This is a genomic window from Comamonas denitrificans (assembly GCF_042654745.1).
GTDB lineage: Bacteria > Pseudomonadota > Gammaproteobacteria > Burkholderiales > Burkholderiaceae_C > Comamonas > Comamonas denitrificans.
Genome location: NZ_JBHSEY010000021.1, coordinates 1 through 54,584 on the forward strand (window position 1 = coordinate 1; position 54,584 = coordinate 54,584).

The following is a 54,584-nucleotide window of genomic DNA, read 5'->3' on the forward strand; positions in this document are numbered from 1 at the left end:
AGCGCCTGGAAAAAATGTCAAAGCAAAATCGGGTTTAAACAAGTCGATTTTGGATCAAGGTTGGGGCGAGTTTCGCCGACAGCTTGAATACAAGATGCAGTGGTCTGGCGGCATATTTGTCGCTGTAGATCCAAAAAATACCAGTAGAGAATGTCCGCGCTGCGGTCATATTCATGCTGATAATCGCAAAACTCAGGCGGTATTTTGCTGCGTGGCCTGTGACCACACAGCACATGCTGACCATGTTGGTGCGATCAATATTTTAGCGCGAGGACATCGCGTTTTAGCCTGTGGAGAAAATGTCAGTCGCGCCAAGCCTGCAAAGGCAAGGTGTGCAATTTCTAAGAAGCAGGAACCCGCCGAGGCGATTAATGGAGCGCTCAACGCGCTCCATTAACGCAGTAGGAATCCCCGTCTCTTCAGGGCGGGGAGGATGTCAAGAGCAACTAATATCAACAGTTACTGCAGCCAGTATTTCTCGGGCGTTTCAATCGTGGCGTAGCGCAGGCCCTCGCTGTCGTTGCCTGCCATCAGCCACTGCAGGGTCGAGAAAAACGGCTGGATGAACTCCTTCTTCTGGTTGTCCAGGTTCTGGCGAATGCCTTCGGCCACCGACACCGTGGAGCGCTTGAGTTCCAACACCGCCAGCGCGATGCCGTTCACATACAGCACCACATCCGGGCGCTTGGTGGCCGCCTTGGCCTGCTGGGCGGGGTTGCCCAGGTCGGCATAGCCCAGGCGCCCCTGCAGCAGGGCGACCACGCGGTCTTGGGTTTTGCGTTCGATTTGGCCGATGGGGGTCATACGGTTTTATCTCCACGCAAAGGGGCCGAAATAAACCCCTCCTGCGCCAGCGCATGGATCACCCCGCGCATCAAAAAATTGTTGTCAAAACCCAGGGTGTATTGGCGCGCCTTGGGCTCAATGGGGCGCAACATGCCGCTCTCTGTCAATTTGCGCACTTGATAGCTTCGCTGGGCACTACTGAGGCCCGGCATGGCACCGGCCAAATCCGCCGCCTTCACCACGCCCAGCCGTGCCGCTGTCAGCAAAACCGCCTGCTCTTGCGCCGTAATCAAGCCCCGGGCATGGGCATGGGTCACCGCCGGATGCAAAACGCGGCTGTGCAGATAGTCGTAGCGCGTGAGCTGATCGACCTTTTGCAGCTCCACCAGCACCCCTTGCAGCACATAAATACACCAACGCTCCAGATCTGCGGTGGTACCGCCATCGGCCACCGCCAGCATGGCGTAGTACTGCTCGCGGTCGCTGCAAAACACCGCCGTCGGGTTGAGCACACGCCCCCCGGCCTGCACGTTAAAGCCGTACTTGACCAAGAGCGCGTAGGTCAGCAGCCGCACCACGCGGCCATTGCCATTGCCAAAGGGGTGAATCCAGCCAAAGCGGTGGTGCGCCAGCGCCACCTTGATCAGGTCGTACTTGGGCGCATCGTCCCGGTTGATGAAGGCCACCAGCTCCTGCATGTAGTCAGGCACGCGCAGCGCCGGCGGCGGCAGGTGCTGCGCCTGAACAATACGCACCTGGCCGCTGCGGTAAGCGCCGGGGGTGGGATCGCCCTCGCGCCGCAGGCCTTGCACCGTCTGCGCGTGCAGTTCACGCACCAAATGCTCGGTAATGGGCTGACCAGCCTGCACCACCTCATCAACGTACGCCATGGCCGCTTCAATATTGGCCACCTCATGAATTGGATCGGCGGCGCTGGCATTGCTACTGCCATCCAGCGCCGTTTCCACGTAGTCGGCCAGCGTGGTGTGATTGCCCTCGATGCGTGCTGAACCCAAGCTCTCCAGCATGTGAAAAACCCGCTTGAGCTGAAAGAACAGCGGCGCGGGCGTGGTGCCGCTCAGTTGCAGGCGGCGCAGGTGCTCCAGCTCCGTGAGCACATCCACCAAGGGTGAATCAAAGGCCGGATTGAGCAGGGCAAGATCGAAGTGGGAGAACGCAGGCATAGGCAAACATCTGCAATCAAAGAAAAAATTATCTGTAATTTTTCAAAAAAAACTCTTATACAGCAATAATTTGCAATGTAGTAAAGAAAATTTTATTTTGAAAAGCACCGATGGCGTTTCTACACAATCAAGCCATTCAGGCAGCGCTGGCCCACCATCGAGCTCATGCGCCCGGCTGCTCCTCTGCACCAGGCAAGCCCGTCAATTGCAGCGTGCCGCCCAGGGCATCGATCACCCGCAGCACCTGCACCAGCCGCACCGTGGGCTTGCCCGCCTCCAGCTCCACCACAAAGCGCACCCCCACGCCAGCGGCCAGCGCCAGTTGTGGCTGGGTCAGCGCCAGCTGCTTGCGGGCGCTGCGCAGGGCCTGGCCAAGCTGTTCGGGGGTGTGGATGAAGGTCATGCCGATCAATTTCCTGATCGGGAAATTATAGGAAAGTAACTGCCTCGCACAAGCAATATTTACCGTTCGGGGTATTTCAAGGCCAGGCCCAGCATCTGCGAAACCTTTGGTCAGAACTTACACCGCCGCTCCCACAAAGAAGGCAGAAGGCGCACGTAAGTTCTACAAGTATAAAAACAGGATCTAGTGCTTATACAGCAAGCGTGAGCAGCTATCAAATTAAAACTACACCTTGATTTTCCACACCGCCAGCCTTGCCTTGCCATTGGGCGCGGCGGGTGGCAAAGCGTGCCTCCACCTCGTCGGCGCTGGCGTAGTCACCGGCACAGATTTGTTCACGGGCAGCGCTTACTTTTTTGTGCAGCAACGCCTCGGGCTGCGGCACTTGGCGCGACACCTTGCGACGTCCCCTCGGTTTTTGTATCTGTTCAAGGCCGTGCACCATAAAGCTTGCCTTAATAAATGTACTTACAATAAAAAACATGCGAACAGAATACGATGCCCAGAAAGATGCCGCCAACCAGGCCAAGCATGGTGTATCGCTGGCCCTGGCAAGTGCCATCCAATGGCCAGACGTGCTCTGTTTTGTCGATGATCGCGCCGACTACGGCGAAGTGCGTGAAGTGGGCTATGCCGTCATTGCACAGCGCCTGTATGTCGTGGTGTTCGTGCAGCGTGGCGACACCATGCGCATCATCAGTCTGCGCAAGGCCAACAAGCGGGAGATCAAGCACTATGACCAAGCAAGCCAATCGGACTAAATCGGGCCTCATCCTCCCCACAGATGCAGAGGATGCGGCCATCAACCGTGGCATTGCCGCTGACCCAGACACTGTGGAAATAACTGCAGAACTGGCTGCCAAGCTGCAGCCCCTGCGCCGCCGGGGCCGCCCACCGGTGCAGCAGCCCAAGGCCCCCATCACCACCCGCATTGATGCCGACGTGCTGCACGCCATCAAGGACAGCGGCAAGGGCTGGCAAACCCGCCTGAATGAAGTGCTGCGCGAAGCGGTGCAACAAGGCAAATTCAAAGCCATGGGCTAGCCTGACCGCGTGCCACCCCGCAAGCCACTAGCCGCAAGCGCACACAGTCCTTGCGGCTTTTTTTACACTACGCCGCTTTGCACCCTGCCTAAAAGAGCCTGTTTTGACCGTTTCTGCCTCCCCCGCCTGCGTTTCTGCTGCTGCCCCCTCCCCCTACACCACGCCTTTAGAGCAGCACACGCCGATGATGGCGCAATACCTTGCTATCAAAAAAGACTACCCGGACACCCTGGTGCTCTACCGCATGGGCGATTTTTACGAGCTGTTCTGGGACGATGCCGAAAAAGCCGTGCGCCTGTTGGACATTACGCTGACCACGCGCGGGCAGTCGGCGGGGTTTGCGGTGAGCATGGCGGGGGTGCCGTTTCATGCCCTGGAAAATTACCTGGCCCGCCTCATCAAGCTGGGCGAGTCGGTGGCCATTTGCGAGCAGGTGGGCGAGGTGGGCGTGGGCAAGGGGCCGGTAGAACGCAAGGTGGTGCGCGTGGTCACGCCCGGCACGCTGACCGATACGGCGCTGCTGTCGGACAAGAGCGAGGCCATGCTGCTGGCCCTGCACAGCGGGGGCCGCCAGCGCGTGGGGCTGGCGTGGATGAGTGTGACGCAGGGGCGCATTCACCTGGCCGAATGCGCCCAGGCTGAGCTGGCCGAAACCCTGGCCCGCATTGCCCCCAGCGAGGTGCTGTACAGCGCGGGGGTGACGCAGCGGTTTGAGCACGCCTTGCACGACTTGCGCCACAGCGGGCACATTGGCTGCCCGCTGGCCCCGCGCCCGGATTGGCAGTTTGATGCGGGGCTGGGCCACAGCAAATTGCTGGAGTTGCTCGGCAGCAGCAGCCTGCACGCCTGGGAGGCCCAAGACCTGCCCCTGGCGCACGCTGCCAGCGCGGCGCTGCTCAGTTATGCCGAACACACCCAGGGGCGCAATTTGCCCCATATCCACAGCCTGCAAGTGCAGCAAAGCGATGCGCTGATGCGCCTGCCCAGCAGCACGCGGCGCAATTTAGAGCTGGTGCAAACGCTGCGCGGTGAGGACAGCCCGACGCTGTTTTCTTTGCTCGACACCTGCATGAGCGGCATGGGCAGCCGCCTGCTGAAAACCTGGCTGCTCGAGCCCCCGCGCGACCGTGCCCCGGCGCAGGCGCGGCTGCAGGCCATTGGCGTGCTGCGCGGCGACCCGGCCGCGGCCAGCAGCGCCCCGTGGCAGGTGCTGCACCAGCACCTGAAGGGCGTGAGCGATGTGGAGCGCATCACCGCCCGCACGGCCTTGCGCCAGGTGCGCCCGCGCGAGCTGGTGGCGCTGGCGCAAACACTTCAAAAAGCAGAGCTGTTAGCGCAGACACCACCTACGCAATCACCTTATTTGATTGAAATTTTTAGCGACTTACAGCCGCCCGCAGGCTGCGCCGATCTGCTGCAGCGCGCCCTGCTGCCCGAGCCGGCCGCCCTGGTGCGCGATGGCGGCGTGATTGCCAGCGGCTTTGATGCCGAGCTGGACGAGCTGCGCGCCATCCAGACCAACTGCGATGATTTTTTGCTGGAGCTGGAAGCCCGGGAAAAGCTGCTGACCGACATCCCCAACCTGCGCGTGCAGTTCAACCGTGTGCATGGTTTTTACATTGAGGTGACCAATAGCTACCGTGACATGGTGCCCGCGCGCTACCAGCGCCGCCAGACGCTAAAAAATGCCGAGCGCTTTATCACCCCCGAGCTCAAGGCGTTTGAGGACAAGGCCCTGTCCGCCCAGGAGCGTGCCCTGCAGCGCGAGAAGTGGCTGTACGAGCAATTACTGGACCAGCTGCAAGCCTTTATCCCGGCACTCACCCGCGTGGCCCAGGCGATTGCGGCGCTGGATGTGCTGTGCTGTCTGGCCGAGCGCTCACTCACCTTGAACTGGTGCGCCCCCAGTTTTACGCCCCAGCCGTGCATTGAGATTGACCAAGGCCGCCACCCGGTGGTGGAAGAGCGGCTGGCGCAAACGGCCAACGCCACCTTCATCCCCAACAGCACCGATTTGAACCCGCGCCAGCGCCTGCACATCGTTACCGGGCCGAACATGGGCGGTAAATCGACCTACATGCGCCAGGTGGCGCTGATCGTGCTGCTGGCCAGCATGGGCAGCTACGTGCCGGCCCGCGCCTGCCGCCTGGGGCCAATTGATGCCATCCACACCCGCATTGGCGCGGCCGATGATCTGGCCAACGCGCAATCGACCTTTATGCTGGAGATGACCGAGGCGGCGCAAATTTTGCACAGTGCCACCGCGCACAGCCTGGTGCTGATGGACGAAATTGGCCGGGGCACCTCCACCTTTGACGGGCTGGCCCTGGCCAGCGGCATTGCCCGCCACCTGCACGACAAGGTGCAGGCTTTTACCCTGTTTGCCACGCATTACTTTGAGCTGACCGAGCTGCCCGCCCAGGCCCGCGCCGCCATCAACATGCACGTGGCCGCCGCTGAAAATGGCCACGACATCGTCTTTCTGCACGAAATCCAACCCGGCCCGGCCAGCCGCAGCTACGGCGTGCAGGTGGCCAAGCTGGCGGGCATTCCGGCCAGCGTGCTGCACCACGCCCGCCATGCGCTGGCCGCGCTGGAAGAACGCGCCAGCGCTGGCGATACGCAAGTCGACCTGTTTGCCCCGCCGCCTGCCGCCGACATCCCCGCACCCAGCGCCACCGAGGCGCTGCTGGCGCAGATCAACCCCGACGCCCTGACCCCGCGCGAGGCGCTGGAAGCGCTGTACCAGCTCAAGGCCACACTGCCAAAGCAATAAAAGAGAGCTGCCAGCGCTTGTCAATAAAGGATCTCAGGCTAAAAGTATTCTGAAATCCTTTATATATCAGCGTAAACAGCTCCTTATTAAATAGAGAACATCCATTCTGTTTATTGGGAAATATAGTAATAAGTTACTATCTTTCCCCATGCAAACCCCTGCCAAATACCTCAGCGCCGACGAGCGCCGCGCCGCCACTGTGGAGGCGGTGGTGCAACTGTCTGCCACCGGCAACCCCAGCGACATCACCACCACCACCATTGCCCGCCACATGGGGGTGACGCAAGGGGCGCTGTTCAAGCACTTCCCAAACAAAGAAGCGATTTTGGAAGCCGTCATGCAGTGGGTGGCCAGCAAGCTGCTGGCCCGCATTGACCGCGCCATGGCCGCCGCCCCCACCCCTTGGGCGGCGCTGGAGGCGGTCTTCATGGCCCATGTGCAATTTGCCGTGCAGCACCCAGGCGTGCCGCGCATGTTGTTTGGCGAGCTGCAGCGGGCCGACAACTCGGCCCCCAAGCGCCTGGCGCAAACCCTGCTGCGCGAATACGGGCAGCGCCTGCGCCGCTTGATCGAACAGGCCCAAGCCCAGGGCAGCGTGGCCGCTGATATTGATGTGCAGGCCACGGTGCTGCTGTTCATCGGCAGCGTGCAAGGGCTGGTGATGCAAGCCCTGCTGGCCGGGGATATGCGCCAAATGCAGCAGCAAGCCCCGGCGGTTTATGCCTTGTTTTCGCGCGCTTTGGCCGCCCCTGCTGCGCAGAGTGCTACAAATTATAAAGAAGCGGTACGGCCATGAAACTCCCAACCCTCTCGCCTGCCAAGCTCAAAGTGCTGGTCGTGCTGCTGCCCCTGGGCGCATTGCTGCTGTGGGTGGCCCTGCGCACGGGGCCGATGGCCCCCATCCCCGTCACCGAAGTGCAGGTGCGCCAGCAGGCACTCACCCCGCAGCTGTTTGGCCTGGGCATGGTGCAGGCGCGGCAACTGCACACCCTGGGGCCGACGGTGGCCGGGCGGGTGCAAACGCTGCGCGTGGATGTGGGCGATAGCGTGCAAGCCGGGCAGGTGCTGGGCAGCATGGACCCGGTCGATCTGGATGCCCGCATCCGCGCCCTGGAGGCCGCCCAGGCCCGGGCCCAAGCCAGTGTGCAAGAGGCGCAGACCCGGCAGCACTTTGCCGCCGCGCAACTACAGCGCTATGCCCAGCTGGCCCAGGCCCAAGCCACCAGCGCCGAAAGCCTGCACCTCAAGCGCCAAGAGCGCGACGTGGCCCAGGCCGCCCTGGCCGCTGCCCACCAAGAACTGCAGCGCACCCGCGCCGAGGTGGCCGCCCTGCGCACCCAGCGCCAGCACTTGCAGCTGATTGCGCCGCAAGCAGCCATCGTCACCGCCCGCGCGGTGGAGCCGGGCAGCACCGTGGTGGCCGGGCAAACCGTGCTGGAGCTGGTGGTGCCCAGCAGCGTGTGGATTCATCTGCGCCTGGACCAAAGCGCCGCCGTGGGGCTGGCCGCGGGCTTGCCAGCCAGCATCCGCTTGCGCTCGCGCGGCGATGCGCCGCTGCCCGGCCGCGTGGTGCGCGTGGAGCCGCACGCCGACAGCGTGACCGAGGAGCTGCTGGCCAAAGTGGCCTTCACCGAGGTGCCCACCCCCCTGCCCCCCCTGGGCGAATTGGCCGAGGTAACGTTGGACACCCCGCCCCTGCCGCCCACGCCGGTGATTCCCCTGGCCGCCGTGCAGCGCCAAGGGCTGGAGCGCGGCGTGTGGCAGCGCACGGCAGACGGGCTGCGCTTTGCCCCGGTCACGCTGGGCCGCAACGATCTGCAGGGCAATGTGCAGGTGCTCGCTGGGCTGCAAGCGGGCGACACCGTGGTGCTGCACAGCGCCAAAGCCCTGCACGCAGGCGCACGGGTGCAGGTGGTTGAGCATCTGGCAGCGACCCAGCCAAGCGCACAGCCAAACACCCAGCCAAAGGCCGCGCCATGATCTCTTTGGCCGGGCGCGACATTCTGCACAGCTGGGGCAAGTTTGTATTTACCGGCCTGGGCCTGGGCCTGCTGATTGGCGTGACGCTGATCATGGCCGGGGTGTACCGGGGCATGGTCGATGACGGGCAGGCCCTGCTGGACAACAGCGGCGCTGACCTGTGGGTGGTGCAGCAAGACACCCAGGGGCCGTATGCCGAATCGTCCAGCCTGGCCGACGATGCCTGGCGCATGGTGCGCTCGGTGCCCGGCGTGGCCGAAGCGGCCAACGTGACCTACTTCACCATGCAGGTGCGCCGCACGGCCACCGGGCAGGAGGTGCGGGCCATGGTGGTGGGCTTGGCCCCGGCCACGCAGGCGGCCACGGCGGGCTGGCCGCCGCACCTGGTGGCCGGGCGGCACGTGGTGCGCAGCCATTACGAGGCCGTGGCCGATGTGGCCACCGGCTTGGCCCTGGGCGAAGAAATCACCCTGCGCCGCCACCGCTACCGGGTGGTGGGGCTGACGCAGCGCATGGTCTCCTCCAGCGGCGACCCGATGGTGTTCATCCCTTTGAAGGATGCGCAGGAGGCGCAGTTTTTAAAAGACAACGATGCCATCTGGCGCCAACGCGCCCGCACGGCCAGCAACCCGGCCTTCAACCGTCCGGGGCAGCAGCAGGTGCTCGATGCCGTCCAGGCCAGCCAGGCCAGCAGCACTTCGGTGAATGCCGTCTTGGTGCGCCTGGCCCCTGGGGCGGATGCCGCTGCCGTGGCCGACACCATTGCCCGCGCCAAGCGCTTCACGGTGTTTACCCGTGCGCAGATGCAAGAAGTGCTGGTGAGCAAGCTGATCGCCACCTCGGCCAAGCAAATCGGCATGTTTCTGGTGATTTTGGCGGCGGTGAGCGCAGCGATTGTGGCCTTCATCATCTACACGCTGACGATGGACAAAATCCGCGAAATCGCCGTGCTCAAGCTCATTGGCACGCGCAACCGCACCATCGCCTGGATGATCTTGCAGCAGGCCCTGGCCCTGGGGTTGATTGGCTTTGCCGTGGGCAAAATCAGCGCCACTTTTTCAGCGCCCATCTTTCCCAAATACGTGCTCCTGCTGCCCCAGGACAGCGTGGCCGCGCTGGCGGCGGTGCTGGCCATTTGCGCCCTGGCCAGCGTGGTGGCCATCCGCATTGCGCTACGCATTGATCCGGCCGAAGCCATTGGCTAAGAACGTGTTCATGATCTCGAATGAAGGTGTGGGGGATGCGGATCGGGATGGGTTGCGAGGCGCAAACCACAGCAATAGCTTGGCTATTGCGAGGATTTGCAACGACGCAGACCGCCCGAAGCCGCGCCCGCACACCCATGAGGAGATCGTGAACACGTTCTTAGGCTTCAATCACTATATTTAATAGCTGCAACCGCTTACCCCATCAGCGTTAAAAGCCTTTTTTATTAAGAAATAGCCCATGCACCACGGCATCCACATCGAACACCTGAGCAAGCGCTACGGCCAAGGCGATACCGCCGTGCTGGCGCTGAAAGACGTGAACCTGCACGTGGCCCCCGGCGAGGTGGTGGGGCTGATTGGCCCATCAGGTTCCGGCAAAAGCACTTTGCTCAAATGCCTGGGTGCCGTGATCGACCCCACCAGCGGGCGCATGACGCTGGGGGAAGAAACCATTTTTAACGACGGCCGCTGGCAGGTGCGCGACCTGCGGGCGCTGCGCCGCGACAAGATTGGCTTTGTGTTTCAAGCGCCCTACCTGATACCGTTTTTGAACGTCATCGACAACGTGGCCCTGCTGCCCATGCTGGCCGGCATGCCCGATGCCCCGGCCCGCGCCCAAGCGCTGGAACTGCTCACCGCGCTGGACGTACAGCACCGCGCCCAGGCCATGCCAAGCCAGCTCTCGGGTGGCGAGCAGCAGCGCGTGGCCATTGCCCGGGGCCTGGTCAATCGCCCGCCCGTGATCCTGGCCGATGAGCCCACCGCCCCGCTGGACAGCGAACGCGCCCTGGCCGTGGTGCGCATCTTGAACGCCATGGCCCAGCAGTACCAAACGGCCATCATCGTGGTCACGCACGACGAAAAAATCATCCCCACCTTCCAGCGCATCTACCACATTCGTGACGGGCAAACCCACGAAGAAGCCGGCCAGGGGCGCAGCGTTTAGCCACACTCCGGCACCGCCTGCCAGCGCTCCACCCCACATCGCTTTGCAGATGAACACAAGCTGAACCGCGCCTTCAGCCTGGGTTCACGGCTGGTTTTCAACAATGGCTCCCAACAGCAGTGTTTGCTGTCTTGACCCCTGAAGGAGCCCAGCATGACCCACTTTCACCCCCACCCTTCCAAAACACCCGCACCCGCCCAGCGCCGCCGCGCTTGGTGGCCCAGCGTGGCCCTGGCAGGCCTGCTGGTCAGCAGTGCCCCGGCCTGGGCCGATGACGATTGCGAAGTGCCCGCGGCCCAATGGCAGCCACGCACAGCCGTCCAAAGCATGGCCACGCAACGCGGCTGGCAAGTGGAGCGCATTGGCATCGACGATGGCTGCTACGAAGTGCGCGGCACCGATGCCCAAGGCCAGCGCTTCAAGGCCAAGATTGATCCCCAGAGCTTGGAGCTGGTGAAGTTCAAAACCAAAAAACGCCGCAAAGACAGCGACGCGCACGACGGCCCCAACCAAGCCCAAGGGCAGGGAATGAGCACCAACCTGCCACTGGCCAACCCGGCAAGCGCTGCCCCCGCTGCGCCCAGTACGCCCCAGCGCCCGGCCATCCGCAGCAGCGCCACGGTGGAATAAGCCGCCCGCCCCCCCAACCCCACCGAAAGCACTGCCATGACTGCCTTCACCCTGCCCCGCCTGGGCACCATTGCCGCCGCCTGTGCCTTGCTGCTGCCCGGCCTGGCGCAAAGCCGCCCCGTCACGATTACCACCCAATTGAAAAATTACAACGGCGATGGGGCCTACCTGGCCGTTTACCTGACCAACGCCCAGGGAGCCTACGCCGGCACCCTGTGGGTGGCTGGGAGCAAAGCCAAGTACTACAAGCACTTGAGTGCCTGGAGCCGCCTGTCTGCCGCCGACAACCAGCGCCTGCTGGGGGTCACGGGGGCCAGCGTGGGCGCGGGCCGCACGCTCAAAGTCACCGCCGATCTGGCCGATGCCCTGCTGGATGCCGGGTATGAAATCCGCATCGACGCAGCGGTAGAAGACCAGCGCGACAGCCCGGCCGAAGTGCGCGTACCCCTGAGCACCACGCAAGCGGGCCAGCCCGTCCGTGGCAAGCAATACATCCAATCCACACGGTTTGATTTGCCTTGACCGCACGAGCACGATAAGGAACGCAACCATGCCCTGGAAACTACTGCACCGCTCCCTGGCCTTGGGCCTGGGGTTGCTGGTGGTGGTGCTGGCACTGACCGGCTGGGTGCTGGCCCTGGAGCCCCTGAGAAGCCACGCCACACAATTTGCGCAAACCACTGCCAACAGCCCCGGCCCAGCCCTGAGTTTGCCCGCGCTGGCCCAGCAGGTGCAGCAGACCATCCCAGGGGTGGAAGCGCTGCGCCGCCAGCCTGCAGGCACCCTGGTGGTGTACGCCTTTGACGGCGAGCAAGCCCAGGCCTGGCGCATCCACCCGGCCAGCGCTCAGGTGCTGGGCCCCTACCAGCCCAGCCTGTTGCCGCGCTGGGTGAAAAACCTGCACCGCCAGTTGCTGCTGGGCGATGCCGGGCGCTGGCTGGCGGCCAGTGCCGCGGCGGCGCTGCTGGTGCTCAGCCTCAGCGGCTGGGCGCTACTGCTGCGCCGCATGGGCGGCTGGCGGCGGCTGTACGGCCCGGTGCCAGGCAGCGCCCTGCAGCGCCTGCATGTGCAATGGGGCCGCTGGGGGGTGCCGTTGCTGGTCATCTCCAGCGCGGCGGCTTTGGTTTTGGCCGCAGCCACCCAGGGCTGGCTAGAGACCGAGCCCACCCTGAAAGCGGCAGAACCCCTGAGTACCGTGCAAGGCACCCCTTTGCCACCGCAAGCCCTCAGCGCCTTGCACGCCTACCGCGTGCAAGATTTGGAGGTGCTGCGCTTTCCCAGCGCCGACGATGCGGCGCAAAGCTGGGAAATCCACACCCAGCAAGGCCACGGCTGGATTGACCGCTACAGCGGCAAGCTGCTGACCTGGGAGGCCACCGGCCCCAGCCAGTGGCTGTACCGCTGGGCGCGGTGGCTGCACACGGGCGAGGCTTCCTGGCTGTGGGCGCTGGTTTTAGCCGGGGCCAGCATGGCCACCGTGCTACTGAGCTATACCGGCCTGCGCCTGTGGTGGAGCGCACGGCAGACCCGAAAACTGGCAGCCACCCCAGCGCTGACGGCGCACAACAGCCCTGCTGCGCAGGCCGACACCTTGATTTTTGTGGCCAGCGAAGGCGGCAGCACCTGGGGCTTTGCCCAGGCCCTGCACCAGGCCCTGGTGGCACAGGGCCTGAAGGTTCACAGCGCCGCTTTAGAGCATTTCCAGCACCATGCCGCCACCCAGCGCATTGTGATTTTGGCGGCCACCTATGGCGCTGGTCAGGCCCCCCACCACGCCCGCCACGTGCTGCGCCAGTTGGCACAACAGCGGCCCGCCGCCCCCCCATCCATCCCCATGGCCATCCTGGGGTTTGGTGATCGGCACTACCCGCAGTTTTGCGGCTTTGCCCAAGCCTTGGCGCAATGCTTCACCACCCAAGGGTGGCCACAGCTGCTGCCCTGGGAAGGCATCCACCAACAATCGCCCCAAGCCTTTGCCCGCTGGGGGCGCAGCCTGGGCCACGCTCTGGGGCTGGAGCCGACCCTGGCACTGGACTATTGCCCGCCCCTGCCCGCCACCCAGCCCTTCACCCTGGTGCAGCGCCAGGATTACCCCGGTGCCGATGCCCCGCCCGCTGTGGTGCTGCATTTGCAGGCCAGCCCGGCCGGGGCGGCTTTGCCCGCATTTCAGGGGGGCGATTTGCTGGGCATCGTGCCCCCCGGCCAACGGCTACCGCGCTATTACTCGCTGGCCAGCAGCCAAGCCGATGGCAGCGCACAAATTTGCGTGCGTTTGCTCCCCGGTGGCTATTGCTCGACCTTTCTGCACGGCCTGCAAACCGGGCAAACGCTGCAAGCCTTTGTCCGCCCCAACCCCGGCTTTGCCCTGCCGCCGGGCAACAGCCCCGTGCTGCTGATTGGCGCGGGCACGGGCATTGCGCCTTTGGTGGGCCTGATCCGTGCCCACCCGGCGCGGCCCATGCACTTGTTTGCCGGGGCACGCCACCCGGGGCAGGATTTGTTTTTTGCGCACGAACTACACGCCTGGCTGGCCAGCGGACAACTCAGCAGCCTGCACACCGCTTTTTCCCGGGGCAGCCCGGGCCGCTATGTGCAAGACCTGTTGCGCCAGGACAGCGCCCGCATTGCCACCTGGCTGGCCCAAGGGGCCCAGGTGCGCGTGTGCGGCAGCCAGGCCATGGCCCAGGCGGTAGAGGCCGTGCTGCAAGACATCCTGGCCCGCCAAGGCCAATCCCTGCACGAGCTCAAGGAGGCACAACGCTATGCCCAAGATGTGTTTTAACGCGCTGCCTGCGCCAGACCAGCAACTGCCCCGGCTGCACCTGCACGGCCCCATCATGGGCACCCGCTGGTCGGTCACGCTGGATGCCGACTTGTCCGGCCCGCAGCAAGCGGCTTTGCGCCACGACTTGGCAGCCGCTGTGGCGCAGGTGGATGCGCAAATGTCCCCTTTTCGGGCGGACAGTGATTTGCTGCGCTGCAACCGTGCGCCTGTGGGGCAGTGGTTGGAGCTGCCCACAGAATTTTTGCACGTACTCGATTGCGCCTTAGAAGTCGCCCGCCTGAGCAACGGCGCGTTCGACCCCGGCGTAGGCGATTTGGTACACGCCTGGGGCTTTGGCAGCGCTACCGCCCCTGATGCCCAGGCCATTGCGCACACCCGGCAGCAACCACGCCCGCCCACCTGGGACGTGCTGCAGCGCCAAGGCTCCCAGCTGCGCAAGCTGGCCCCGCTCACCTTGGATTTGTGCGGCATTGCCAAGGGGTTTGCCGTCGATCGCATGAGCGCACAACTGCGCCAGCACGGCATTGGCCATGCCCTGGTCGCGCTGGATGGCGAGCTGTACGCCCTGGGCCACCAGGCCAGCGGCCACCCCTGGCCCGTGGCCGTGGAAAGCCCCGAGCCACAACGCCGCGCGGTGCATGGTGTGGTCGAACTGCAGGACATGGCCATTGCCACCTCGGGCGACTATCGCCATTACTTTGCCCTGGGCGATACCCGCATCGCCCACAGCATGGATGGCCGCCAGCAGGCCCCCGTGCGCAATGGCGTGGCCAGCGTCAGCGTGCTGGCCCCCAACTGCATGTGGGCCGATGCCTGGGCCACCGCCTTGCTGGTACTGGGCGACACCGCCGGCTTGGCCCTGGCCCAGCGCCTGGGGCTGCAAGCCCTGTGGCTGCTGCGCCGGGGCAACGGCTGGGTGGAGCTGGGGCTGGGGCGCTGGGCCAGCTGAACAGGCATGGGCGCTCGGCCCTAATCGGCGCACCCCGTTTTGCCATCGGTGCGGGCCAGCCACAGTCCAGGGGCCACACGCCAAGCCAACATACCAAACGCCACGCACCACAGCAGCGCAGCGCCAGCCAATACCGGCCAGCCCACTCCTTGCACAGCCCCCATGGCCCGCCAAAGCGTGGCCAGCAACAGCACGGCACCGCCCAGACCCAGCCAGGGGCCAGCGTCGGAGGGCCGCCCAACGTGGGCCCGGCCCGCAATCGACAGCACGATGAATATCCCCAGCCCGATGGCCCCCATGGTCAAAAAGTGCCGCCCGGCGCTCATCCCGCCGCTCAGCCAGCCCAGCTGCGCCGCCCCCAAGGCAGCGTAGCCCAGCACCATGCACCAGTACATGGCGTAGAGCAGCGCGGGAAAGCGCTTTTGCCACAGCGGGCGGCCCACATGCCAGTCGTTGAGTAGGTTGAGCATAGCCGCCGCTGCGGCCAGCCCCAGCCAGCCCGTCACCGGCTGCCCAGGCGCAATAAATTCCGCCCCGGTATAAAAACCAATGCACAGCGCCGCCATCGTGCGCCGGGGCGGGCGGGCCAGGTAGGGCGCGGCCCCAGGGGTGATTTCATCAATCGCATTGTTCACAATGCGCATGGAAATGCGGCTGGCCGCCACCACGATCAGCAGCATCAGCACCCCCACCGTGGCATCCAGCCAGCGCAGGCCCGGCAGGCCGCGCAGGGCATCGCTGTAAAACCCGGCGCTGGTCACGGCCAGGGCCAACAGCAGCCAGGCAAACGCCCAGTGCCGCCGCCCGACAGCGGTCTTGAGGGCCGGCAGCAACACCCAGGCCACGCCCAGCAGCAGCGCCAGCTGGCTGGCCCCCGCCAGCACCAAGGCCGGCAGGCCCAGCGCCCCCGAGGCCCAAAACCCCAGGCGCACCAGCAGCCACAGCCCCACCAGCACGCGCAGCTGGCGGCAGGTGCCGCAGGCCACGCCGGTAAATTCCGGCAAGGCCGTCAGCGCAAAACCGGCCACCGCCGCCACGGCCAAGCCCAGCACCAGCTCATGCGCGTGCCAAACAATGGCCCCGCCCGCCACCGCAGGCACCGGCCACCCCCAGGCCAACACCCCGCCCCACCAGCACACCAAGGGGATGGCGCAGACCAGCGCCAGCAAAAAGAACGGGCGCATGGCGCAAATCCACACGGGATGCCGGCGATCCAAGGGAGAAGACGGAAGATTCATCATTTCAAAAACACCAAAAAGAAGCGCAGCCTTTGCACAGGCATGCCTCTACCGATTCATATTTGCCGTGGCTGTCTGAGCGCAGCGCCCACAGGGCGCGAAGCGAGTTCCACGGCAGGTATTCAAGCTGCGCAGCACGCCTTCTTTGCCTCCTTTCTTGCGCGGGCAAGAAAGGAGGTCGTCCGCCGGGGCGAGACCCGGCCAGCAAACCCAAAAAACAAAAAGATAGTTATTACCGCTCAAATCCATTTGATTTAATCAATAAAAATACCTAAAAACTATTCAATTAAAGCGGTACAAGCTATCAATTTAATTACTTCCCCCCACCTCCTGCCACCGCCCCAAAGCACACTCCGCCGCCAACCCCTCCCCAGGCAATTCAAACGCCGCCCGCACCAACGGATGCTGCTGCAGCTCGGCAGCGCAGCGGTACACCAGGTCATCGGTGCGGGCCAGCGCTGCGCCCGCAGGCTGGTAGTGCGCCACGATGCGCCCCGGGCCGGGGGCCATGACCAGCACATCGTCCGCCAGGCGCACGGCTTCCATCAGGTCGTGGGTGATCAGCAACACCGCCATGCCGCTGGCGGCCTGCTGCTCCAGCAGCAACTGGTGCAACTGGTAGCGCAAGCCCACATCCAGGGCAGAAAACGGCTCGTCCATCAGCAGCAGCTTGGGGGCTAGCACCAGGGCGCGGGCCAGGGCCACGCGGCTTTGCATCCCGCCCGAAAGTTCTGCCGGGTATTGCGCCAGCGACAGTTCGGGCAGGCCCAGGGCCAAAGCCATCTGCCGCGCCTGCGCGTGGCGCTGGCGTTTGTCCACGCCCTGGGCTTTCAGGGCCAGGGCGATGTTGTCCAGCACTGCCATCCAGGGCAGCAGGCGCGGCTGCTGGAACATGACCGCCGTGGGGGCAAAGGGCTGGATGATGCGCCCCTCCTGCACCTCGAGCAGCCCGGCGCACAGGTGCAGCAGCGTGGTTTTGCCGCAGCCAGACGGGCCGACCAGCGCCACGGTGCGGCCTGCGGGCACACGCAGCGCGACGTTGTCCAGAACCACCGTCGGGCCGTAGGCATGGCGCAGGGCGCGCACGCGCAGTTGGTGCGTATTGGCCGCCGTCATGCTCCGGCCTCGCGCCAGCGCTCTAGCTCACGCTTGATGGGTTCGAGCACGCCGTACTCCAGCAGCAACAAGATGCCGACCACGGCACAAATCCAGGCCAGCGAGGCCCCCATGTCCAGGTGCGAGCGCGTTACCGCCAAGGCTGCACCCACGCCGTCACTGGTGGCCAGCAGCTCGGCCATCACCGCCACCTTCCACGACGACCCCAGGGCCGTGATCCACGCCGGAAACAAATAGGCCGCCACGTGGGGCAGGTACACATCCAGCAGGCGCATGCGCCAGGGCAGCCGGTAAGCGCGGGCCATATCCTTCAAATGCAAATCCAGCGTGCGCGTGCCTTGCAAGGCACCAATAAAGACCACCGGCAGGCAGGCGACAAACACGGTGAACACCGGCGTGCCATCGCCCGCGCCAAACCACAGCATGGCCAGCACCAGCCAGGCAATGGGGGGCATGCCCAACAGCAGGGTGACCCAGGGGCGGGCCATCATGGCCGCCGTCATCGACAGGCCGGCCAGCATCCCCAGGCCGCTGCCCACAGTCACGGCCAGCAGCAGCCCGGTCAGGGCACGGCGGGCGGTAATCCACAGCTCGGGCCAGGCTTGGCCCGATTGCAGCAACTGCCCCAGGGTGGCGAAGGTGGTGCGCGGGTCGGGCAAGATCAGCTCGCCGTAATACGCTGCGCCCAGCTCCCACAGGGCGATAAACAGCAACAGGCTGGCACCGGCGCCCCAGCCACTCCACAAATACGCGGGCATGCCGCGCAGCAAGCGCCACAGCAAAGCCACTAAACGCTCCCAAACAGTCCGGCATCGGGCAGCTTGCCACCCAGCAGGCTGGGGTTTTGCGCAAACAGCTGCTGGTAGAAGAAGTCGATCTCTGATCGCGCCGCTGCCACCGGCACGGCCTCCAGCTGGCTGTGCGGCAAGGCATCGGCCACCGCCTCGGGGGTGAGCAGATCGACGTGCTGCGCCACCAGCTGGCCGCACTCCAGCGGGTTGGCCCGGCACCAGACCACCGATGCGGCATACGCTTTTTGTACGGCAGCCAGCACCTCGGGGTGCTGGCGCACCGCGCCCACGGCCGCTATCCCGGCCTGCGGAATGCGCGGCGGGCGCTTGAACAGCCGCCCCCATTCCTGCTGCAGATCGACTCCCCGGTGCAATTCAGGGGCCACCACATTGACGGGAAAGGACTGGGTTTTGCGCAGCGCCATCGACACCCCCGGCTCCACCAGCAGGGCATGGCGCACGCGCCGGGTAATCAAGAGCTGCATCGCCTCCATGGGCGAGGGCACGTAGCGCAGCTGCAGGTCGCGCTGGGCGTTGATGCCCTGTTTGGCGCACAGCAGTTGCAGCATGATGTCGGGCATGTCCCCCCGAAAAGGCACGGCGATTTCCTCGCCCTTGAAGTCCAACAGGGTTTGGCGCTGCCCATCGCGGGTGACTACCCACAATGCCCCCCAGGTGGCAATGTTGAGCAGCTGCACCCCCGCGCCCCGGTTGTAGAGGTTGGCCGCGACGTTGCTCGGCATGGCCAGGATGTCGGCCTTGTTGCCAATCGCCATCACGCGCAGCTGATCGGGGTCACGCCACGGGGTGAAGACCGTTTTGGCCGCCACACCGGCCAGCGCATTGCTTTGCGCCATGTGGATCAAGGGGGCCGACACAATGGCCGGTGGCCCGGACAGGGTCAGTTGCGGCAAGGGGGCCGCCCAGGCAGGCAGCACGGTGGGGGCCGCCAGGGCGGCGGCCGTTTGCAGCAGTTGGCGGCGGTTTACGACAGGCGGCATGGCAGGGGCTCCTCGTTTAAAACTTGTAGCGCATGCCCACCGTCACGCTGCGCCCCACCCCGGGCAGGTAGCCGGGCTGGGCCGCGGTGGCCTGGTTGCGGATGGCAAAACTGCTGGCGTAGCGCCGATCGGTCAGGTTTTCGGCCATCAGGTAGGCCATCCACGGGCCTTGCTGCCATTGCAGTTGCAAGCCCAGCAGGGCATAGCTGTCCTGCGTGCTGCCCGCCGTGTTGGCGTGGTCGATGGGCGTGGCCCTGGGCATCCAGCGCAGGTTGGGGCCAACGCGCCAGGTGCCGCTGGTGGTGGCGATGCGCCACAGCACCTCGGCATTGATCAGGTGGCGCGGCACCCCGGCAATGCGGTTGCCAGCGTAGATGCCGTCCTTGAAGCGAAAGTCACTCAGCGTCCAGGAACCGCGCCAGTCCAATGCCCCCTGACCCAGGGCAAAACTGCCGCTGAGCCCGGCCTCAATGCCCTGGTGGCGGGTGCCGCCCGCGTAATTGGTGGTACTGGCCGACAGGCCGTTGGCATCCGTCACGCTCATGATCTCGTCAGCCACCTGGCTGCGGTACAGCGCCAGTTGCCAATGCGTGGCGCGGTTGCCTGTGCCCCACTGGCCCTGGCCGCCCAGCTCCCAAGTGGTGGCGCGTTGCAGTTTGAGTTTGGTCAATCCGCTGACGGCGGTCGCCGGGTTGCCCGGGTTGGGCACGGCACCGGTGACGATTTCCCAGAACGTGGGCGCTTCCTGGCTGCGGCTGATATTGGCCCACAGCCGGGTGCTGGGTGTAATCTGCCAGTTCAGCCCCAGTTTGGGCGTGGCAAACGTCCATTGCTGATTCAGGGTTTGGCCCGTCTGGCGGCTGGTGGCATCGCGGCGTTGCTGGCTCCCGCCCAGTTGGCCCACCAGGCTCCAAGCCGGGGCGAATTGCCAGTGGGCCCCCACCTGGGCTTGCAGGTTGTCGGCGGTCAGGTCGTAAGCGCCAAAGCGCTGCAAATCGCGGCCGTTGGCGGGGCTGACGGCGTTGAGCGTGCGGTCCATGGTGCTGCGCGACCAGGCCAGTGCCGTGTGCCATTGCAGGCCTGCGCCCACCTGGCCATCGGCCCGCCACTGCGCCCCGAAGGTGGTGCTGTCGGTGCGCGTACTCACGGCCGGGTCTTTGAACCAATCGTCCGTATCCTGCCAGTACACGCCCACTTCCTGGCGCAGGCTGTCGCTGCCCCAGCGCGTGCGGTTGGCCAGGCGCAGTTGCTGGGTTTCACGGCGGGGGTCGCGTTGGTAGATGTTGATGGCCTTGTCCTGCGGGGTGCTGCCATCGCCCATCACGCCCCGGGGGTCGCTGCGCACCCGGTCTTTGGGCACGACGTTGGGGATTTCAAATGCCAGATCCGTCCACGACAGGTAGGTGCGGTTTTCCACCCCGCCGCTTTGAAAGCCGACATTGGCGTGCAGCGCATCGCGCCGCGAGGCGCTGTGGTGGCGGTAGCCGTCAAAGCGGTCGCTGCTGACGCTTACGCGTCCGTCCCACTGCTGGCCCACCAGGCCCAACGCCCCTTGCAAGGCCTTGCGGCCAAAACTGCCCACTTCAGCCCGCACCACGCCTTGTTCATCCGCACCGGTGAGCGATTGAAAATCCAGTTCCCCGCCCAGGGTGGTGGCGCTGGGTGTAAGGGTGTTCGCACCCCGGCGGGCGCTGACCAGGGCGGCGTTGCGCGGCTCCAACGTGCCGATGACAAAAGAGCCATCGGCCTCGTTCAGCGGCAGGCCATCTTGCAGCAGCACCACGCCGCGATTGACCGGGTTGCTTTGGATGCCTGAGCCGCGAATCGACAGGCGCGGCTGGTCGGTGGCACCAAAAAAGTCTTGCAGCACGATGCCGGGCTGGTAATCCAGCGCATCGCGCAAGGTGGCCAAGCGGGCCGCTTGCTGCGGCTGGATGAGGTTGGTGCCGCCCGGCAGTTGCTCCAGGCGCTGGCGCTCGCGCTGGGCCGACGGGGCCAGGGGCAGGCGGCCATCTTGGTCGGCACGCACCGTCACATCGGGCAGCACGGCAGCGGTTTGGGCCCCCACCCCGGCGGGCGTGGCAATGCAGGTGACGGCAGCGGCCCAGGCCAGGGGCCGCAAGGCGCAGCGGAAGCGGGATAAATGGGACATGGCAAAAGATGATGAAAAGTTCATCTATTTTATTGCCACAAAAAAGTTAATGAGATTGATTTGCATCAATTTTATGCAGTGCGCAATGTAAAGCCGTGCCAGCCCTGGGCCAGCGCCTCCTGCTGCCCGGCCGTCCAGCACCACGCAGCCGCATCGGGGCTGCGGCACTGCTGCACCGCCCACTGGCGCACGCCCTGGGCCTGCAGGCTGCGCCCAAGGGCCAGCAAATCGGCAAAGGGAAACAAGCCGGGGTGCCAGGTGGTGCGGCACTCAAAATCCACGCCGCTGGCCAGCAGGCATTGCAAGCCGGCAAAGGCTTTGGCACCGCTGCCGGGAGTGGCGGTGATGCGGGCGTAGTCGCCTTCCGGGGCCTTGATGTCCAGCCCCACCCAATCGAGGTGCGGCAGAACGGCCGCCAGGCGCTCGGGGTACATGCCGCCGGTGTGCAGGCCAGTGGCAAAACCCAGCGCGCGCACTTCCTGCAGCGCGGTGGGCAGGCCGGGTTGCAGCAGTGGCTCGCCTCCGGAGAAGACCACCGCATCCAGCAAGCCTTGGCGCTGCTGCAAAAAGGCCAGCACCTCACCCCATGCCATGGCCGCAGGCGCGGTGGCATCGAGCAGATCCGGGTTGTGGCAATAGCCGCAGCGCCAGGGGCAGCCCTGGCAGAACACCACGGCCGCCAGCTGGCCGGGAAAGTCGATGCTGGTCATGCGCGTCAAGCCGCTGACACGCAATGGGGCGGCCCCCAATGCACCCAAGGCAATCCGGCGGGCCATGGACTTACTGCTGCTCGCGGAAGAACTGGCGCTCGTGGTGCTCGCCTTGCTTGCCAATGTTGAAGCTGGCCACCGGGCGGTGGTAGCCCATCACGCGGGTCCAAACCTCGCAGGGCTGGCGTTCGGCATCGGTCAATTGCACGGCAGCGGTCAGGGCAGCGGTTTCGGGGGTAGAGAGGGCGTTCATGGTGGTTTCCTTCAATTGAATAAATAAATAAATAGCTTGACCCGCTTTTATTCATTGGTTTTTAAAGATAAAAGCATCTGAAAAAACCTTTTTACAAGCGGTAAAAGCTATGGTTTTCATCACGCTGCCTGCAATTGCTGGCGGCGGCGCTTTTCTGCCAAGCGCTCTTCATCGCACTTGGGGCAGAAGGGGTGCTCCCCAGCCAGGTAACCGTGCTGGGGGCAAATCGAGAAGGTGGGCGTGACCGTGATGTAGGGCAGCCGAAAGCGCGTGAGCGCGCGCTTGACCAGCTCGCGGCAGGCAGCGCCGCTGGACAAGCGCTCGCCCATGTACAAGTGCAGCACCGTGCCGCCGGTGTATTTGGTTTGCAGGCTTTCCTGGCGCTGCAGGGCTTCGAACGGGTCGTCGGTAAAGCCCACGGGCAGTTGCGAGCTGTTGGTGTAGTAGGGCTGCTGGGGTGTGCCCGCTTGCAAAATACCGGGCCAGCGCTTTTTGTCTTCCTTGGCAAAGCGGTAGGTGGTGCCTTCGGCGGGCGTGGCCTCCAGGTTGTAGAGGTGGCCGGTTTCTTCTTGAAAGGCGACGATGCGTGCGCGCACATGGTCCAGAAAGCGCACGGCAAAGGCATGGCCCCAGTCGCTGGTGATGTCGTGCACGTTGTGCGTGAAGTTGCGCACCATCTCGTTGATGCCGTTCACGCCCAGGGTGGAGAAGTGGTTGCGCAGCGTGCCCAGGTAGCGCTTGGTGTAGGGGAACAGCCCCTCGTCCATCAACCGCTGAATCAACGTGCGTTTGACTTCCAGGCTGTCTTTGCCCAATTCCAGCAGGCGGTCCAGCGCGGCCAGCAGCGCCGCCTCGTCACCGGCGTGCAGATAGCCCAGGCGGGCGCAATTGACGGTGACCACGCCCACGCTGCCGGTTTGCTCGGCGCTGCCAAACAGGCCATTGCCGCGCTTGAGCAATTCGCGCAAATCCAGCTGCAGGCGGCAGCACATGGAGCGCACCATGTGCGGCTCCAGCTCCGAGTTCACAAAGTTCTGAAAATACGGCAGGCCGTACTTGGCCGTCATGTCAAACAGCAGCGCGGCGTTGGCGCTCTCCCAGGGAAAGTCCTTGGTGATGTTGTAGGTGGGAATGGGGAAGGTGAACACCCGGCCCTTGGCATCGCCCGTGGTCATCACGTCGATGTAGGCGCGGTTGATCATGTCCATCTCGGCCTGTAGCTCGCCGTAGCAAAACGGCATTTCCACCCCGCCGATCACTGGCACCTGCTCGCGCAGGTCCTCGGGGCACGTCCAGTCAAAGGTCAGGTTGGTAAACGGCGTTTGTGTGCCCCAGCGCGAGGGCACGTTCAGGTTGTAAATCAGCTCTTGGATGCACTGGCGCACCTGCGCGTAGTCCATGCCATCTTTGCGGATGAAGGGGGCCATATAGGTGTCAAACGACGAAAACGCCTGCGCCCCGGCCCACTCGTTTTGCAGCGTGCCCAAAAAGTTCACCACCTGTCCCACCGCTGAGCTCATGTGCTTGGCCGGCCCGGCCTCGACCTTGCCGGGCACACCGTTCAGCCCCTCGTGCAGCAGCGTGCGCAGCGACCAGCCGGCGCAGTAGCCGCTGAGCATGTCCAGATCATGGATATGGATGTCACCATTGCGGTGGGCCTCGCCCACTTGCGGCGCATACACGTGCGAGAGCCAGTAATTGGCCGTGACCTTGCCCGCCACATTCAAGATCAGCCCGCCCAGGGAATAGCCCTGGTTGGCGTTGGCGTTCACCCGCCAATCGGCACGGGTGAGGTATTCGTTGATAGCGCTTTGCACCTCTACCTGGATGGGGCTGTCGGCCGGCGCTGCGATCGGGTTCATAAACACTCCAAAACAACAAAAAACACTAGATGTAGCGTTTATCGTATTTTCAAAACACTAGATGTAGGTTTGAACCAGATCAAACAATGCACCTTCATCGGTACTGCCAGCAGGGGTATTCGCCGCTTTTCACGCCGGATTGGGGCCACCTGCAAACCGGCTTAAGAAGATGTTTTTATTCAAATCTTGAGTAAATTTATCAACCATAAGTCAGCGAAATTTGACAAAGATCAGCCCACGTAAAAACAAAAAAACTACAGTCCAAAGCATTTTTCATGTTGCCCTTATTGTTTATGCCCGCCTCCTCCAGCCCCACCCCCGCCCTGGCTCCCGCCCCGGAACTGGTCTGCCCCGCCGGCAGCCTGCCTGCCCTGAAAGCGGCCATTGATGGCGGAGCCGATTGCGTTTACCTGGGCCTGCGCGATGCCACCAACGCACGCAACTTTGCTGGCCTGAACTTTGACGAAAAAGCCATCCAAGAAGGCATCGCCTACGCCCACAGCCGGGGCCGCAAGGTGCTGCTGGCGCTGAACACCTATCCACAAGCCAGCAACCCCGCGCCCTGGCGCTCGGCGCTGGACCGCGCGGCTGCCTGGGGCATTGATGCCGTCATCCTGGCCGACCCCGGCCTGATGCGCTACGCCACCGACCGGCACCCGCAGCTGCGCCTGCACCTGTCGGTACAAGGCTCGGCCACCAACCACGACGCGATCAACCTGTACCAGCAGCAGTTCAACATCCAACGCGCCGTGCTGCCGCGCGTGCTGTCGCTGGAGCAGGTCAAGCAGGTCACCCAGCGCACCAATGTCGAGATCGAGGTCTTTGGCTTTGGCAGCCTGTGCGTGATGGTGGAGGGGCGCTGCGCCCTATCGTCGTATGCCACGGGCGAGTCGCCCAACACGCATGGCGTGTGCTCGCCGGCCAAATTTGTGCGCTGGAAAGACACGTCCACCGGCGTGGAATCGCGCCTGAACGGTGTGCTGATCGACAAATACGGCCACGGCGAAAACGCCGGCTACCCCACGCTGTGCAAGGGCCGCTTTGATGTGGGCGCTGAAAGCAACTACTACGCCCTGGAAGAGCCCACCAGCCTGAACACCCTGGAGCTGCTGCCCCAGCTGGTGAAGATGGGCGTGCGCGCCTTCAAGATCGAAGGCCGCCAACGCAGCCCTGCCTACGTGGCGCAGGTGACCAAGGTGTGGCGCGAGGCCATCGACCACTGCATGGCCCAAGGCCACCTCTACGCCCCCAAAACGGCCTGGATGGCCAGCCTCGACCAGGTGGCCGAGGGCCAGCAGCACACCCTGGGCGCTTACCACCGGCCTTGGAAATAACCAAGCAATAAACCATAGCTGCTTACGCTTATCCCGTAAGCGTTAAAGCCTTATTGAATACAAATTTTTGACATTGCCATGATGAAGTTATCCCTCGGCCCGGTGCAGTACTACTGGCACCGCGAAACCATTTTTGAGTTCTACCAAGCCATGGCCGAAACCCCGGTGGACATCGTGTACCTGGGCGAAGTGGTCTGCTCACGCCGCCGCGAACTGCGCCACAGCGATTGGCTGGACATTGCCCACATGCTGCGCGATGCCGGCAAAGAGGTGGTGCTGTCCACCATGGTGCTGCTGGAATCGACCAGCGACGTGGCCGACATGCACAAAATCGTGCGTGAAACCGAGTTTTTGATCGAAGCGGGCGACATGGGCGCGGTGCACAACCTGGCGCTCCAGCGCCCCTTTGTCGCCGGAGCGCAGCTCAACCTGTTCAACCCCGATGCCCTGGCCTGGATGGCCAGCCTGGGGGCCACGCGCTGGGTGATGCCGCTGGAGATGCGCGCCAGCGACCTGGCCGTATTGCAAGAAAGCCGCCCGGCCGGGCTGCAAACCGAGGTGTTTGCCTATGGCCGCATGCCGCTGGCCTTCTCGGCCCGCTGCTTTACCGCCCGCCACTACAACCTGCCCAAGGACGACTGCGGCTTTCGCTGCATCGAACACGCCGACGGCCAACTGCTCAAAAGCCGCGAGGGCGAGGCCTTCCTCACCTTGAACGGCATCCAAACCCAGTCAGCCAAAGTCCACAACCTGATTGCCGACGTGCCGCAACTGGCCAGCCTGGGCGTGGACATCTTGCGCATCTCGCCCCAAGGGCTGCACACGGCCGATATCGTGGCCGCCTTTGATGCCGCCCGCAAAACCAACACCCCGCAGGCCAATGCGGTCGCCGCCCTGCGCCCCTTGATGCCTGCCGATGCCTGCAATGGCTACTGGCATGGCCGCCCCGGCATGGAGCTGGTCGAATCCGCCCTGACCGCCGCCTGAACCTCTGCACCCCCAAGGACTTGCCATGACTGCCACCCCGCCCGCCCCCTTTACCCTGCCCGCCCCGGTGGGCGCTGTGCTGGCCCGCCTGCCGGCCTACCCCGGCTCGCTGCTACTGGTCACCGCCATCAACCTGGCCCTGGCCAAGCAGTTACCGGACGATGTAAAGGCCCTCCTGCACGGCAAGCGCATCAGCATCCGCGTGCGCGATGCGCGGCTGGGCTTTGATTTCACCTGGAACGGCCAGCGCTTTGCCCCCAGCCAGCCCTACGCCGAGGCCGACCTGACCATTAGCGCCAACGCGCAAGACTTTTTGCTGCTGGCCCAGCGCCGCCAAGACCCGGACACCCTGTTCTTCAACCGCCGCCTGGTCATGGAGGGCGACACCGAGCTGGGCCTGGTGGTGAAAAACGCCCTGGATGCACTGGAGCTGCCCGTGCTTGACCCCAGCCACTGGAGCCCGCGTGCCGTGCTGCAGCGCAAAGCCCCCCATCTGGCCCGGCAACTGCCTGCCCTGCCATCTTTGAGCACCTTGTTCGGAAACCGCCCATGACCGACACCGCCCCCTCTGCCGATACCACCGGTGCAACCGCTGCCACCGATCCCACCGATCCCACCAGCGCTGCCTTGCCGCTGGTCTATTCCTGCTCCGGCTGCTCCAGCGCCGCGCAGCTGGCCAACCACGTTGCCGTGCGCATGGACCGCACCGGCATGGCCGAAATGTCCTGCATCGCCGGTGTCGGGGGCGACGTGCCCAAGCTGGTGAAGCTGGCCACCTCGGGCCGCCCCATCCTCGCGCTGGATGGCTGCCCACTAGAATGCGTGCGCAACAGCCTGCAGCGCCACGCCATCACCCCCACACGCCACTACCAGCTGCACAAATACGGCGTGAAAAAGCGCAACCACCAAGACTTTGACCCCGAACAGGCCGCTGCCGTGCTGGAGCACATCCAGACCGACCTGCACGCCCATCCCCTGCCTGAGCAGCCCCCGCTGGCCACCGCCCATGTCTGAACCGCGCCAACGCATCATCGTCGGCATTTCCGGGGCCAGCGGCGCCATCTACGGCGTGCGCCTGCTGCAGGCACTGCGCACACTGCCAGGCATAGAAACCCACGCCGTCATCTCTGACGCAGGCTGGCTCAACATCACCCACGAACTGGGCCTAGAGCGCACGCACGCACCCGCCCTGGCCGACGTGGTGCACAGCATCGACCACATCGGTGCCAGCATCGCCAGCGGCTCGTTTCGCGCCAGTGGCATGGTGGTGGCCCCCTGCTCCATGCGCACGCTGGCAGCCATCGCCCACGGCCTGGCCGACAACCTGCTCACCCGCGCGGCCGACGTAATGCTCAAAGAGCGCCGCCGCCTGATCCTGCTGGCGCGCGAAACCCCGCTGCACCTGGTGCACCTGCGCAACATGACCACCGTGACGGAAATGGGCGCCATCGTCTGCCCGCCGGTGCCCGCCTTCTACCAAAAGCCGCAAACGGTGGATGACATCGTGCAGCACAGCATTGCCCGCGTGCTCGACCTGCTGGGGCTGGAGCAAACGCTGGCTGCGCCGTGGATGGGGTTGCATCCGGGGTAGCAGGTATTAAAATTCTGCAATACAGAATCTTTATTACGGAACAAAACCCGCATGATCCGCTCATTTTCCTGCGCAGATACCGAGGCGCTTTTTCACAGCCGAGCGACTCCTGCATTCAGGAATATCGAGCGCGTGGCCCGGCGCAAACTGCTGCAGCTGCACGCAGCCACCGAGTTGGCCAGCCTGCGCATCCCACCAGGCAACCAGCTTGAAGCTTTAAAAGGTGATCGCCGTGGGCAGCACAGCATCCGCATCAACGACCAGTGGCGCATCTGTTTTGTCTGGCACGACGATGGCCCTTATCGGGTTGAAATTGTGGACTACCACTAAGAGGAGCCTCCCATGACCGAACTACTCGACGAAATCCACCCCGGTGAAATCCTGCTGGAGGACTTCATGAAGCCGCTGGGCATCACCGCCCGCCTGCTGGCCACGGATATTGACGTGCCGCCCAGCCGCATCAGTGAACTGGTTCACGGCAAACGCCCCATCACCGCGGATACCGCTTTGCGGCTAGGCCTGTTCTTTGGCATGGAGCCACGCTTTTGGATGAACCTACAAACCGAATACGACATGCGTGTAGCCACCCGCACCTTGGCCGACAAAATCGCTCCCAGAGTACGGGCCTTTCACCCCCCGACTGCGGCTGCTTCATAGATTCAAATACATAGCTACTTGCGCTTATCCCATAAGCGATAAAACCACTTTTTATTCACAATGCACTACCGCGACCTGCGTGACTTCATCGCGCAACTGCAAAGCCAGGGCGAGCTGCGCCGCATCAGCGCCCCGGTTTCGCCCCACCTGGAAATGACCGCCCTGGCCGACCGCGTGCTGCGCTCGAGCGGTCCGGCGCTGTTGTTTGAAAACCCCACCGGCCACACCATGCCCGTGCTGGCCAATTTGTTTGGCACGCCGCAGCGCGTGGCCCGCGCCCTGGGCGTGGCGGGCTTGCCAGAGATCCGCGCCTTTGGCGAAGTGCTGGCCGCGCTGAAAGAGCCCGAGCCGCCGCGCGGCATGAAAGACCTGTGGGGCCGGCGCGACCTGATCAAAACCCTGTGGAGCATGGCCCCCAGCAGCGTGCGCCGCCCGCCCTGCCAGGAGGTGGTGTGGACCGGTGCAGAGGTCGATTTAACGCGGCTGCCCATCCAGCACTGCTGGCCCGGCGACGTGGCCCCGCTGATCACTTGGGGGCTGACCATCACCCGCGGGCCGCATAAAAAGCGGCAAAACCTGGGCATCTACCGCCAACAGGTGATTGGCCACAACCAGCTCATCATGCGCTGGCTGGCGCACCGGGGCGGAGCGCTGGACTTTGCCGAACACGCCAAGCAGCACCCCGGCCAGCCCTACCCCGTGGCGGTGGCCATCGGGGCCGATCCGGCCACCATTCTGGGCGCGGTCACGCCCGTGCCCGATACGCTGTCGGAGTACCAGTTTGCTGGCCTGCTGCGCGGTGCCCGCACCGAAGTGGCCGATGCCATGACCGTGCCGCTGCAAGTGCCCGCCAGCGCCGAAATCGTGCTGGAAGGCCACATCCACCCTGACCCCAGCCACAAAAGCGGCTACCAGCACGCGCTGGAAGGCCCGTATGGCGACCACACCGGCTACTACAACGAGTGCGCCGAGTTTCCCGTCTTCACCGTCGAGCGCATCACCCAGCGCAGCGATGCCATTTACCACAGCACCTACACCGGCAAGCCGCCGGACGAACCGGCCATGCTCGGGCTGGCGCTCAACGAGTTGTTTGTGCCGCTGTTGCAGCGTGCCTTCCCGGAGATCATTGATTTTTACCTGCCCCCCGAAGCCTGCAGCTACCGCATGGCCGTAGTCAGTATCAAAAAGGCCTACGCGGGCCACGCGCGGCGCGTAATGATGGGGGTGTGGAGCCACCTGCGCCAGTTTCTCTACACCAAGTTCGTCGTCGTGGTCGATGAGGACATCGACGTGCGCTCCTGGCCCGAGGTCATCTGGGCCATGACCACGCGCATGGACCCCGTGCGCGACACCATGCTGCTGGAAAACACACCGATTGATTACCTGGACTTTGCCTCGCCCGTGAGCGGCCTGGGCGGCAAGATGGGACTGGACGCCACGAACAAATGGCCGGGCGAAACCCAGCGTGAATGGGGCCGCACCATGGCCATGGATGCCCAGGTGGCGCAAAAAATGGCCGCGCTGGCCGAGCAACTGGGGCTATAAACTCTTGCCCCATGCTCTCTCCCCCACCCCCCTCTGATTGGATACTGCGCTGGCAACATCTGCTGGACCCACACTGCACAGTGCTGGACTTGGCGTGTGGAGCCGGTCGCCATCTGCGCCATTTTGCGCAGCGGGGGCACCGGGTCACCGGGGTCGATCGCAACGCCGAGGCCCTGGCCCCGCTGGCCCACCTGGGCGAAGTGCTGCCCGCCGATTTGGAAAACGGCCCCTGGCCTTTGGCGCAGCGCCAGTTTGCTGCCGTCATCGTGACCAACTACCTCTGGCGGCCGCGCTGGCCCCAATTGCGTGACTGCCTGGCCCCAGGTGGGGTGCTGCTGTACGAAACCTTTGCCCATGGCCACGCCGCCTATGGACACCCCAGGCGGGCAGAATTTTTATTGCAGCCGGGGGAGTTGCTCAGCCTGTGTGCTGGCTGGCACATCGTGGCGTACGAGCATGGTGTGCTGACCAGCCCAGGTTCTGCACAGGTGGTACAGCGCATTGCCGCCGTGCGTCCCGCATCCGATGCAGCGGACACCCTACGGCCACTGCAAGCCGAATAACGATTTGACCAATTATTTCGTCAGATTAATCATTGTTTTGCCATGAATGGCAAAAATCGACGAAAAAATACCCCCATTCAGATCACTAAAATGGCGGTTTTCTTCTCCCCTCGGCTTTTTTTAGAATCGCAGAAATTTTTATGAGCACTCCCACCGTCGGCCTGCAAGGCAGCATCGTCGCCCTGATTACCCCCATGCTTGAAGACGGCAGCGTCGATTACCCCGCCCTGCGCAAGCTCATCGACTGGCACATTGCCGAAGGCACCGATTGCATTGGCGTGGTGGGCACCACCGGCGAATCGCCCACCGTGAACGTAGAAGAACATTGCGAAATCATTCGCGTGGCCGTCGAGCAAGCCGCCGGGCGCGTGCCCATCATGGCCGGTTGCGGTGGCAACAGCACGCGCGAAGCCATTGCCCTGGCACAGTACGCCAAGCAAGTGGGGGCCGACAGCCAGCTGCAGGTGGTGCCCTACTACAACAAGCCCACCCAAGAAGGCATCTACCAGCACTACAAAGCCATTGCCGAGGCCGTAGGCGACCTGCCCATCGTGCTGTACAACGTGCCCGGGCGCACCGTCGCCGATATGCAGCCCGAAACCGTGCTGCGCCTGGCACAGATCGACAGCATCATTGGCGTGAAAGAAGCCACCGGCAACATTGAGCGCGCCCAGTGGCTGATTCGTGAAGTGCCCGCCGGCTTTGGCGTGTACTCGGGCGACGATCCCACCGCCGTGGCCCTGATGCTGTGCGGCGGCCACGGCAATATCTCCGTGACGGCCAACGTGGCCCCCCGCCTGATGAGCCAGCTGTGCAAAGCCGCCATCGCCGGTGACCGCGACACCGCGATGGCCATTCAGCGCCGCCTGCTGCCCGTACACCGCAGCCTGTTTGTCGAATCCAACCCCATCCCCGTGAAATGGGCCGTGGCCCGCCTGGGCCACTGCGGTGCCACCATGCGCCTGCCGCTGACCCCGTTCACGGCGCAAAATCATGCGGTGGTGGAATCGGCTTTGCAAGGTGCTGGCTTGCTCTAAACTCGCGGTTTGCCATTTTTTAGTAAACGTGGCTGCCCATTGAAATCCCCTAGGACCTTACCCAAGGAAACTCGCGTGAAAGTGCAACACCCCCTTGCCCGTGCTGGCGTAATTGGCTTGGCGCTTGCCGTGTCGGCCTGCTCCGTCATTCAAGAAGACAAGATCGACTACAAAAGCGCTCAAAAAGCCAGCACCCTGGAAGTGCCGCCGGATTTGACCCAGCTGTCCAAAGACACGCGCTACACCACCACGCAAGACAAGTCGGTATCGGCCCTGGCGCTGCAAGCCGGACAAGCGCAGGTGCCCACGGTTGAGCGCTCGGCCCCCTTGCAAGTGGGTGATGTGCAAATTCTGCGTGAAGGCGACAAGCGCTGGCTGCTGGTGAATCGCCCCGTCGAGCAACTGTGGGAGCCCACCCGCGAGTTCTGGATTGACCATGGCTTTAACCTCGAACAGGAAAAGCCCGACCTGGGCATCCTGGAAACCGACTGGGCAGAAAACCGCGCCAAGCTGCCCCAGGACGTGATCCGCAAAACCCTGGGCAAGGTGTTCGACTCGTTGTACTCGACCAGCGAGCGCGATAAATTTCGCACCCGCTTAGAGCGCCGCGCCGACGGTAAGACCGAAATCTTCATCACCCACCGGGGCATGGAAGAGGTGTACAGCTCCAGCCAGAAAGACTCCACCGTCTGGCAACCGCGCGGTGCCGACCCGGAGCTGGAAACCGAATTTCTGCGCCGCCTGATGATCAAACTGGGCACCAGCGAAGAGCAATCCAAAGCCTTGATTGCTTCGGCCGCAGCCCAAGGTGGCAACACAACCAGCAGCGTCAAAATCATCACCGTCGCAGATGCCCCGGCCCTGGCGATGCAAGAGCCATTTGACCGCGCTTGGCGCATTGTGGGCGTGGCCCTGGATCGCACTGGCTTCACCGTGGAAGACCGCGACCGCAGCAAAGGGCTGTACTACGTGCGCTATGTGCAAGCCAACAAGGCCGAAACCACCAAGGAAAAACAAGGCTGGTTTGCCCGCAAGTTCAGCAGCAAGAAGCAAGCCGAAAACACCCCCCACCAATACCAAATTGCCGTGCGCAGCGAAGGCGCAAGCAGCCAAGTGCTGGTCTTGAATGCCCAGGGTCAGCCCGAAACCACTAAAGCGGCACAAAACATTGTGCGGGTGCTGGCCGAAGACCTGAAGTAGTCCTCCAACCAACGGCGGCCACCACCGCTGGTGCCATCCCCAAACCAAAACCAAAGCAAAACCGCTGCCTGGGCAGCGGTTTTTTTATTGGCCAGCGCCCAACACGCTGCCGGGCCGCAGCAATAAAAAAGCCTGCTTAAGCAAGCAGGCTTTTTTGTGGTGAGCGCGAATTACTTGGCGGCTTCGGTAGCGGCTTTGGCAGCAGTATCAGCAGCTTCTTTGGCAGCATCTGCAGCCTTGTCCAGGGCTTCTTTGGCAGCGTCAGCAGCAGCTTCTACTTTTTCGCCAGCCTCAGCAGCGGTGTCTTTGGCAGCATCGGCGGCATCCGTAGCAGCGGCTTGCGCTTTGTCGCCAGCTTCTTCAACAGCGGCAGTGGCAGCGGTTGCGGCCTGGCCAGCAGCTTCTTTGGCGGCATCAGTGGCTTCAACAGCAGCGTCTTTGGCAGCTTCAACGGCTTGCTCAACCGCAGGTGCGGGAGCAGGGGCAGCAGCTTCTTCTTTTTGACCGCAAGCGGTCAGGGCGAAAGCGGCAAGCAAGGAGGCCAGCAGGACGGATTTTTTCATGAAAAACACCTCTCAAAGGGATTGTTGTCAATAGAGCAAAACGCTAGTTCAGTGAGAAACCGGGTGCTACTGTAGCTGAATTTGATTTAACACAACCGAACCTATCGCCATTAACGAGGCACTTGCCCATTCGGTTTACCCAAATTTAAAAATATTTTGCGTTTTGCCTGCTGCGCAGCACCAGCCTGTGCAGCGGGTGCAAAGAACCGAAGACTGGTACCTCATACCACTTGCCATCAATCGACCGCCAATGGCTGTCCGTAGTGCTATGGCTTTGACATGCAGCTTTACCCCAATCAAATGAAAGTAAATTAGAAAATAATTTCAAAAAATACTTTGTTAAGTATGATCTACACCAACAATGGATTGCGACCCTTCGCAATCGCATCCCTAGCTAGTAGGAGAGAGCACATGCAAGCCATTCAACGACCAACACTCGACCGTGCAGTCGTCCTGACGAAGGCCACCTTGAGTGCTGCCGAGCAACTGGGTTTGAACAATGCAGATTTGGCGGCTGTGATTGGCGTGAGCGAGCCAACCATATCGCGCATCAAAAACAGCAACCGAACTATTGCACCCGATTCCAAGGAAGGTGAACTGGCGCTGCTGCTGATCCGCGTTTTCCGCTCGCTCGATCCGCTAATCGGTGGCGATGAAGGCAAGCGAAAGATTTGGATGAACAGCTACAACAAAGCGCTGGTAGGTCAGCCCAATCAGTTGATCTGCAAGGCCGACGGTTTGGTGCGTACCCTGTCGTATTTAGATGGAATGCGTGCAGCATCATGAGGTCAGAAAGCTGGAACCCCAATTGGCTTGAGACGCACTGCATTGAGCTGAGCATGGATGGCGCGTGGCGCGGGGTAGAAACCCAGTACATCGCTGCCTCCATGAAACTGGTTGATACGCTGGAAGAGCAAGATGTGTTGGAGCAATTGCTGGAGGAAAGCAAGCCACCGATACCTCCAACACAGGTCAGCAAGCACTATTTGCTTTTAAGTCCTTTTCGCTACTTTCCACACCATAGCTCACGCTTTCGCCCAGGCCAGCAAAGTGGGCTGTGGTACGGATCATCAACCTTGGAGGGGGCCTGTTCTGAAATCGCCTACTGGCGCATGCGCTTCATTTTGGACAGTGTTGGCTTGTCCGGAGATGGCGCAGTCGTTACCGAGCACACGTTTTACCAAGCCACAGTACAAGGCAAAGCCATCAATTTGATGGAGGCACCCTGGGTCGATTTTGCGCATATTTGGAAGCATCCGTCAGACTACAGCGCAACCCACAAGCTCGCTGAAGCAGCCGTAAAAACAGGCGTACAGTGGATCCAGTACGAGTCTGTTCGTGCGCCATCCTGCCCGCTGGCTGCAGTCCTCACGCCTGATGCTTTGCATGCAAGCAATGCAGAGATTGATCAATCTAAGCAGGAGTGGATTTGCAAGGCAACGCGCGATGCTGTGCTAATGCGCAGCAAAGACGGAAAACGCCAGTTCGAGTGGCACGAGTAGCTATAGCCGGTCAAGGCTGTGGCCCGCAGGTCGTGAAAGCGCAAGCCCTCGATCATGGAGCGGTCACGCAGCAGAGCAGTTTACGCAGATGCTTCCCAAATTCCCGCTGGAACGGGTCGGGAAAAGCCGTAAAAACGAGGATAAAACCGGAAACCTGATCAAAACAAAAGGGCTTACAGATTTCTCTATAAGCCCTTGAATTTAGTAATAATTTTATGGTGCGCGGGGGGGGACTCGAACCCCCACACCATTGCTGGCGTCAGGACCTAAACCTGGTGCGTCTACCAATTTCGCCACCCGCGCTTGGGCAGAATAAAAGCGGGCACAAGAACCCGCCTTTATCAGCTGCTAAGCCAACTATTGTAGTGGCGAAATACAAACCACCGGGGCTTAGTCCGCTCTTTTTTACTCCCCTGCGGCCGGTTGTGGGCGTTGAACACGAAACCAGGCTGCGTACATGGCCGGCAACGTCAAGAGCGTGAGCACCGTTGCCAACATCAACCCGCCCATGATCGCCACGGCCATCGGCCCCCAAAACACGCTGCGCGACAAGGGCACCATTGCCAGCACCGCCGCCGCTGCCGTCAAGGCAATGGGGCGCAGGCGACGCACGGCGGCTTCGACAATCGCATCCCAGGCAGGCACGCCCCGGGCGCGATCGGTTTCGATCTGGTCGATCAGGATCACCGAGTTGCGCTGAATCATGCCCATCAGCGCCACCACCCCCAGCAGGGCGACAAAGCCAAACGGCCGATCAAGCACCAACAGCGCCGCCGCCACCCCGGCAATGCCCAGCGGGCCGGTGAGAAACACCAGCACCGCCCGGCTAAAGCTGTGCAGCTGCAGCATGAGCAAGGTAAAAACGAAAAACAGCATCACCGGCAGGCCCGCCGCAATGGCGCTGGCCCCTTTGGCGCTTTCTTCCACGGCCCCGGCCACTTCGATGCGGTAGCCCTGCAGGCCTTGTTCCTGCCAGCTGTGCTCCAGCGCCCGCAATTGCGGCAGCAACGCCTTGGTCACCGTCGCGCCCTGAATGCCCGCACGCACATCGCCCTGCACGGTAATGGCGTACTCACGCCCTTGGCGCCACAGCACCCCCGGCTCCCAGGCCAGCTGCGGCTGGGCAATTTGCGTGAGTGGGATGGCCTGGCCGCTGGCCGTGGGCACATAGGCTTGCTCCACAGCACCGATCTGGTTGCCCTCCTGGCGGGGTTGGCGCAGCACGATGTCGATGAGTTTGTCTCCCTCACGGTACTGGCCCACCGTGGTGCCACTGAACAAAATTTTGCTGGCCTGGGCAATCGACTGGCTGCTGACCCCCAACGCCCGGGCTTTGGTTTGATCGATCTCTAACTGCACAGCTTTGACGGCCTCGTTCCAGTTGTCGTTCACGCCACGCATATCGGGGTGGGCACGCAGCGCTTGCTTGACGGTATCGCCCAGAGTGCGCAGCTGCTGCGGATCGGGCCCCAGCACCCGAAACTGCACCGGGTAGGGCACGGGTGGGCCATTGGAAAGCAGCTTTACCCGCGCCCGCACTTGCGGAAATTTTTCCGCCAGCAAGGGCGGCAATTGCTCTTGCAAGGCTTTGCGCTGCGCAATCCCATCGGTCAGCAAAATAAATTGCGAAACATTGGGCTGGGGAAAGACTTGGTCCAGCGGCAAGTAAAACCGGGGCACGCCCGAACCTACCCAGGCCGTCACACTTTGCACCCCGGCCAGGGTGCGGAAAACGCCTTCCATGTCTTGGACCACCGCTTCATTGGCCGCCAGGGCCGTGCCCTCGGGGAACCAGACATCGACCATGATTTCCGGGCGGCTGGAGTCGGGAAAGAACTGCTGCTGCACCCGCGTCATGCCCAGCAAGCCCAGGGCAAAAATCAGCACCGTGGCACCAATGGTCAGCCAGCGGTGTTCCACACAGGCATACACCCAGCGGCGAAAGCGGTTGTAGAAGGGGGTATCAAAAACCTCATGCGGATTGGGCGCAAACCCTTCACCCACTTGCCGAACACGCTCTTTTAAAAAGAGCATCCCCAGGTAGGGCACAAAGTACACCGAGGCCAGCCAGCTGAGCACCAAGGCAATCACCGTCACCGCAAAAATGGCAAAGGTGTATTCCCCCGTCATGGACTTGGCCATGCCAATGGGCAAAAAGCCGGCCGCCGTGATCAAGGTGCCGGTCAGCATCGGAATGGCGGTGATCTCATAGGCAAACGTGGCCGAGCGCAGCTTGTCGTGCCCTTCTTCCATTTTGCGCACCATCATTTCCACCGCGATGATGGCATCGTCCACCAACAGCCCCAGGGCGATGATGAGCGAGCCCAGCGACACTTTGTGCAAGCCAATGTCCCAATACCACATGGCCAAGAAAGTGGCCGCCAGCACCAGGGGAATCGTCACCCCCACCACCAGCCCTGGGCGCGGATCAATCGTCCAGCGCCGCCACCACACCGGTGCATCCTTGCGGGTGTGCAAGCCCAGGCTGACAAAGCTGACCGCCAGCACCACCACCACGGCCTCGATCAGCACCTGAATAAACTCATTGACCGAGCTGGCCACCGCCTGCGGCTGGTCTTGCACGTTTTTCAGCGTCACCCCCGCAGGCAGTTGCGTGGCAATCGACTGGGTTGCCTGGCGCAAGGCTTTGCCCAGGGCGATGATGTCGCCGCCCTTGGTCATCGCCACCCCCAGCGCCACCACCTGCTCGCCGTCAAAGCGCACCTTGACGCTGGCCGGATCGCTGTAGCCCCGGGTAATTTGCGCAATATCGCCCAGCCGCAATTGCCGCCCTGGGGTGGTCGCGGTGGCAGGGCCACGCAGCGGCAGGGCGCGCAAATCCTCCACCGCATCGAACTGCCCGCCCACGCGCAGCTGCACCTGCTCCAGGTCGGTGGTAATCACCCCGGCGCTTTCCACCGCGTTTTGTTGATTGAGCTGGCCAATCACCTGCTGCATGTCCAGGCCCAGGGTGGCCAGGCGTTTTTGTGAGATTTCGATGTACAGCTTTTCATCCTGCACGCCAAACAGCTCGACCTTGGCCACGTCTTTTACCCGCAGCAGCTGCTGGCGCACCCCATCGGCCAAGTCTTTGAGCTCTGCCGGCGTAAAGCCGGCACCGCTCAAGGCGTAAATCACGCCATACACATCGCCAAATTCGTCGTTAAAAAATGGCCCCAACGTGCCTTGGGGCAAGGTGTGGCGGATATCGCCAATTTTTTTGCGCACCGTGTACCACAGCTGTGGCACATCGCCAGGGCGCGAGGTGTCGCGCAGCTGAAAAATAATTTGCGACTCGCCTGGTTTGGAGTAGCTGCTGATCTTGTCGGCCGAGGGCACCTCCTGCAGCACCCGCTCGATCTTGTCGGTGACCTGCTCGGCCACCTGCTGGGCGGTGGCCCCGGGCCAATACGTGCGCACCACCATGGCGCGAAAGGTAAACGGCGGGTCTTCATCCTGGCCCAGCTGGAAATACGCCAGCCCCCCCAGCAGCAAAATGACCACCATTAAATAGCGCGTCAGCGCCATGTGCTCCAGCGCCCAGCGCGAAATGTTAAAGCCCTTGCGCGGATTTTCGGGTGGCGTGCTCATGGTTGCGCCCCCACGGCCCCGTGGCTTTGGCCTTGGTACACCAGCACTTTTTGCCCCTCGGTCAGCACATGGGTGCCTGCGGCCACCACCTGCTGCCCAGCCTGCAGGCCAGAGCGCACCACCAAGGCATTGCCCTGCACCCCCCCCAACTGCACGGTTTGCGCCCGCACGGTAGAAGTGGGCGCATCAAACACCCACACCGCCGCGCCGCCCTGGGCCTGCTGCCAAACGGCACTGCTGGGCAAGGTCAGCACCTCAGCGGGTGCGGCGCTGGGCGCAGTGGCGGCCATGCTGGTGCCGCCCGGCACCACCACCTGCACGGTGCTGCCCAGTGCCAGGGCCTGGCCCCCCACGGCAGGGGGCAGCGCCACTTTCACCAAAAAAGTGCGCGTCACGGGGTCGGCACTGGCGGCCACCTCGCGCACCTGGCCTGCCAACGCGGCACCGTCTCCCCATGGCTGCACCTGCACGGTCTGGCCCACGGTCAGTTGCGCCTGAAACCCTTCCGGCACCGCAAACACTGCATCGCGCGGGCCGTCGAGTGCCACCGTCAGCACCGGCGCACCCGCGGCCACCACCTGCCCCGGTTCGGCATGCACGCCAGTCACCACCCCTGCGGCATCGCTGCGCAATTGGGTGTAGTGGTTTTGGTTGCCTTGCACAGTCGCTTGGGCTTTGGCCTGCTGCAACTGGGCCTGGGCCGCCTCCAGCTGGGCGCGGCGGCGGTCCAGCTCTACGGGGCTGATAAAGCCCTGCGCCTGCAGGGCCGAAAAACGCTGCCAATCGGCCTGGGCCAAATCGCGCTGGGTTTGCGCCGCTTGCACCTGTGCCTGGGCCGCTTGCGCACCCAGGGCGTAATCTTGGGCATCAAGCTGGGCCAGCAGCTGGCCTGCCGTCACCGCTTGCCCCAATTGGGCCGGGCGCTGCAGCAGCTTACCGGCGACACGAAACCCCAAACAGGCCTCGGTTTGGGCGCGCACCTCAGCGGCAAAACTGCGCGATGCTTGTGCCGCATGGGCTTGCACTTGCAGCAGCTTGACCGCCCGGATCGGCTCTGGGGGCACGGCTTGGCGCGAGCACGCCGCCAGCACCAAGCCCAGGCCCAACCCAACAATCCCAGGTCGCAGGGATGATAAAAATTTCATAGCAACTCGCTTACGGCATATTTCGAAAATGGCGCGGCAATCTAGGGGGCGACCCAGGCTTTGTCAAGCGACAATGCGACAGTGAATACGCCCCTGCCTCCTCCCCATGTGCATGATCGTGCACAAAGTGTGACCGACACGCCCGCCCTGGCCGCATCGCACCGCACCCATTACGAGAATTTTCCCGTTGCCTCGTGGCTGTGCCCCGCGCACCTGCGCCCGCCGATTGCGGCAATTTATGCCTTTGCCCGCACCGCCGATGATTTGGCCGATGAGGGCGCTGCCCTGCCGGCCCAGCGCCTGGCCGATCTGAGCGCCTACCGCCACGACCTGCACGCCTGCGCCCAGGGCCACGCCACCAGCGCGCGCTGGAGCGCTGTGTTCACCCCGCTGCAGCACGCCATTGCCCGCCACCAGCTGCCGGTGCCGCTGCTCGATGATTTGCTCAGTGCCTTCATCCAGGACATTGAAAAAACCGCCAGCGCCGCCGGTTATGCCGACCGCGCCGAGTTGCTGGACTACTGCCGCCGCTCGGCCAACCCCGTGGGGCGCTTGCTGCTGCACCTGTACGGCATCACCGACGCGCAAGCGCTGCAGCGCAGCGATGCCATTTGCACCGCGCTGCAACTGATCAACTTTTGGCAAGACCTGAGTGAAGACCTGCCCCGGGGCCGCTTTTACCTGACCGAGGCCGATTGCCAGCGCTTTGGCATCACCCGCCAAGATCTGCAGGCCGCCCAAGTCACCCCGGCCATGCACCAACTGCTGGCCGACAGCAGCGCCTGGGCCGCCGCCCTGATGCACGCCGGGCAAGATTTGGTACACCAGCTGCCCGGGCGCATTGGCTGGGAGCTGCGCCTGGTGGTGCAAGGCGGCTGGGCGATTTTGCGCAAAGTGCAGGCCCAGCACGGGGGCAATCTGCACACCCGGCTGCAGCTAAAAAAGGGGGATTGGCCCGGCATCCTCTGGCGGGCGCTGAGGATGCGAGCAGATCAAAAATAATAGCTACTTCCGCTTTTATTTAATCATTTAAATGGTACTTTTATCTAAAAAAACCATTTAAATAAAGCGGAAATAGCTCACGTTATTAGGGCTGCAAGCGCGCAAACAACGCCACCACCAGCGGCATGGCCACGGCCGTGGCCACGCCATTCAGTCCCATGGCCAAAGCCGCAAACGCCCCCACCGTAGGGTGCATCTGCAGCCCCCGCGCCGTGCCAATGGCGTGGGCGGTCAGGCCCAAGGCAAAGCCTTGCACCGCCGGGTCACGCACCCGCAGCAAGCGCATGCACAGGCCACTGAGCATCACCCCCGCCACCCCGGTCACTGCCACGGCCACCGCCGCCAGCGAAGGCTCGCCGCCCAAGCGCTCGGCCATCGGCAGGGCAATGGGAATCGTGGCCGACTTGGGTGCCAAGGACACCAGCGTCTGCCAACTGCCGCCCAGCACCCAGGCAATGCCCATGGCCCCGGTCAAACCCACCACGCACCCCACCAGCAGCGCCACTGCAATGGGCCGCCACAAGGCCCTGATGCGCTGGCGCTGGGTGTACAGCGGCACGCCCAGCGCCACGGTGGCCGGGCCAATCAAAAACGTGAGCCACTGCACCCCTGCGCGGTACTGCGCATACGGTGTATTCGTGGCCAGCAGCACCGCCACCACCAAGGCCACCGCCGTAAACACAGGCACCAGCAACGGGTAAAAATTGCTGCGCTTGTACAGCCACACCGCCAGCAAATACGCACCCAACGTCAGCACCAGCCAAGGCAAATCGCCGTGCAACCAACTTTGCCACAACGCGCTCATGCTTTGGGCTCCGCAGCCTCAACCTCAGCCCCCGTCTTTTGGCCGCTGCGCTGCAGCATCCAGCGAAACACCGCCGCGGTCACCAGCAGCGTCAGCACCGCCCCACCAATGCCCGAAGCCAAAAACGGCAGCCACTCGCTGGCAATGCGTTCAAAGTGCAGCATCACCCCGGCCACAATGGGAATGAACAACAGCATCAAATTTTGCAGCAGCGCCCCGGATGTTTGCTCCAGCGCTTTGGGCAAACGCCCCAGCAGCAACAAACCCACCAGCAAGAGCAAAGCCCCCACCAACGCCCCTGGCAAGGGCAGTCCCAAGGCCTGCACCAGCACCTCCCCCACCCACTGCAGCACCAACAAAGCCAAAAAAGCGTAGAGCACGGCCATCTCCCTGATTCTGATTCTGAAAGGGCGCTAGTCTAAGGAGGTCTTCCCCAGCCTGCAGCACGGCCCGCATTGGCCTCCCCCCTGGGGCAGCACCTGCTCGCTTTCTAAGCAAAGGGTGGCAACGCACGCAAAAACAAAGACTTATGCATGCAAACCTTGTAAAACCCAGACTTATCCACACAGTTACCCCAATTTTTCGGGGATAGCGGGTTACTACCAGCCCCGCCCAGGGCGCATTCAACGTCCCCAAGCCCTGCAGGCGGCCGATAATGCCCGCTTAAAGGACAATCCCCACCCTATGACCATGACCCTTACCACCGACGACACCCTGGGCACCAACGACCTGCTGGTCACCCTGTGCACCTCTGTAACCCGTGTTTTAAGCATGGCCACCAACAGCCAAGTGCAGTATTCGGCGGTGGTGCAGCGGATCAAAAAGACCTACCTCAAACCCGATATTGGCTGCTTTGTGCTGTTTGACGGCGGTTTTTCTGGCTTGGTCATCATCAATCTCTCGGCCGATGCGGCCATGGAGCTGTACCGCAGCTATTTGCTCAATATGGGCTTGAGCAAGGACGACCTGGCCAACTCCCACACCGCCGACGAGGTCAGCAACGTCATGGGAGAGCTGATGAACCAGGTAGTGGGCGACTTCACCGGCAAAGTACGCCGCGAGATGCAAACCCACATCACCCAAAACCAGCCCAAGATGCTGGTGCTGAACAAGCAGGTGCAGCTCAGTGTCGATGCCAACCTGGACAACCCCGAAGCGCGGCGCGTGACCTTCTACACCGCAGGCGGCAATATTTTTTACCTGGAGCTGGCCGTCGATAGCACCGAGTTCATCAAACTGCACGACTTTGATGCCTCGGAAGAAATCGACCCCGATGCCATCATGGCGCAAACCAACCAAGCCACCGCCAACGCCAACCGCCCCGCCGCTGGCACAGGGGATGATGACGAAACCGCTGCCTTGCTCAAATCTTTGGGCATGTAAGCCCCTTTGCCTGCGCGATGACCACACCCCAAACCTATGTTCAGCAAAAAGCTGCTGCCTCGGGCAGCAGTTTTTATTACGCCTTTTTGTTTTTGCCGGAAGCCCAGCGCCAAGCCATCACCGCCTTCTACGCCTTTTGCCGCGAGGTGGACGATGTGGTCGATGAGGTGCACGACCCCGAGGTTGCCGCCCGCACCCTGCAATGGTGGGGCCGCGAAGTCAGCGCCGCCTTTGCCGGCAACCCCAGCCACCCGGTGCTGCAAGCACTCATGCCGCACACCAGCGCCTACGGCATCCAAGCGCGGCATTTGCACGCGGTGATTGAAGGCTGCGAGATGGACTTGGCCTACAGCCGCTACACCGACTTTACCGGGCTAGAGCGCTATTGCCACTTGGTCGCCGGCATTGTGGGCGAAGTGGCCGCCAAAATTTTTGGCCAAACCGACCCGGCCACCACCACCTACGCGCACAAGCTGGGCCTGGCCTTTCAGCTGACCAACATCCTGCGCGATGTGGGCGAAGATGCCCTGCGCGGGCGCATCTACCTGCCCCTGCAAGAGTTGGAGCGCTTCAACGTTCCGGCCAGCGACATCCTTGAGCGCCAGTATTCCGAACGCTTTACCGCCCTGATGCAATTTCAAGTTGCACGCGCCCAGCAGCTGTATGACGAGGCCCTGGCCCTGCTGCCCGAAGCCGATCGCCGCAGCCAAAAACCCGGGCTGATGATGGCCAGCATCTACCGCACCCTGCTGCGCGAGATTGAATCAAGCCACTACCAAGTGCTGCACCAGCGCATCGGCCTGACCCCCCTGCGCAAACTGTGGCTGGCCTGGAAGATGCAGGCCCTGGGCCGCATGTGAGCACCGCCCAACAAAAACCCCACATCGCCATCATCGGCGGCGGCTGGGCCGGCATGGCCGCTGCCGTCACGCTGGCGCAGGCCGGTGGCCACGCCATCAGCGTGTTTGAAAGCAGCCGCCACTGGGGCGGTCGCGCCCGGGGGCTGGACATTGCCGGGCCGCAGGGCGCAATGTGGCGGGTGGACAACGGCCAGCACATCCTCATCGGCGCTTACCGCGACAGCCTGGCGCTCATGCGGCACGTGGGCATCGACCCTGCCCACGCCCTTTATCGCAGCCCCCTGGATTTGCGCGATGGCCACGACCAGGGCCTGCACCTGCCCGATCTGCCCCCACCCTGGGATGCGCTGCTGGGCATCGCCCGCGCCCAAGGCTGGACTTGGCGCGAAAAACTCGCCCTGCTGCGCCGTGCCGCCCGCTGGCACAGGGCAGGCTTTGAATGCGCCGCCCAGGCCACCGTGGCCGACCTGTGCCAAGGCCTGCCGCCGCGTTTGCTCGATGGCTTTGTCACCCCGCTGTGCGTCTCGGCCCTGAACCTGCCGATAGAAACCGCCAGTGGCCGCGTGTTTTTGCGCATCCTGGCCGACAGCCTGTTTGCCGGGCGGGGCGGCTCCAACTTTCTGATCCCCCGCGTGGACATGGGGGCCTTGTTCCCCGAGGCCGCCGCCCACTGGCTGGCCCAACAAGGGGCCCAACTGCACCTGGGCGCACGGGTGCACACACTCACCCGCAGCAGCGCGGGCGCGGGCTGGCAGGTCAATGGCCAGCCCTTTGCCCACGTGCTGCTGGCCACCCCCAGCCACGAAGCGGCCCGTTTGGCGCAGCCCTGGGCCCCGGCCTGGGCCGCCACGGCCGGCCAACTGCCCCACACCGCCATTGCCACGGTGTACGCCTGGGCCGCCGGCGTGCAACTGCCCCGCACCATGCTGGCCTTGCAAGGGGGGCCGGCGCAATTTGTATTTGACAAAGGCCAGCTGGGCGGGCCCGCAGGCTTGCTGGCCTTGGTAGTCAGCGCCAATCAGCATGGCCGCGCGGAATTAGAAAATTTGGCTCTTGCGCAAGCCCAAGCGCAATTGGCCCTACCCCGCTTACACGCCCTGAAAACCGTGATCGACAAACGCGCCACGTTTGCGTGTACGCCGGCCGTCGCCCGCCCGGGCCAGGCCATTACCCCCCAGTTATGGGCCTGCGGCGACTATATCGATGGGCCCTACCCCGCCACGCTCGAAGGTGCTGTGCGCAGCGGCATCGCAGCGGCCCAGGCAGTGGGCGGCTAAGCCACGGGCCCGCTGCTGGTTGGCCGGTTTACATGTGGTTTTCCAAGTACCACTGAATCACGTACTTGGCGATAAAGCCAATAAAGCCCACGGCCAAGCCCAAAAACAAAACAAAGGTGCCGAACTTACCCGCTTTGGACTGCCAGGCCAAATTGCCGATGATGAAGACCATGAAAAGAATCAGCGCCCCTACGCCGTAGGTCGAAAAAAACTCTGAAAACTGCTCTTCTGTCATGCCAAACACGGTGCATCCTTTATTCCATTGCCATTGCATCCCAGCGGGGCCCCCGCCAGGCGGCGCGATTGTGCAACACCGGGCAAAGCCAGCATCGACCGCTGTGCTTTCTGCGGTGTACCGGGCTATCTACAGGGGGCTTTGCTGGCTTAAACCATAGCTGCTATCGCTTTATTTATAAGCATTTCAAGGCTTTTTAGCTTTAAAATCGCCTATATACAAGCGCTAACAGCTTGGTTTATTCATGCCGCAAGGCTTCAATCGGGTCAAGCTGCGCGGCCCGGCGGGCTGGAAAGTAGCCAAACACCACGCCAATCACGGCAGAAAACACGAACGACAGCACATTGATGCTGGTGTTAAAGATATACGGCACCTGCATCACCTGGGTGAGCAGCAGCGAAGCGACCGTGGCCAGGGCAATGCCCAGCAAGCCACCCAGCGCGGCCAGCACCACGGCCTCGATCAGAAACTGCAGCAGCACCTCGCGCTCCAGGGCCCCAATGGCCAGGCGCAGGCCAATCTCGCGGGTGCGCTCGGTCACGCTGACCAGCATGATGTTCATGATGCCAATGCCGCCCACCAGCAAACTGACCGCCGCCACCGCGCCCAAGAGCGTGGTCATCACCTTGGTGGCACCGGCCATGGTGTCGGCCAGCTGCTTGGTGTCGAGCACGTTGAAGTTGTCATCGTCGCCGGGAGCCAGTTTGCGCAGTTCGCGCAGCAGTTGGTTCAAACTGGCCTTGACGCGCTCGGGATCGCTGCCATCGGCCATCGAGACCAAAATCGTGTTCAGCCGCTGGTTGCCGGTCACGCGCCGCTGCAAGGTGGTCAGGGGCAAAAACACCACATCGTCTTGGTCATTGCCAAACGCGCCCTGGCCTTTGGAGCCAAGCAGGCCCACGATCTCGCACGAAAACGATTTCAAGCGCAGCTGCTCACCCAGGATATTGGGGGTGTTGTTGAACAGTTCACGGTGCAAGGTGCTGCCAATCAGGCACACCGCCGCCCCGGCGCGTTGCTCTTGGGGGGTGAAGGGGCGGCCTTGCTCCAGCTGCCAGTTGCCGGTAATCAGCCAGTCATTGCTGCTGCCGATAAAGCTGGTATTCCAGTTGCGGCCATTGGCCACCACGGTGCCAGCGGAGCGGGCCTCGGGCGCGACAGCGGCAATGCCGCCAATTTGCTGGGCAATGGTGGTGGCATCGCTCACCTTGAACGAGGGGGCCGGTGCCGCACCCGGCCCCAGGCGCTGGCCCGAGCGCACTTGCAGCAAATTGCTGCCCAAGCCGGCAATCTGGTTTTGCACCGCCTGCGTGGCGCCATTGCCCAGGGTGACCATGGTGATGACGGCGCTGACCCCAATCACAATGCCCAAAATCGTCAAAAACGAGCGCAGCAAGTTGCGCCGAATGGAGCGCAGGGCCAGCCAAATCGTGTTCCACAGCATGGTTAGGCCCCTTCCTGCACAGCGCCCAGCCCCACCGGGCCGCCCGCATGACTGCCTACGTATTCCGGGCGCAGGGGCAGCGGCGTATTGGGCTGGTCGCTGTCGAGCCGACCATCGCGAAAATGCACAATGCGCCGCGCGTAGGCGGCCATTTCGCTCTCGTGCGTGACCATCAGCACGGTGATGCCTTGGTCTTGGTTGAGCTGCCACAACAGCTGCATGATTTCTGCGCTGCGCTGGCTGTCCAGGTTGCCCGTGGGCTCATCGGCCAGCAGCACGGCGGGTTTGGACACAATCGCCCGGGCAATGGCCACGCGCTGCTGCTGGCCGCCGGACAGTTCGGCCGGGGTGTGGTGCTCCCAGCCGTTCAGCCCCACGGCCGCCAGCGCTTGGCGGGCGGCGGCGCGGCGCTGGGCCGTGCTTTCGCCCCGGTATAGCAGCGGCAGCTCGGTGTTTTCTTGGGCGCTGGTGCGCGCCAGCAGGTGAAAGCCCTGAAAGACAAAGCCAAAGTAGCGCCGCCGCAGCCGCGCCCGCTCATCGCGGTCCAGCCCCTGCACGGGCACGCCTTTGAATAAATACTCGCCGCTGGTGGGCCTATCCAGGCACCCCAGCATGTTCATGACGGTGGATTTGCCCGAGCCGCTGGGGCCCATGATGGCGACAAAATCGCCCTGGTGAATGTCTAAATCCACGCCTTTCAGGGCCTGGAACGCCAAGGCCCCTTCCCCATAGGTTTTGGTGATGTTGCGCAGGCGAATCAGGGGCGGGGCGCTGTCCTGCGGTGCTGCGCGGTGCGGCTGCGCACTCATGCATCGGCTCCGGCGGCGCGTTGGTCGGTGATGACGGCATCGCCCTCTTTCAGCTGGGCCGCGTCCTTGACCAGGATTTCGGTCATGCGGCCATCGGTCAGCCCGGTGCGCACCGGCACCATTTCGGGCTGGCCATTGGCCTGGCGCAACACCCACAGCTTGCGCTCTTGCCCGGCCTGGGTGCTCTCTCGCGCCCCATTGGGGTTGCGATTGCGCGCGGGGCCACGCGGCATGATTTGATCGACCAGGCCGCCGCCTTGGGGCTTGCCCGCGCCGGGCTTGCCCTGCGGGCCTGCTGCCGTAGCCGGGGTAAAGCGCAGGGCGGCATTGGGCACCAGGAGCACGTTTTTGTGCTCGGTGGCGTTGATGGTGGCGCTGGCCGTCATCCCTGGGCGCAGACTTAAATCGTCGTTTTGCACATCCAGTCGGGCCACGTAGGTAACCACGTTGTCGGTTTTGGTTGCGCCATAGTCCACGCGCGTAACGTTGGCCGGGTAATTGCGGGCCGGGTAGGCGCTGACCGTGAAGCTGGCACTTTGCCCTTGCTGCACGCTGCCGACATCGGCCTCATCCACGGCCACCTCCAGGCGCAGGCGGGAGAGGTCTTCGGCCACCATGAACAAGGTCACCGCCTGCAAAGAGGCTGCCACGGCGTTGCCCGGATCGACCGAGCGCGACAGCACCACGCCATCAATGGGCGATTTGATGGCGGCTTTCGATAAATCGGTTTCCACCGTCACCAGCGAGGCCTTGGCATCGGCCACCGCGGCTTTGGCCGACTCCACCCCGGCCTTGGCTTTGTCCAAGCTTGCAGTGGCCGTATCCATTTCTGCCGCCGAAGGCAGCTGGCCGCCCGAGATGCGCTGCACCTCTTGCAAGCGCTGCATGCTGGCCTGCGCTTCGCGCAGCGTCGCTTGCGCTTGGCCCAAACCGGCCTGGGCAGCGGCCAAATTGGCGCGTGAGCGGCCTAACTGGGCATCGAGCTTGGCCGTGTCCAGCTCGACCAGCACCTGGCCTTTTTTCACCCGGTCGTTTACATCAACCAACACACTGCGCACCGTGCCCGACAGTTCCGAGCCGATATTCACCGTGCGCGTCGGCTGCAGCGTGCCGTTGGCCGAGACGGTCAGCGCCAAATCACCGCGCTTGACCACTTCGGTCACGTACAGCGGTTTGGCATTGGCCGCGGCTTTGGCACTCCACCAGGCGTAGCCACCGGCGGCCAGCACCACGCTCGCCACCCCCATCCACACCGTGGGGCTTTGCCACCAACGGCGCTGCAGGTTGTCGCCCAGCAGGGCTTGAATGGCTTCGGGCGAGGGCGTATTTTTTTCTTTAGACATCAAGGTACTCTTTATTCTGTAGCGCTTACCGCTTGTGAAACAAGGTTTTCGTCGGTTAATTGATTGTTTTCTTTGGTCCAGCCACCGCCAAGCGCTTTGAATAGTTTGACAACATCGGTGCTAATGGCCGCTTGCGCACTGGCCAGGCTGTCTTGGCTGGAGAGCAGGCTGCGCTGGCTCTCCAGCACCGTGCGAAAGTCGATCAAACCACTGTCATAGCGCTGCTGGGCCAGCCGCTGGGCATTGCCCGCCGCCTCGGCGGCCACTTGCACATGCACCAAGCGTTGCTGGTCGCTTTGCAATTGCACCAAGGCATCTTCCACCTCTTGCAGCGCCGCCAAAACACTGCTGCGGTAGGCTTGCCGCGCCTGCACAACGGCGGCTTGCTGCGCGGCAATTTGCGCCCGGTTGGCCCCAGCATCAAAAATGGGCGCAGCCAAACTGGCTGCAATGCTGCGGGCCACCGAGGCCCCATCGCTCAGCGCCCCCAGGGTCAGCGCACCCACCCCCAGGCTGCCCGACAGGCGCAGCGTGGGGAAGTTGGCCCGCTCCTGCGCCGACAAATTGGCCAGCGCCGCTTGCACCCGGTGCTCTTGCGCTTGCACATCCGGGCGCTGGCGCAGCGTGTCGGCGGGCAGGCGCATGGCCCAGGTTGGCGGGGCAGCAGGCACCGGGGCGGGTTGCGCCAGCGCCTCCAGCAAAGCCGCCGGGGCTTGGCCTGTCAGCACGGCCAAGGCATGCTGGGTTTGCCGCACGCTGGCCTGCAGGCTGGGGATTTGCGCCGCCGTTTGCGCCAGGGTCTGGCGCGCTTGCTCGGCATCCAGACTGGCGGCCAGCCCGGCCTGGACACGCCAGCGGGTCATTTGCTCGGTCTGGGCTTGCAAGGCCAGGTTGTGTTGTGCGATGCGCAAGCGCTCTTGCGCATTGCGCAGCTGGATGTAGTGCAGCGCCACCTCGGCCGACAAACTCACATGCGCGGCATAGAGCGAGGCTTGGGTAGCGGCCAAGTTTTCTTGGCCCGCCTGCACCAGATTGCGCTTGCGCCCCCACAGGTCCAGCTCCCAACTGGCATCCAGGCCCACGGTGTAGCTGTTGCTGGCATCGGCCATGCCCTGCTGGCTGCGCCGCGCCCCGGCGCTGGCATCCAGGCTGGGCAGCAAACCGGCGCGTTGCACATCGACCTGGGCACGGGCCTGCTGCACGGCGGCCTGGGCGCTCACGATGCTAGGGTTGGCCGCCAGGGCCTGCTCAATGAGGGTGACCAGTTGGGCATCGCCAAAGCCTTGCCACCACTGGGCCAAATCCAGCGCGGGGGCCGCTGAGGCATCGCTGGCAAGGGCAGTGGCAGGCGCGGCGGCTGGGGCCGTAGCTGGGGCCGTGGTGTTGGCCCATTCGGCGGGAACGGGCAGGTTCTGCGGCTGCGCCGCCATGCGGGTGGTGTGGCTGCACGCGGCCAAGCTAGCGGCTGCAAGCGCACTGACCACCAAGGAGCGCACCGGAAAGGCCAAGAAGGGAGAGAAGGTATTGGAAAAAACCATGCGCCAATTGTGCCGCCGCCGTGTCGCCGGTTTTTTCCTGCTGTGTGAAGCCAGCGTAAAGCCGACTCAATTAATTGGCTACGGTGATGCTATCGAGCGGCCAGCGCGGTTTGACATCAAACGCATAGCTGCAATCGGCCTGCTGCTGGCCCGCTTGCAGGCGCATGGCGGCCGCCATGGCAATCATCGCGCCGTTGTCGGTACACAAATGCAGCTCGGGGTAATGCACACGAATGCCGCGCGCGGCACACACGGCGTTGAGTTGTTCGCGCAGCAAGCGGTTGGCCCCCACACCGCCGGCCACCACCAGGCGCTGCATGCCCGACTGCTGCACGGCTTTGACGGTTTTTTTGACCAGCACCTCAACAATCGCCGCTTGCGTGCTGGCCGCCAGATCGGCCTTGTGCGCGGGCAAGTCGGCCCCCAATTTATTCGCCTGGGTGAGCACCGCCGTTTTCAAGCCGGCAAAGGAAAAGTCCAAATCACCGCTGTGCAGCAAGGGCCGGGGCAATTTAAACGCTTGCGGGTTGCCGCCTTCGGCCAGCTTGGCCAGCTCCGGCCCGCCAGGGTAAGGCAGACCCAGCAGCTTGGCCGATTTGTCAAAGGCCTCGCCAGCGGCATCGTCAATCGTCTCGCCCAAAATCGTGTACTGGCCCACGCCATCGACGCGCATCAGCTGGGTATGCCCCCCGGAAACCAGCAGCGCCACAAACGGAAACTGCGGCGCATCCGCACTTAAAAAGGGCGAGAGCAAATGCCCCTCCAGGTGGTGTACCCCCAGCACCGGCTTGCCCAGCGCCGCGCCCAGGGCGCAGGCCACGCCCGCCCCCACCAGCAGCGCCCCGGCCAAACCGGGGCCACGGGTGAAGGCGACCACGTCAAGATCGGCCAAAGCCACCTGGGCATCGGCCAGCACCTGCTCGGTCAGCGGCAGCACCCGGCGAATGTGGTCGCGGCTGGCCAGCTCCGGCACCACGCCGCCATAGGCGCGGTGCATCTCAATTTGGCTGTGCAAACCGTGGGCCAGCAGCTGCGGCAGGCCGCCTCCAGCGGGCACACGCACCAAGGCCACGCCGGTTTCGTCACAAGAAGATTCAATACCCAGGATCAATTGCATGGGGCAGGAGTCTAGGGTTTACCCAAAGACCCGGAAAAAACAAATAAGAAAACAAATAAAAAAATAGCTTTCCCCGCTGTCATATCAGGATATTTTTGCAAAAACAATCTAAAACTGTTTACCTATCAGCGGAAAGTGCTTTTATTTTTAGAGCATTATTCAGCGCATTACCGCTTGCTGAACAAGCCGGCCCCCAGCTTGAACAAATCGCCCGCATCCAGCTTGCCATCGCCGTTTTGGTCCAGCAAGCCGCCCAGCAGTCCACCGGCCAAGCCACCTGGCTGGGGCACGCGGGCTGTTTCCTGGCCCAGCAGCTGGCCCACACTGGCGGCATCTAAATTGCCAGCGCGTTGGCTTAAAAACTGCAGCACCAAGGGGGCCAGCATGGTCAGCAGCGGGCCGATTTTGTCGCCCAGCCCCGAGGCTTGGCCCAACTGGCTTTCCACCTGGCCACGGGCACCGCCCAATATCTGCCCCAAAAGCGCCGCACCATCATTGCTGCCCGCGCCTGCGCCCAGCCAGCCACCGAGCAAATCGGCCACCCCTTGCGGCTGGGCGGCGTTGTGCCCCAAGGCGCCAAACAGCACCGGCAAAACCTGCCCCAAGGCGCTTTGCACCTGCTCGGTGCCTGCACCCAATTGCTGCGCCATCTGCTGCACAGGAGCCCCTTGCAGTTGTGCCAGGAGTTCTTCGCTCAAATTCATATCCGTCACCTGTTGATTAGCTACTCGTTGCGAGGGCAAGCAGTATGCAGCAAAAGGTATGGGGGCATGAATGCCTGATAGTTTGAATTCAAATTATTTCATTAGAATTAATTCATGCACAAAACCATTCCTGACATCCCCCCTGATGCCTACACCGACCCCAAACGCCTGCTGGGCGTACGCTTGGTCGGCCTGGGTCGGCGCTGGCGCAAGACACTGGACACGCAATTGGCCACCAACGGGCTGAGCGACGCGGCCTGGACACCGCTGATGCACTTGCTGCGCCTGGGCGACGGCCTGTCGCAAACCGAGCTGGCGGCGGCCATTGGGCTGGAAGGCTCCAGCCTGGTGCGCCTGCTGGACATGCTGGTTGCCCAGGGGCTAATCGAACGCCAAACCCACGCCAGCGATCGGCGGATCAAACTGATCTATCTGACTGCGCAAGGCCGCCAAACCGCCACCGAGGTACGCCAGAGCCTGACCGCCATCGAAGATGCCTTGCTCATTGACCTGGAGCCCCAGGCTGCGCAATGGATGTTGCAGGCCTTTGACCGCATTGAGGCGCGAATTGCCGCCACCCAGCCGAAAAGTTGATATGACCCTGTCCCCGCGACGCGCAGCGTCCTACCGCCTGTCCCTGCGCCTGCTGCTATCCCCGGCCCGGCTGCGCGAGAGCCTGACCACTCTCCAGCCGCAGCAACCCTCCCTGCGCAACGCCACCATTGCCGGGGCCCAGGTCGCCCTGGCGCTGGTGCTGATCGCGGCCGCCCTGCATCCCTCCCCCTGGCAGCACGTGCTCGGCTTTGCCTGCCTGGGGGCACTGGCGGCGCTGTTCGGGCGCTGCGCCACGGTAGCGCAGCGCCGGCGCATCGTGCTGATCGCCGGTGCCCTCCTGCTCGGGCCGGTGGCGGTGCTGTCCTGGCTATCCTGGCTGGGCCTGCCCACCCTGGCCCTGCTGCTGGCGCTGGCTGCCATTACGGGGGTCATCGCCGCCCTGGCGCACCGCCTGCAGACCGGGGTGCCGGGGGCGGTGATTTTCATTTTTGCCGCCAGCGCCGCCCTCAGCCCTGTAAGCAGCCTGCAATTGCTGCTGGAACGCTGCATCGCCACCGCGCTGGGGGTGGCCGTTGCCTGGGTGCTGTGCCTGCTGACCGATCGCCTGCGGGATATCAGCGCCCTGCCAGCGCACCCCACCGAGGCACTGCAACACCGCGTGCTAACCGTCCCCTCGCCCGGCTACGCGCCCCGGCAAGCCCTGCGCGTCGCCCTTTGCGCGGCATTGGCATCCGGCCTGGCGTATGCCGCAGGCTGGCCTCACCCGGCCTGGGCCGCCATCGGTGCGGTGGCCGTGCAGCAAGGGGCGCACCTGCCCGGCACGGCCCACCGCGCCTGGCAGCGCACCCTGGGCACCCTGGTGGGTGCAGCCCTCGCCTGGGCCTTCCTGTCCGCCGCCCCCTCGTTCTGGACGGTACTGCTGGCCGCCGCCGTGCTGCAGATTTGCACCGAAATGACGATCGGCATGAATTACGCCCTGGGGCAGATCTTCGTCACCCCCATGGCGCTGCTAATGACCACCTTGGCCGTCCCCGGCGAAGCCGCCGACATGGCGCTGGCGCGCATCCTCGACACGGTCCTGGGGGCCGGTGTCGGCACAGTGCTGGCCCTGGCGTTTTCGTCGGTGCAAGAGCGCATCGAGCTGGCCCGCCACCATCGGCGGATGGCGTAAATTTCCCCCCACCCAACCTGGCCAGCCGTACCCATGCCATCCACAGCGGGCCGAAGGGCACCAACAAAACGAAAGAGCTCAAAAGAGCGCAAAAAACATCCTATAATGTTGCGCTTTGCTGGCAATCCCCCGCCGTGCCAATACTAGTTTTTAGGCGGGGAACAACCGCTGACCCATGGCTTGCAGGCCCGATCTTCCCGCAAACCCTCTGACAGCACAGATATATCTGGAAATTGAATGACCACCATCCGCGTTAAAGAAAACGAACCCTATGAAGTTGCGCTGCGCCGCTTTAAGCGCACCATCGAAAAACTTGGCCTGCTGACCGACCTGCGTGCCCGCGAGTTCTACGAAAAGCCCACCGCCGAGCGCAAGCGCAAAAAAGCTGCTGCCGTCAAACGCCACTACAAGCGCGTACGCAGCATGCAACTGCCTAAGAAACTGTACTAAGCACAGCGCAGTTCTTCACAAAAAAACCGCACCAGGGACGCCGGGTGCGGTTTTTTTGCGCCTACCCGATCACTCCATCCCTGGCCCGGCGCATCGCTGCTGCCAGATCCTTTCGGCCCCTGTTTTCCAGGGTTTGCACCGTATTTTCAAAGTCCCTGGCATCGCGGTTCTGGCTGAGTTTGCGCTTGCCCTCGATGCGGGTCAGCTCGATTTCGATGCCAACGATCTGCCCCAGCTCCTCGGCCAGGTAGTCCGCAGGCGCATCGCTCATCCGCCAGGGCCGAGGTTCGCTGGCCTCATGCACCCGCGTCAGACGGCCCAGAACGGCACGCAGAAATTTTTCGTCTTCACGCACCCGGATG

57 protein-coding genes and 1 tRNA gene (1 of these 58 running past the window's edge) are annotated in these 54,584 nt (G+C 63.3%); 32 read left to right on the forward strand and 26 right to left on the reverse strand.

Features of this window, described 5'->3' with window-relative positions; all coding sequences use genetic code 11:
- A partial coding sequence (locus ACFO24_RS05655) for an RNA-guided endonuclease InsQ/TnpB family protein (RefSeq protein WP_377737344.1) occupies window positions 1-397 on the forward strand: 397 nt, incomplete at its 5' end.
- Window positions 398-459: 62 nt separating this feature from the next.
- On the opposite strand, the gene ACFO24_RS05660 is transcribed toward ACFO24_RS05655, so the two are convergent.
- The 4 genes from ACFO24_RS05660 to ACFO24_RS05675 all read right to left on the reverse strand — a co-directional run bounded on the left by ACFO24_RS05660 (window position 460) and on the right by ACFO24_RS05675 (window position 2,818).
- On the reverse strand, window positions 460-804 hold the full coding sequence (locus ACFO24_RS05660) for a type I restriction endonuclease (RefSeq protein WP_377737346.1): 345 nt from the start codon (window positions 802-804) through the stop codon (window positions 460-462).
- Window positions 801-1,970, reverse strand: a complete 1,170-nt coding sequence (locus ACFO24_RS05665) for a Fic family protein (protein WP_377737348.1) — start codon at window positions 1,968-1,970, stop codon at window positions 801-803. Before ACFO24_RS05665 ends, ACFO24_RS05660 begins: the two co-directional genes overlap by 4 nt.
- Window positions 1,971-2,133: 163 nt before the next feature.
- Window positions 2,134-2,373 carry a helix-turn-helix transcriptional regulator gene (locus tag ACFO24_RS05670; RefSeq protein WP_377737351.1) on the reverse strand — a complete coding sequence of 80 codons (240 nt, stop codon included), beginning with the start codon at window positions 2,371-2,373 and terminating at the stop codon, window positions 2,134-2,136.
- 214 nt (window positions 2,374-2,587) lie between these two features.
- Window positions 2,588-2,818, reverse strand: a complete 231-nt coding sequence (locus tag ACFO24_RS05675) for a hypothetical protein (protein WP_377737353.1) — start codon at window positions 2,816-2,818, stop codon at window positions 2,588-2,590.
- Between the two features lie 37 nt (window positions 2,819-2,855).
- On the opposite strand from ACFO24_RS05675, the gene ACFO24_RS05680 reads away from it, so the two are divergent.
- The 11 genes from ACFO24_RS05680 to ACFO24_RS05730 all read left to right on the forward strand — a co-directional run bounded on the left by ACFO24_RS05680 (window position 2,856) and on the right by ACFO24_RS05730 (window position 14,691).
- The gene (locus ACFO24_RS05680; RefSeq protein ID WP_377737355.1) at window positions 2,856-3,134 is read left to right on the forward strand and encodes a BrnT family toxin; all 279 of its coding nucleotides are present in this window, start codon (window positions 2,856-2,858) and stop codon (window positions 3,132-3,134) included.
- A complete protein-coding gene (locus ACFO24_RS05685) occupies window positions 3,109-3,417 on the forward strand; it encodes a BrnA antitoxin family protein (RefSeq protein ID WP_377737357.1) in 309 nt (102 codons plus the stop codon). Before ACFO24_RS05680 ends, ACFO24_RS05685 begins: the two co-directional genes overlap by 26 nt.
- A 184-nt stretch (window positions 3,418-3,601) precedes the next feature.
- On the forward strand, window positions 3,602-6,193 hold the full coding sequence (gene mutS, locus ACFO24_RS05690) for a DNA mismatch repair protein MutS (protein WP_377737459.1): 2,592 nt from the start codon (window positions 3,602-3,604) through the stop codon (window positions 6,191-6,193).
- A 148-nt stretch (window positions 6,194-6,341) separates the two neighbouring features.
- Window positions 6,342-6,989 carry a TetR/AcrR family transcriptional regulator gene (locus ACFO24_RS05695; protein ID WP_377737359.1) on the forward strand — a complete coding sequence of 216 codons (648 nt, stop codon included), beginning with the start codon at window positions 6,342-6,344 and terminating at the stop codon, window positions 6,987-6,989.
- Complete coding sequence (locus ACFO24_RS05700; RefSeq protein WP_377737361.1) at window positions 6,986-8,173, forward strand: efflux RND transporter periplasmic adaptor subunit; 1,188 nt, start codon at window positions 6,986-6,988, stop codon at window positions 8,171-8,173. The genes ACFO24_RS05695 and ACFO24_RS05700 overlap by 4 nt, the downstream gene beginning before the upstream one ends.
- Window positions 8,170-9,378 (forward strand): ABC transporter permease, encoded by a 1,209-nt coding sequence (locus ACFO24_RS05705; protein ID WP_377737364.1) that lies wholly within the window; start codon window positions 8,170-8,172, stop codon window positions 9,376-9,378. The genes ACFO24_RS05700 and ACFO24_RS05705 overlap by 4 nt, the downstream gene beginning before the upstream one ends.
- Window positions 9,379-9,619: 241 nt before the next feature.
- Window positions 9,620-10,327 carry an ABC transporter ATP-binding protein gene (locus tag ACFO24_RS05710; RefSeq protein ID WP_207576145.1) on the forward strand — a complete coding sequence of 236 codons (708 nt, stop codon included), beginning with the start codon at window positions 9,620-9,622 and terminating at the stop codon, window positions 10,325-10,327.
- A 153-nt stretch (window positions 10,328-10,480) separates the two neighbouring features.
- Window positions 10,481-10,957: a PepSY domain-containing protein gene (locus tag ACFO24_RS05715; RefSeq protein WP_377737368.1), complete on the forward strand. Its 477-nt coding sequence runs from the start codon at window positions 10,481-10,483 to the stop codon at window positions 10,955-10,957.
- A 36-nt stretch (window positions 10,958-10,993) separates the two neighbouring features.
- Window positions 10,994-11,479: a DUF2271 domain-containing protein gene (locus ACFO24_RS05720; RefSeq protein ID WP_377737370.1), complete on the forward strand. Its 486-nt coding sequence runs from the start codon at window positions 10,994-10,996 to the stop codon at window positions 11,477-11,479.
- 28 nt (window positions 11,480-11,507) lie between these two features.
- Window positions 11,508-13,739: a PepSY domain-containing protein gene (locus tag ACFO24_RS05725; protein WP_377737372.1), complete on the forward strand. Its 2,232-nt coding sequence runs from the start codon at window positions 11,508-11,510 to the stop codon at window positions 13,737-13,739.
- A complete protein-coding gene (locus tag ACFO24_RS05730; protein ID WP_377737374.1) occupies window positions 13,720-14,691 on the forward strand; it encodes an FAD:protein FMN transferase in 972 nt (323 codons plus the stop codon). Before ACFO24_RS05725 ends, ACFO24_RS05730 begins: the two co-directional genes overlap by 20 nt.
- A gap of 20 nt (window positions 14,692-14,711) precedes the next feature.
- Here the strand turns inward: ACFO24_RS05730 and ACFO24_RS05735 are convergent, their stop codons facing one another.
- The 8 genes from ACFO24_RS05735 to ACFO24_RS05770 form a co-directional block, all read right to left on the reverse strand.
- Window positions 14,712-15,932 carry an NnrS family protein gene (locus ACFO24_RS05735; RefSeq protein ID WP_377737376.1) on the reverse strand — a complete coding sequence of 407 codons (1,221 nt, stop codon included), beginning with the start codon at window positions 15,930-15,932 and terminating at the stop codon, window positions 14,712-14,714.
- Window positions 15,933-16,238: 306 nt separating this feature from the next.
- On the reverse strand, window positions 16,239-17,045 hold the full coding sequence (locus tag ACFO24_RS05740) for an ABC transporter ATP-binding protein (protein ID WP_377737378.1): 807 nt from the start codon (window positions 17,043-17,045) through the stop codon (window positions 16,239-16,241).
- Complete coding sequence (locus tag ACFO24_RS05745; protein ID WP_417286492.1) at window positions 17,042-17,833, reverse strand: ABC transporter permease; 792 nt, start codon at window positions 17,831-17,833, stop codon at window positions 17,042-17,044. Before ACFO24_RS05745 ends, ACFO24_RS05740 begins: the two co-directional genes overlap by 4 nt.
- Complete coding sequence (locus tag ACFO24_RS05750; RefSeq protein WP_377737381.1) at window positions 17,833-18,837, reverse strand: ABC transporter substrate-binding protein; 1,005 nt, start codon at window positions 18,835-18,837, stop codon at window positions 17,833-17,835. The genes ACFO24_RS05745 and ACFO24_RS05750 overlap by 1 nt, the downstream gene beginning before the upstream one ends.
- Window positions 18,838-18,853: 16 nt before the next feature.
- Window positions 18,854-20,989, reverse strand: coding sequence for a TonB-dependent receptor family protein (locus ACFO24_RS05755; protein ID WP_377737383.1), 2,136 nt, complete (start codon window positions 20,987-20,989; stop codon window positions 18,854-18,856).
- Window positions 20,990-21,060: 71 nt separating this feature from the next.
- Window positions 21,061-21,765, reverse strand: coding sequence for an anaerobic ribonucleoside-triphosphate reductase activating protein (locus ACFO24_RS05760; RefSeq protein ID WP_377737385.1), 705 nt, complete (start codon window positions 21,763-21,765; stop codon window positions 21,061-21,063).
- A 4-nt stretch (window positions 21,766-21,769) separates the two neighbouring features.
- Window positions 21,770-21,952, reverse strand: coding sequence for an anaerobic ribonucleoside-triphosphate reductase (gene nrdD, locus ACFO24_RS05765; RefSeq protein ID WP_377737387.1), 183 nt, complete (start codon window positions 21,950-21,952; stop codon window positions 21,770-21,772).
- Between the two features lie 119 nt (window positions 21,953-22,071).
- Window positions 22,072-23,814, reverse strand: coding sequence for a ribonucleoside triphosphate reductase (locus tag ACFO24_RS05770; protein WP_377737389.1), 1,743 nt, complete (start codon window positions 23,812-23,814; stop codon window positions 22,072-22,074).
- A 293-nt stretch (window positions 23,815-24,107) separates the two neighbouring features.
- Between ACFO24_RS05770 and ubiU the strand changes: the two genes are divergently transcribed.
- The 11 genes from ubiU (at window position 24,108) to bamC (ending at window position 32,728) form a co-directional block, all read left to right on the forward strand.
- Window positions 24,108-25,148: a ubiquinone anaerobic biosynthesis protein UbiU gene (gene ubiU / locus ACFO24_RS05775; protein ID WP_377737393.1), complete on the forward strand. Its 1,041-nt coding sequence runs from the start codon at window positions 24,108-24,110 to the stop codon at window positions 25,146-25,148.
- Window positions 25,149-25,229: 81 nt separating this feature from the next.
- Window positions 25,230-26,135: a U32 family peptidase gene (locus tag ACFO24_RS05780; RefSeq protein ID WP_377737463.1), complete on the forward strand. Its 906-nt coding sequence runs from the start codon at window positions 25,230-25,232 to the stop codon at window positions 26,133-26,135.
- Window positions 26,136-26,160: 25 nt separating this feature from the next.
- A complete protein-coding gene (gene ubiT / locus ACFO24_RS05785; protein WP_377737397.1) occupies window positions 26,161-26,688 on the forward strand; it encodes a ubiquinone anaerobic biosynthesis accessory factor UbiT in 528 nt (175 codons plus the stop codon).
- Window positions 26,685-27,149, forward strand: coding sequence for a putative zinc-binding protein (locus ACFO24_RS05790; protein WP_377737400.1), 465 nt, complete (start codon window positions 26,685-26,687; stop codon window positions 27,147-27,149). The genes ubiT and ACFO24_RS05790 overlap by 4 nt, the downstream gene beginning before the upstream one ends.
- Entirely contained in the window at window positions 27,142-27,726 is a 585-nt protein-coding gene (locus tag ACFO24_RS05795) for a UbiX family flavin prenyltransferase (protein ID WP_377737402.1), read from the forward strand. The genes ACFO24_RS05790 and ACFO24_RS05795 overlap by 8 nt, the downstream gene beginning before the upstream one ends.
- A 51-nt stretch (window positions 27,727-27,777) precedes the next feature.
- Window positions 27,778-28,056: a type II toxin-antitoxin system RelE/ParE family toxin gene (locus ACFO24_RS05800; protein ID WP_377737404.1), complete on the forward strand. Its 279-nt coding sequence runs from the start codon at window positions 27,778-27,780 to the stop codon at window positions 28,054-28,056.
- A 12-nt stretch (window positions 28,057-28,068) separates the two neighbouring features.
- Window positions 28,069-28,383, forward strand: coding sequence for a HigA family addiction module antitoxin (locus tag ACFO24_RS05805; protein WP_377737406.1), 315 nt, complete (start codon window positions 28,069-28,071; stop codon window positions 28,381-28,383).
- 60 nt (window positions 28,384-28,443) lie between these two features.
- A complete protein-coding gene (gene ubiD / locus ACFO24_RS05810) occupies window positions 28,444-29,928 on the forward strand; it encodes a 4-hydroxy-3-polyprenylbenzoate decarboxylase (RefSeq protein ID WP_377737408.1) in 1,485 nt (494 codons plus the stop codon).
- Between the two features lie 11 nt (window positions 29,929-29,939).
- Window positions 29,940-30,491 carry a class I SAM-dependent methyltransferase gene (locus tag ACFO24_RS05815; protein WP_377737410.1) on the forward strand — a complete coding sequence of 184 codons (552 nt, stop codon included), beginning with the start codon at window positions 29,940-29,942 and terminating at the stop codon, window positions 30,489-30,491.
- A 140-nt stretch (window positions 30,492-30,631) separates the two neighbouring features.
- Complete coding sequence (dapA, locus tag ACFO24_RS05820; RefSeq protein WP_377737412.1) at window positions 30,632-31,528, forward strand: 4-hydroxy-tetrahydrodipicolinate synthase; 897 nt, start codon at window positions 30,632-30,634, stop codon at window positions 31,526-31,528.
- A gap of 81 nt (window positions 31,529-31,609) precedes the next feature.
- Window positions 31,610-32,728 (forward strand): outer membrane protein assembly factor BamC, encoded by a 1,119-nt coding sequence (gene bamC, locus ACFO24_RS05825; protein ID WP_377737465.1) that lies wholly within the window; start codon window positions 31,610-31,612, stop codon window positions 32,726-32,728.
- 170 nt (window positions 32,729-32,898) lie between these two features.
- Here bamC and ACFO24_RS05830 read toward each other — a convergent pair whose 3' ends face one another.
- A complete protein-coding gene (locus ACFO24_RS05830) occupies window positions 32,899-33,291 on the reverse strand; it encodes a hypothetical protein (RefSeq protein ID WP_377737414.1) in 393 nt (130 codons plus the stop codon).
- A 411-nt stretch (window positions 33,292-33,702) separates the two neighbouring features.
- Between ACFO24_RS05830 and ACFO24_RS05835 the strand changes: the two genes are divergently transcribed.
- Together ACFO24_RS05835 and ACFO24_RS05840 are read left to right on the forward strand one after the other, a co-directional pair.
- A complete protein-coding gene (locus ACFO24_RS05835; RefSeq protein WP_377737416.1) occupies window positions 33,703-34,077 on the forward strand; it encodes an antitoxin Xre-like helix-turn-helix domain-containing protein in 375 nt (124 codons plus the stop codon).
- Window positions 34,078-34,130: 53 nt separating this feature from the next.
- A complete protein-coding gene (locus ACFO24_RS05840; protein WP_377737418.1) occupies window positions 34,131-34,793 on the forward strand; it encodes an RES family NAD+ phosphorylase in 663 nt (220 codons plus the stop codon).
- A 216-nt stretch (window positions 34,794-35,009) separates the two neighbouring features.
- Here ACFO24_RS05840 and ACFO24_RS05845 read toward each other — a convergent pair.
- From ACFO24_RS05845 to ACFO24_RS05855, 3 genes are all read right to left on the reverse strand, one after another.
- Window positions 35,010-35,096, reverse strand: a tRNA-Leu gene (locus ACFO24_RS05845).
- A gap of 102 nt (window positions 35,097-35,198) precedes the next feature.
- The gene (locus tag ACFO24_RS05850) at window positions 35,199-38,384 is read right to left on the reverse strand and encodes an efflux RND transporter permease subunit (protein ID WP_377737420.1); all 3,186 of its coding nucleotides are present in this window, start codon (window positions 38,382-38,384) and stop codon (window positions 35,199-35,201) included.
- Window positions 38,381-39,529 (reverse strand): efflux RND transporter periplasmic adaptor subunit, encoded by a 1,149-nt coding sequence (locus ACFO24_RS05855; RefSeq protein ID WP_377737422.1) that lies wholly within the window; start codon window positions 39,527-39,529, stop codon window positions 38,381-38,383. Before ACFO24_RS05855 ends, ACFO24_RS05850 begins: the two co-directional genes overlap by 4 nt.
- 81 nt (window positions 39,530-39,610) lie before the next feature.
- On the opposite strand from ACFO24_RS05855, the gene hpnC reads away from it, so the two are divergent.
- Complete coding sequence (gene hpnC, locus ACFO24_RS05860; protein ID WP_377737424.1) at window positions 39,611-40,531, forward strand: squalene synthase HpnC; 921 nt, start codon at window positions 39,611-39,613, stop codon at window positions 40,529-40,531.
- Between the two features lie 85 nt (window positions 40,532-40,616).
- Here hpnC and ACFO24_RS05865 read toward each other — a convergent pair whose 3' ends face one another.
- Window positions 40,617-41,336, reverse strand: a complete 720-nt coding sequence (locus tag ACFO24_RS05865; protein WP_377737427.1) for an LrgB family protein — start codon at window positions 41,334-41,336, stop codon at window positions 40,617-40,619.
- The gene (locus tag ACFO24_RS05870) at window positions 41,333-41,716 is read right to left on the reverse strand and encodes a CidA/LrgA family protein (protein ID WP_377737430.1); all 384 of its coding nucleotides are present in this window, start codon (window positions 41,714-41,716) and stop codon (window positions 41,333-41,335) included. The genes ACFO24_RS05865 and ACFO24_RS05870 overlap by 4 nt, the downstream gene beginning before the upstream one ends.
- Before the next feature lie 310 nt (window positions 41,717-42,026).
- Between ACFO24_RS05870 and ACFO24_RS05875 the strand changes: the two genes are divergently transcribed.
- From ACFO24_RS05875 to hpnE, 3 genes are read left to right on the forward strand one after another with little or no spacing between them, the layout of a single operon-like run.
- Entirely contained in the window at window positions 42,027-42,719 is a 693-nt protein-coding gene (locus ACFO24_RS05875; protein ID WP_377737467.1) for a DUF3334 family protein, read from the forward strand.
- Window positions 42,720-42,736: 17 nt separating this feature from the next.
- On the forward strand, window positions 42,737-43,579 hold the full coding sequence (gene hpnD / locus ACFO24_RS05880) for a presqualene diphosphate synthase HpnD (protein ID WP_377737432.1): 843 nt from the start codon (window positions 42,737-42,739) through the stop codon (window positions 43,577-43,579).
- Window positions 43,576-44,856 (forward strand): hydroxysqualene dehydroxylase HpnE, encoded by a 1,281-nt coding sequence (gene hpnE / locus ACFO24_RS05885; protein WP_377737434.1) that lies wholly within the window; start codon window positions 43,576-43,578, stop codon window positions 44,854-44,856. The genes hpnD and hpnE overlap by 4 nt, the downstream gene beginning before the upstream one ends.
- 28 nt (window positions 44,857-44,884) lie before the next feature.
- Here the strand turns inward: hpnE and ACFO24_RS05890 are convergent, their stop codons facing one another.
- The 7 genes from ACFO24_RS05890 to ACFO24_RS05920 all read right to left on the reverse strand — a co-directional run bounded on the left by ACFO24_RS05890 (window position 44,885) and on the right by ACFO24_RS05920 (window position 52,046).
- On the reverse strand, window positions 44,885-45,091 hold the full coding sequence (locus tag ACFO24_RS05890; protein WP_377737469.1) for a DUF2788 domain-containing protein: 207 nt from the start codon (window positions 45,089-45,091) through the stop codon (window positions 44,885-44,887).
- Between the two features lie 238 nt (window positions 45,092-45,329).
- Entirely contained in the window at window positions 45,330-46,535 is a 1,206-nt protein-coding gene (locus ACFO24_RS05895) for an ABC transporter permease (RefSeq protein ID WP_377737436.1), read from the reverse strand.
- A 2-nt stretch (window positions 46,536-46,537) separates the two neighbouring features.
- Window positions 46,538-47,344 carry an ABC transporter ATP-binding protein gene (locus ACFO24_RS05900; protein WP_377737438.1) on the reverse strand — a complete coding sequence of 269 codons (807 nt, stop codon included), beginning with the start codon at window positions 47,342-47,344 and terminating at the stop codon, window positions 46,538-46,540.
- The gene (locus ACFO24_RS05905; protein ID WP_377737440.1) at window positions 47,341-48,687 is read right to left on the reverse strand and encodes an efflux RND transporter periplasmic adaptor subunit; all 1,347 of its coding nucleotides are present in this window, start codon (window positions 48,685-48,687) and stop codon (window positions 47,341-47,343) included. The genes ACFO24_RS05900 and ACFO24_RS05905 overlap by 4 nt, the downstream gene beginning before the upstream one ends.
- A gap of 11 nt (window positions 48,688-48,698) precedes the next feature.
- Entirely contained in the window at window positions 48,699-50,225 is a 1,527-nt protein-coding gene (locus ACFO24_RS05910; RefSeq protein WP_377737442.1) for an efflux transporter outer membrane subunit, read from the reverse strand.
- A 70-nt stretch (window positions 50,226-50,295) separates the two neighbouring features.
- A complete protein-coding gene (gene tsaD, locus ACFO24_RS05915; RefSeq protein WP_377737444.1) occupies window positions 50,296-51,342 on the reverse strand; it encodes a tRNA (adenosine(37)-N6)-threonylcarbamoyltransferase complex transferase subunit TsaD in 1,047 nt (348 codons plus the stop codon).
- Between the two features lie 167 nt (window positions 51,343-51,509).
- A complete protein-coding gene (locus tag ACFO24_RS05920) occupies window positions 51,510-52,046 on the reverse strand; it encodes a DUF937 domain-containing protein (protein WP_377737446.1) in 537 nt (178 codons plus the stop codon).
- A 114-nt stretch (window positions 52,047-52,160) separates the two neighbouring features.
- On the opposite strand from ACFO24_RS05920, the gene ACFO24_RS05925 reads away from it, so the two are divergent.
- From ACFO24_RS05925 to rpsU, 3 genes are all read left to right on the forward strand, one after another.
- A complete protein-coding gene (locus ACFO24_RS05925; RefSeq protein ID WP_207574766.1) occupies window positions 52,161-52,640 on the forward strand; it encodes a MarR family transcriptional regulator in 480 nt (159 codons plus the stop codon).
- 1 nt (window position 52,641) lies between these two features.
- Window positions 52,642-53,772: an FUSC family protein gene (locus ACFO24_RS05930; RefSeq protein WP_377737449.1), complete on the forward strand. Its 1,131-nt coding sequence runs from the start codon at window positions 52,642-52,644 to the stop codon at window positions 53,770-53,772.
- Window positions 53,773-54,009: 237 nt separating this feature from the next.
- Window positions 54,010-54,222 carry a 30S ribosomal protein S21 gene (rpsU, locus tag ACFO24_RS05935; RefSeq protein ID WP_003052999.1) on the forward strand — a complete coding sequence of 71 codons (213 nt, stop codon included), beginning with the start codon at window positions 54,010-54,012 and terminating at the stop codon, window positions 54,220-54,222.
- A 61-nt stretch (window positions 54,223-54,283) separates the two neighbouring features.
- On the opposite strand, the gene ACFO24_RS05940 is transcribed toward rpsU, so the two are convergent.
- Window positions 54,284-54,584, reverse strand: the final stretch of a protein-coding gene (locus ACFO24_RS05940; protein ID WP_207574768.1) for an FMN-binding negative transcriptional regulator. Its footprint extends 338 nt past the window's final position; 301 of the gene's 639 nt are visible here — the last part of the coding sequence; its start codon lies off the right edge, out of view; its stop codon occupies window positions 54,284-54,286.

What these genes read in the sequence shown, in the direction of transcription:
- ACFO24_RS05680 (WP_377737355.1), top strand. Translation starts at nt 2,856, where the DNA reads ATGCGAACAGAATACGATGCCCAGAAAGATGCCGCCAACCAGGCCAAG.
- ACFO24_RS05905 (WP_377737440.1), bottom strand. Translation starts at nt 48,687, where the DNA reads ATGTCTAAAGAAAAAAATACGCCCTCGCCCGAAGCCATTCAAGCCCTG.
- dapA (WP_377737412.1), top strand. Translation starts at nt 30,632, where the DNA reads ATGAGCACTCCCACCGTCGGCCTGCAAGGCAGCATCGTCGCCCTGATT.
- ACFO24_RS05890 (WP_377737469.1), bottom strand. Translation starts at nt 45,091, where the DNA reads ATGACAGAAGAGCAGTTTTCAGAGTTTTTTTCGACCTACGGCGTAGGG.
- ACFO24_RS05930 (WP_377737449.1), top strand. Translation starts at nt 52,642, where the DNA reads ATGACCCTGTCCCCGCGACGCGCAGCGTCCTACCGCCTGTCCCTGCGC.
- ACFO24_RS05710 (WP_207576145.1), top strand. Translation starts at nt 9,620, where the DNA reads ATGCACCACGGCATCCACATCGAACACCTGAGCAAGCGCTACGGCCAA.
- ACFO24_RS05715 (WP_377737368.1), top strand. Translation starts at nt 10,481, where the DNA reads ATGACCCACTTTCACCCCCACCCTTCCAAAACACCCGCACCCGCCCAG.
- ACFO24_RS05850 (WP_377737420.1), bottom strand. Translation starts at nt 38,384, where the DNA reads ATGAGCACGCCACCCGAAAATCCGCGCAAGGGCTTTAACATTTCGCGC.
- ACFO24_RS05705 (WP_377737364.1), top strand. Translation starts at nt 8,170, where the DNA reads ATGATCTCTTTGGCCGGGCGCGACATTCTGCACAGCTGGGGCAAGTTT.
- ACFO24_RS05760 (WP_377737385.1), bottom strand. Translation starts at nt 21,765, where the DNA reads ATGGCCCGCCGGATTGCCTTGGGTGCATTGGGGGCCGCCCCATTGCGT.
- tsaD (WP_377737444.1), bottom strand. Translation starts at nt 51,342, where the DNA reads ATGCAATTGATCCTGGGTATTGAATCTTCTTGTGACGAAACCGGCGTG.
- ubiD (WP_377737408.1), top strand. Translation starts at nt 28,444, where the DNA reads ATGCACTACCGCGACCTGCGTGACTTCATCGCGCAACTGCAAAGCCAG.
- ACFO24_RS05790 (WP_377737400.1), top strand. Translation starts at nt 26,685, where the DNA reads ATGACCGACACCGCCCCCTCTGCCGATACCACCGGTGCAACCGCTGCC.
- ACFO24_RS05840 (WP_377737418.1), top strand. Translation starts at nt 34,131, where the DNA reads ATGGATGGCGCGTGGCGCGGGGTAGAAACCCAGTACATCGCTGCCTCC.
- ACFO24_RS05770 (WP_377737389.1), bottom strand. Translation starts at nt 23,814, where the DNA reads ATGAACCCGATCGCAGCGCCGGCCGACAGCCCCATCCAGGTAGAGGTG.
- ACFO24_RS05660 (WP_377737346.1), bottom strand. Translation starts at nt 804, where the DNA reads ATGACCCCCATCGGCCAAATCGAACGCAAAACCCAAGACCGCGTGGTC.
- ACFO24_RS05730 (WP_377737374.1), top strand. Translation starts at nt 13,720, where the DNA reads ATGCCCAAGATGTGTTTTAACGCGCTGCCTGCGCCAGACCAGCAACTG.
- hpnD (WP_377737432.1), top strand. Translation starts at nt 42,737, where the DNA reads ATGACCACACCCCAAACCTATGTTCAGCAAAAAGCTGCTGCCTCGGGC.
- ACFO24_RS05675 (WP_377737353.1), bottom strand. Translation starts at nt 2,818, where the DNA reads ATGGTGCACGGCCTTGAACAGATACAAAAACCGAGGGGACGTCGCAAG.
- ACFO24_RS05700 (WP_377737361.1), top strand. Translation starts at nt 6,986, where the DNA reads ATGAAACTCCCAACCCTCTCGCCTGCCAAGCTCAAAGTGCTGGTCGTG.
- ACFO24_RS05755 (WP_377737383.1), bottom strand. Translation starts at nt 20,989, where the DNA reads ATGTCCCATTTATCCCGCTTCCGCTGCGCCTTGCGGCCCCTGGCCTGG.
- ubiU (WP_377737393.1), top strand. Translation starts at nt 24,108, where the DNA reads ATGCCCGCCTCCTCCAGCCCCACCCCCGCCCTGGCTCCCGCCCCGGAA.
- ACFO24_RS05835 (WP_377737416.1), top strand. Translation starts at nt 33,703, where the DNA reads ATGCAAGCCATTCAACGACCAACACTCGACCGTGCAGTCGTCCTGACG.
- ACFO24_RS05750 (WP_377737381.1), bottom strand. Translation starts at nt 18,837, where the DNA reads ATGCCGCCTGTCGTAAACCGCCGCCAACTGCTGCAAACGGCCGCCGCC.
- ACFO24_RS05920 (WP_377737446.1), bottom strand. Translation starts at nt 52,046, where the DNA reads ATGAATTTGAGCGAAGAACTCCTGGCACAACTGCAAGGGGCTCCTGTG.
- ACFO24_RS05875 (WP_377737467.1), top strand. Translation starts at nt 42,027, where the DNA reads ATGACCCTTACCACCGACGACACCCTGGGCACCAACGACCTGCTGGTC.
- ACFO24_RS05895 (WP_377737436.1), bottom strand. Translation starts at nt 46,535, where the DNA reads ATGCTGTGGAACACGATTTGGCTGGCCCTGCGCTCCATTCGGCGCAAC.
- ACFO24_RS05925 (WP_207574766.1), top strand. Translation starts at nt 52,161, where the DNA reads ATGCACAAAACCATTCCTGACATCCCCCCTGATGCCTACACCGACCCC.
- ACFO24_RS05855 (WP_377737422.1), bottom strand. Translation starts at nt 39,529, where the DNA reads ATGAAATTTTTATCATCCCTGCGACCTGGGATTGTTGGGTTGGGCCTG.
- ACFO24_RS05720 (WP_377737370.1), top strand. Translation starts at nt 10,994, where the DNA reads ATGACTGCCTTCACCCTGCCCCGCCTGGGCACCATTGCCGCCGCCTGT.
- rpsU (WP_003052999.1), top strand. Translation starts at nt 54,010, where the DNA reads ATGACCACCATCCGCGTTAAAGAAAACGAACCCTATGAAGTTGCGCTG.
- ACFO24_RS05670 (WP_377737351.1), bottom strand. Translation starts at nt 2,373, where the DNA reads ATGACCTTCATCCACACCCCCGAACAGCTTGGCCAGGCCCTGCGCAGC.
- ACFO24_RS05805 (WP_377737406.1), top strand. Translation starts at nt 28,069, where the DNA reads ATGACCGAACTACTCGACGAAATCCACCCCGGTGAAATCCTGCTGGAG.
- ACFO24_RS05910 (WP_377737442.1), bottom strand. Translation starts at nt 50,225, where the DNA reads ATGGTTTTTTCCAATACCTTCTCTCCCTTCTTGGCCTTTCCGGTGCGC.
- ACFO24_RS05740 (WP_377737378.1), bottom strand. Translation starts at nt 17,045, where the DNA reads ATGACGGCGGCCAATACGCACCAACTGCGCGTGCGCGCCCTGCGCCAT.
- ACFO24_RS05800 (WP_377737404.1), top strand. Translation starts at nt 27,778, where the DNA reads ATGATCCGCTCATTTTCCTGCGCAGATACCGAGGCGCTTTTTCACAGC.
- ACFO24_RS05685 (WP_377737357.1), top strand. Translation starts at nt 3,109, where the DNA reads ATGACCAAGCAAGCCAATCGGACTAAATCGGGCCTCATCCTCCCCACA.
- ACFO24_RS05830 (WP_377737414.1), bottom strand. Translation starts at nt 33,291, where the DNA reads ATGAAAAAATCCGTCCTGCTGGCCTCCTTGCTTGCCGCTTTCGCCCTG.
- ACFO24_RS05795 (WP_377737402.1), top strand. Translation starts at nt 27,142, where the DNA reads ATGTCTGAACCGCGCCAACGCATCATCGTCGGCATTTCCGGGGCCAGC.
- mutS (WP_377737459.1), top strand. Translation starts at nt 3,602, where the DNA reads ATGATGGCGCAATACCTTGCTATCAAAAAAGACTACCCGGACACCCTG.
- nrdD (WP_377737387.1), bottom strand. Translation starts at nt 21,952, where the DNA reads ATGAACGCCCTCTCTACCCCCGAAACCGCTGCCCTGACCGCTGCCGTG.
- ACFO24_RS05780 (WP_377737463.1), top strand. Translation starts at nt 25,230, where the DNA reads ATGAAGTTATCCCTCGGCCCGGTGCAGTACTACTGGCACCGCGAAACC.
- ACFO24_RS05695 (WP_377737359.1), top strand. Translation starts at nt 6,342, where the DNA reads ATGCAAACCCCTGCCAAATACCTCAGCGCCGACGAGCGCCGCGCCGCC.
- ACFO24_RS05815 (WP_377737410.1), top strand. Translation starts at nt 29,940, where the DNA reads ATGCTCTCTCCCCCACCCCCCTCTGATTGGATACTGCGCTGGCAACAT.
- ACFO24_RS05865 (WP_377737427.1), bottom strand. Translation starts at nt 41,336, where the DNA reads ATGAGCGCGTTGTGGCAAAGTTGGTTGCACGGCGATTTGCCTTGGCTG.
- ACFO24_RS05735 (WP_377737376.1), bottom strand. Translation starts at nt 15,932, where the DNA reads ATGATGAATCTTCCGTCTTCTCCCTTGGATCGCCGGCATCCCGTGTGG.
- ACFO24_RS05665 (WP_377737348.1), bottom strand. Translation starts at nt 1,970, where the DNA reads ATGCCTGCGTTCTCCCACTTCGATCTTGCCCTGCTCAATCCGGCCTTT.
- ACFO24_RS05725 (WP_377737372.1), top strand. Translation starts at nt 11,508, where the DNA reads ATGCCCTGGAAACTACTGCACCGCTCCCTGGCCTTGGGCCTGGGGTTG.
- ACFO24_RS05900 (WP_377737438.1), bottom strand. Translation starts at nt 47,344, where the DNA reads ATGAGTGCGCAGCCGCACCGCGCAGCACCGCAGGACAGCGCCCCGCCC.
- ubiT (WP_377737397.1), top strand. Translation starts at nt 26,161, where the DNA reads ATGACTGCCACCCCGCCCGCCCCCTTTACCCTGCCCGCCCCGGTGGGC.